Here is a 57,671-nt window from a genome sequence, read left to right as displayed (position 1 = left end):
TATCAGGGGGAAACCACTCAGACACTGCAGGACTATCTGATGTGGCAGGTGGAGCTGACGCCGTTTAGCGATACCGACCGGGCAATTGCAACATCGATTGTCGATGCCGTTGATAGTACCGGCTACCTGACGGTTTCACTGGAAGAAATCCTCGACAGCATGGGTAATGACGAGCTGGCACCAGAGGAAATCGAAGCGGTGCTGAAACGGGTGCAGCGCTTTGATCCGGTGGGCGTCTGCGCGCGCGATCTGCGTGACTGTTTGCTGGTTCAGCTATCGCAGTTCGCTCAAGAGTATCCTTTTCTCAAAGAGGCTCGTCTGATTGTCAGCGAACATCTCGATCTGCTGGCAAACCATGATTTTCGTAGCCTGATGCGCGTCACGCGCCTGAAGGAAGAGGTGCTTAAAAGCGCAATGCTGCTGATTCAAACCCTCGATCCCAGGCCCGGTCAGTCGATCAATACTCAGGAACCGGAGTATGTTATCCCGGACGTACTGGTGCGTAAAATCAGCCATCGCTGGGCGGTGGAGCTTAATGCTGACAGCTTACCGCGCTTGAAAATCAATCAGCATTACGTTTCTCTTGGCTCGAATTCGCGCAGCGATAGCGACTCGCAGTTTATCCGCAGTCACCTGCAGGAGGCGAAATGGCTGATCAAAAGTCTGGAAAGCCGTAATGATACCCTGTTGAAAGTGACCCGTTGCATCGTCGACAGACAGCAGGCTTTTTTTGAACAAGGTGAAGAGTTTATGCGTCCGATGGTACTGGCAGATATTGCCAGCGCGGTCGATATGCATGAGTCAACGATTTCGCGCGTCACCACGCAAAAGTACCTGCACAGCCCGCGCGGCATTTTTGAACTGAAGTATTTTTTCTCCAGCCACGTCAACACCGAAGGCGGGGGCGAAGCCTCATCCACGGCCATTCGTGCGCTGGTGAAAAAGTTAGTCTCGGCGGAAAATCCTGCCAAACCGCTTAGCGACAGTAAGCTAACCTCCATGCTTTCCGAACAGGGAATTATGGTCGCCAGGCGTACGGTGGCAAAATACCGAGAGTCTTTATCCATCCCGCCATCAAATCAGCGTAAACAGCTGGTTTGAACGAACAGAGAAGGAAGACACGATGCAGCTCAATATCACTGGACAACACGTTGAAATCACGGAACCATTGCGTGAGTTTGTTACCGCTAAATTTGCCAAACTGGAGCACTATTTCGACCGGATTAATCAGGTCTATATTGTTTTAAAAGTGGAAAAAGTGACGCAAATTGCAGATGCCACGCTGCATGTAAACGGCGGAGAGCTGCATGCCACCTCGGAAGATAAAGATATGTACGCGGCGATTGACGGCCTCATCGATAAGCTGACGCGTCAGTTGAATAAACATAAAGAAAAGCTAAAACAACACTAAACTTCACTAAGCACCGGCTGGATTTTTCAGTACCGAAATCATGAGTGAGGCTGAACGCGGTTAACGGCTCGTCTTTTGTGATAAGACGAGCCGTTACTCGATACGGCAGGTTAACCTTTTGATTCAACCCCTGGGAAAATGCCATACGCCCTGCGGAAGTGAATAAGTAAGTGAAACTATGATGAACAACGATCTGAAACTGGAACTGGACTCCGTGCTAAGCGTCGCCTGCACGCGTAATGATGTACATTGCCAAAGCAAAAAACGCGCTCTGGAAATTATCAGTGAACTGGCGGCTAAACAGCTTAACCTGCCACAGCAGATAATTTTCGATGCTATTCTGACGCGCGAAAGAATGGGCAGTACCGGTATTGGTAATGGCATTGCCATCCCGCACGGCAAACTTGAAGAAGATACTTTGCGTGCCGTAGGCGTCTTTATACGGCTGGAGAACCCTATCGCTTTTGATGCCATTGATAATCAGCCTGTGGATCTGCTGTTTGCCCTGCTGGTGCCGGCAGATCAGTGTAAAACGCACCTGCACACACTTTCACTGGTCGCCAAACGCCTGGCAGATAAAACCGTTCTGCGTCGTCTACGCGCTGCACAGAGTGATGAAGAACTGTATCAAATCATCACGGAAGATCACCATCGGATCTAACCGAGCGGTGATATATCCACAATCATTGGCGTGATAATAAAACAATTGCAAAACGCCAAATGGGGTCAGCAATATGGACACCGTTCACCCCACATCGGGTAGAAACACGGCCCGGTAACAACACGGGCGAGGCGGCTAAAGCGGTTGCGACTTCATGCACAAAGGTGCAAAGGGCTAAACTGGGGGAAAAGTAAATGGTGCTGATGATCGTCAGCGGTCGTTCAGGATCTGGGAAATCAGTGGCGCTGCGCGCCCTGGAGGATATGGGATTCTACTGCGTGGATAATCTACCCGTGGTATTGCTGCCCGATCTGGCTAACTCGCTGGCAGAGCGCAATATGTCTGCGGCGGTGAGTATTGACGTGCGTAACATGCCGGAAACCCCAGAGGTATTCGAACACGCGCTCACCAGTCTGCCTGATAGTTTCTCGCCGCAGCTGCTGTTTCTTGATGCCGATCGCAATACCCTGATCCGACGTTACAGTGATACCCGCCGTCTGCATCCCCTTTCCAGTAAAAATTTGTCGCTGGAAAGTGCCATTGATGAAGAAAATGTTCTGCTGGAGCCGTTGCGTTCCCGCGCCGATCTGATTATTGATACCTCAGAAATGTCCGTTCATGAGCTGGCAGAAATGCTGCGCACCCGCCTGTTGGGTAAGCGTGAGCGCGAACTGACAATGGTTTTCGAATCATTTGGCTTTAAGCATGGTATTCCAATCGACGCCGATTACGTTTTTGACGTGCGCTTTCTGCCCAATCCGCACTGGGACCCGAAGCTGCGTCCGATGACCGGCCTTGACCGCCCCGTTGCCGCGTTCCTCGACCGCCATACTGAAGTACATAACTTTATTTATCAGACGCGCAGTTATCTGGAGTTGTGGTTACCCATGCTGGAAACTAACAATCGCAGCTATCTGACCGTCGCCATCGGTTGTACCGGTGGTAAACACCGCTCGGTATACATTGCTGAGCAGCTGGCAGACTATTTCCGCTCGCGCGGCAAAAACGTTCAGTCTCGCCATCGTACGCTGGAAAAACGCAAAACATGAGTATAAAGCAGACCGTAGAGATTAAAAACAAGTTGGGGATGCATGCCCGCCCGGCGATGAAGCTGTTTGAGTTGGTACAAAGTTTTGATGCCGAAGTGCTGCTGCGCAATGAAAGCGGTACTGAAGCCGAAGCAAGCAGCGTTATCGCTCTGCTGATGCTGGATTCAGCTAAAGGTGGCCATATTGAGGTGGAAGCCAGCGGCCCCGAGGAAGAGAAAGCGCTGGCGGCAGTTATCGACCTGTTTGATGCCGGTTTTGATGAAGACTGAGCCACGGATCAAGGCCGACAACCTGCCGCCGGCCTGATCCTCGCGACAGCCCTTTCGCAACACGGGGTTAATTTTCACCGCAACTTATGTTCCAGCAGGAAGTTTTCCCCACCTAATTGGCGCATTTGGCGTAAAATCCACTGCTGCCGCTGGCGCAAGTATGCAGACGGCGCATTCGCCCTGAAATGAAGCGGATCGGGCAGCACCGCCGCCAGCAACGCCGCTTCAGAACGGGTCAGACGGCTGGCAGGTTTATGGAAGTAGCGCTGCGATGCCTCCTCAACCCCAAAAACCCCTTTCCCCATTTCAGCAACGTTAAGATAAACGGTCAGGATGCGCCGTTTGGTCCAGACAGACTCTATGCCTACCGTTAATCCGGCTTCCAGCCCTTTACGTAGCCAGCTGCGCCCATCCCAAAGGAAGACATTTTTAGCCGTCTGCTGCGATAACGTTGAGGCGCCACGCATTGCCTTCTTCTCGCCATCGCTGTCCAGCACCGACTGGATTGCCGCAACATCAAACCCCCAATGAGTGGGAAACTTTTGATCTTCAGAGGCGATCACCGCCAGCGCCATCCACGGTGATATATCCGGCATGTCGACCCAATCAGAGTGAGCGACATAGCTAAAATCACCGCTAAACCATGCCCCCAACTGCCGCTCAACCATCACGGCAGAGAAAAGTACCGGCACAAAAGCAAAAATCACTAAACCGCTCAACCATAAAGCCGTTATGCCCAGCACCAGACGAATAATCCAGTATCTGATACGCGTTAACCTGCTGTTTTGACCGCGACTCATATTCGTTGAACCACTAAATTGCGATTTACGTAAAAATCCACCAGGATTTCTCCATAAAGATAAGTTAAACTGTTCTTAGCGGAATCGGTTCCATTAAAACGTACGATCCTGCTACAACCCACAATCTGACGGCCAGAAAGGTCGTAACCCGGCAATTGAATGATTCAAAATACTTATGTATAATCTCATTTAGCCGGTTAAAACTGACATTCTTTGAAATAAGTTCAGGCAAAATTTTTCATTCTGCTACTTATTTCGCTGCACAAAGGTACTAAACTGAGCCACTTTGCCCGATGGCAGGGTCAGCTTTTGAATATTTCTGATCAACTATCGGATAATTTGTGGTAACACAAATCAGAATGTTGCAGTTATTGCTCAGAAAAACGAAACAAAATAAATAAAAACAAATGGTTAAACTAAACTCATGCCAATATGATAGCATCAGGCTCCGTCGGAAAGAAAAAGCGGTTCAACTAATGCGTTCAACCTAATCCGGGGGGGCAAAAAAAGGCAAATACGTTTAAAAAGCAAGCAATCTGTCGTGTAAATTGATTCCGTGCTTGACTAAATGTTCAAATTCGGGTCTCCTGTTGACAAACGCCGTTCAACATCACACATTTTAATGAATTTGGTAACATGTGATTCAGAATTTGCTAAGGTATTGAATAGACGTCTTTGAGTTTTACCCAATACCAAATCTGCGCTCCCGACGAGACCTATCAAAACAGCGCAGGTTACCAATTTCCCTGGTGTTGGCGCAGTCTTCGCGCACCCCGGCTTCGGTCGGGGTCATTTTTTTTCAGCGTCTGTTACCCATTGCCGTAATACTTCCATATCATTACGCCATTCGAGTTTGAGTTCATCAATCCATTCCTGCACGTTATCCCACCATGCCGGCAGCTCCGGGCTTTGGATCTGTTTTGCCACCTGCTGTAAATGCATCAGGCCGACAGAACCCGCTGCACCCTTGATTTTGTGCCCCTCCTCCGCAATGCCTTTCTGGTCGCGTGCCATCATATTCGAGTCCAGCGCCGCCAGATATCCGGGCATCATCTGCTCAAACATCGCCAGGCTCTGGTGAATTAATCCGGGGCCAACCAGCTCCATATACTGTTCCAGCATCGGTAAATCGAGTAACGCCAGCTCTTTTTCCCCCATGCTGCGCTCAGGAGTCGTCGTGAGATCCTCTGCCTGATAGTCCCAGTACCTTTTGATCATCGCCGTCAGCGCAGATACCGCCAGCGGTTTGCTCAATACGTCATCCATACCGGCATCCAGATATTCCTGTTTGTCCTTCAGCACGTTGGCCGTCAGCGCCACCAGCGGGGGCAGCCGGGCAGTGGCGTAGCGGAGATGAATAGCCCGCGCCACATCCAGCCCGGTCATATCCGGTAGCTGGATATCCAGCAATACCAGGTCAAACTCATCCGGGTCGAACATCTCCAGCGCCGCCTGACCGGTCATGGCCACTTCCACGCTGTTGCCCAGCTTCTCCAGCACCGAGCGGGCCACCACGACATTCAGCTCAATATCTTCCACCAGCAGCACATGCAGGGCTGGCAGCGGCAGTTCATCTTCAGCACGCTCGTCCTGTGATACTTCCGCCACGCGCGGTGCGTTAAGCGTCAGGGTAAAGCATGACCCTTTGCCGGGTGCGCCTGAAACGCTGATATCCCCGCCCATGCTTTGCGCCAGCCGCCGCGAAACCGCCAGCCCAATACCGGTGCCGGTGGCAGGCTTACCGCCGCGCCGATCCTTCACCTGGTAATACATGGCAAAAATTTTGTCCTGCTCATCCTGCGGGATGCCAATACCGGAATCCTGCACATCAAAACGCAGGCACTCTTCGCTCTGATAGCCGACACGCACCACAATTTCACCCTGGCGGGTGAATTTCACCGCATTACCAATCAGATTCCACAGGATTTGACGTAAGCGTGTACCGTCGGCCAGGATTTTGTGTGGCAGCGGCGGCTGTGTTTCCAGCACAAACTTGAGCCCTTTCGGCTCTACCAGCAGCCCGGAGATATTTTCCAGGTCGGCAAGGAAACCGGTGAAGTCCATCGGCTGGGTATCCAGCTGCACTTTGCGTCGCTCCATTTTGTCCATTTCGATCACATCATTAAAAATGTTGCCGAGGGTAATCGCCGACACATGGATAGTTTTAAGGTACTTGAGCTGTTCCTGGTCGAGATGGGTATCCAGCAGGATGCGGCTTAAACCGACAATGCCATTAAGCGGCGTACGAAGCTCGTGGCTGATGGTTGAAATAAAGGTAGTCTTCTCCCTGCTGGCGTTTTCTAAAGCGTCCTGATAACGCTTACGCTCGGTTATATCGCGTCCAAAGCCCATCAGCCCACTTCGTTTGCCAACCCGGTCGTAATAGGGCACCTTACGGATTTCAAAACAGGCTTTGCGCCCGTCAGGATATTGCAGCCACTGTTCATAGGTGAGCGAGACATTGTGATGGAACACTTTTTCGTCCGTTTCCAGCACTTTGGTGGCCGCATCGTCGTCATAAACTTCTTTGGGCGACAAACCAATCAGCTGTTTTTCACTTTTGCCCGTTAACAGCTCCATTGCCCGGTTGCAGCCGGAAAATTGACGATCGCTGTTGCGGTAGAACACCAGGTCCGGTGAGGCATCAAGAAACGATCGCAGAAATGAGGATTGTTGTTCGAGTTCAATCTGCGCCTCTTCACGGCGCGACATCTCATCTTTGAGCCGCGCCATGACCTGCAAACGCTCCTCTTCGGCCTTAATACGATCGGCAATCTCCTGGTTCAACCGGGTGATGTTGCCCTGCATCTGCTGATTCAGCTCAAGGTCGCGTTTGCGCATCTCCTCCAGCTTATCCACCAGCCGCACCAGCCGCTGGCGCGACTCTTCCAGCTGTTCCACCACTACAGAGAGAAAATAGACCGCCCACGGGGTGATCAGCAGGCCGAAAAACACCGAACGCACCATATCAATGCTCTCAACGCGCCCGTGCAGCACCATCGTGACGGCCATTTGAACAATCATCGCCAGCACCACCAGCGCTGAAGCCAACAGCAACGAGAAACGAATTAGCCCAAGTTTCATCATCAAATCAACGTAGTACTGCGCTAACAAACGAATTTGCTTCATAAAGAGTCCCTTTCAGCCTGATAGCGGCAATCATACCGGAATTGTTTAAAACACCAATGCGCCAAGTAACCCACGCAGCACCCTATTCATGCCCGGTCATCGTGCATTCATGCTTATCTTCTGCAGACAGACTAAGGCAGAATTATCCTCTGCGTGCAGAGCCAGACGCGGCCACAACCCCATCCGACACGCGGTATGCCACAGGCAGCCACCTGATAATGTTGCCAGTGACGGAAAAGTTAATCTGAAAGGTATTGACTAAATCTTGTAACTGCATAATCTGTAGAGCCGCTCTGAATTCAGCACGCTTCTTTCTGCCGACACGCTGACCACCCTCATCCTTAACTGCGCATAATCATTCATATTTTGTGAAAAAATAACCGTATCGGGCATAATCAAATTTGCTCATACCTTGTCCCCTTTTTTATTCAAATACACCAACATGGTAAAAACAGTGCGTTCATGCGGTTAAATTCCCTTCCGCAGCATGTTGTGCCAGCAATAACTCCGTCAGCAGCACGGTGCAGAGATTTGCTCGTCGCCCGATAGTGAGTCAGCTCACACTATCCACCCTGAGCGCCGGCAGCACAACAGGGAATAAAATTCTAATATTTTCTTAATAATCAAAAAGATAATCTACAATGAGTGTTAAAAGGCATAAGTAAAACCGCTATTTGACCTGAGTCCGCTTTCCCGATAAGTTGGGAATTCGCCGGAAGCTTTCCTGACGGGCCAGCGTCTCGGCATATCTATGCAGCAAGACGATTCCCTCGTGATGCAAGTTATCTCCAGTTTGAGACCCGGATTTTAGCGAGCAAATCATCTCAGGACGGTCAAGATCATGCCTGGAGATAACATGCCCGGATTAACAGTGTTCGCGTTTTAGCGGCAACCAAATGATACAGAGCCTGAGGCAACACTCCGTTGCGCTCTGTGCCTGAAAAAAATACAGGTAATGTCAAAAGAAGTTCAGGAGGCCCACGATGTCCAACTCAAAACCTTTCCCTTACGGCTTGTATGATCCATCGAAAGACAGCGACAGCTGCGGCGTGGGCTTCATTACGCGTAAGGATGGCGCGCAAACTCATCAGGTGCTGGAAATGGCACACGGCGCCCTGTGCACCGTTCCGCATCGTGGGGGAATGTCTGCCGAAGGCGTGGGGGATGGAGCCGGAATTAACGTGGACCTCTCGCTGCACTTCTTCCGTAAAATCACCGGGCAGGCGCTGAAAGCAGGCCGTTTTGGCGTGGGTAACTTCTTTGTGCCGAAAGACAGCGCGCTGCGCGCCAACGCCGAGCGGCTGGTTGAAGATACGCTGCTCTCCTGTAACCTGAAGATCATTGCCAGACGTGATATCCCGCTGGATAACAGCGTATTGCGTCCGGCAGCGATCCCTTTCCAGCTGCCTATTGCGCAATGGATATTTGCTGCCCCGGACGATATCACCAGCCAGATTGATTTCGAGAAGCGCATTTATCGCGCCCTGCTGCAAATCGAAGCCCGCGCCTTTAGCGAAAGTGAATTTGGCGGGCTGTACCCGCTGTCGCTCTCCTCGCGTACTCAGGTGTTGAAAGCACGCCTGAACTCGAATGAAGTGATCCCCTATTTTAAGGATCTGACCGATCCCGATCATCAGGTACGCGGTCTGTTCTTCCATACGCGTTTCTCAACCAATACCGATCCGCATACCACTATGGCGCAGCCGTTCCGGCTGATGGCGCACAACGGTGAGTTAAACACCGATCGTAAAAACCGCATTGCGGAAGCCGCGCTGGCGCTGGCGCGCGGTAAGAAAATCGTGCGCCCTAAAGGGCAATCGGACAGCTCGCGTCTGGACCAGAGCATCCACAGCCGCCTGATGGAAGACAATCTCGACCTGATCACCGCCGTGGTTTCCATGATGCCACCCGCCTGGGAAAACGACCCGTCACTGTCGGCCGACGTGCGTGCCATGCTGGAGTACTTCTCTCTGTATGAAGAGAAGAACGACGGCCCGGCAGCGCTGATTTTCGGCAATGGTGAAGTGATCGGCGCACGTCTCGACCGCCTCGGCCTGCGTCCGCTACGCTCGGTGGAAACCGCCGAATACATCGGTGCCATGTCGGAAGCGGGTCAGATCGCCTTCCCACCGGAAAGCGTGCTGCGCCGTGGCCGTATCGAAGCGGGCGGGATGCTGTATTACGATCACCGCGAGAAACGCAGCTACACCACCCTTGAAGCGCTGGAAAAACTGGCGGCGGTGGCGGACTATCCGGCCTTGCTGGCGCAGTCCCGCGTGCTGTTACAGGATCTGCCGGTGATCCCGGCTGAACAGCAGGGATCGCCGTTGCGTTACGGCGGTGACCTCAAAACCTGGCAGCGATTTGTTGCTTACTACTACAATCAGGAAAGCTTCAAATTTATGATGGACCCGATGCTGGCCACCGGCGCAGAGAAAATCTCCGCCATGGGTTACGGCAACGCCATCAACGCGCTGTCCGACCATGAGGGCGGCATGGCGCACTATTTCTCCCAGCGCTTTGCCCAGGTGACCAACCCGCCGTTAGACTCCATCCGTGAAGCTGACGGCATGACCCTGCGTGTTGCTCTTGGTGCCAGGCCGCATTTAGGTCGCAGTAAGGGTCAGCAGATCGTCGTTCCTACGCCGATCCTGACGCACCTAGATATGCTGCAACTGCGCGAGCAAACCGTGGCTCCTTATGCTCGCTTTGAAATGCTCTATACGCCGGTGATCGGTAGCGATACCGCAAGCCGGGCGGCCAATGCCGACGCGCTGGAGCGCGCCATTGATGACCTGGCACAGCAGGTGGTTGATTTCGCCCGTGAACAGGGTGGCATCGCGGTGATCACCGACCGTCATCTCTCCACCACGCGCGCCGCTATCCCGATGCTGCTGGTGGTTTCCGCCATTAACCAGCGCCTGGTGCAGGAAGGTTTACGTCTGGACGTATCGCTGGTGGTAGAGAGCGGCCAGAGCATCTCTTCCCATCATATCGCGGCGGCGCTGGGCTTTGGCGCTTCCGCCATCTATCCACTGGGCGTGCAGATGCGTGCCGAAGAGAAATATGGCGAAGGTGAAGGCGGTAATAAAGCCTTCAAACGCTATGCCAAAGCCGCCGAGAAAGCGCTGATGAAAACCATGGGCAAAGTCGGCCTGTGTACCGTGGAGAGCTACAGCTGCGGCGAGTTCTTTGAGCCGAACTTCCTTGATACCGAAGATCGCGTGCTGAAAAAGTACTTCCCCAACATCAAAACGCCGGTTGGCGGCGCTGGCTTTGCCTCTATCGCCCAGATGGCGGTTGACTGGCACCAGAGCGCGCTGCGCGTGCAGGGTGAAAATGACGTTCCGCTGCTCGGCCTGTTCAAAGAACGGGCGGAAGGGGCAGGTCACTCCTACGGCACCATTGCGGTACGTACCTTTATTGATATGACGGAGCAACCTGTCCGCTTTGCCGATAAACCGCGTGAGGAGGATAACTTTATCCGCCTGATGACGCTGGCAAAACTGGATAATGCGTTTCATATCAAAACGAAATCCTTCGCCGACAGCAGCTTTGAACGAATTCCTGACGAGGTTATCGATAACTTTACCATTACCGCTGACTATCGCCAGTTCTCCAGCCTGATGCAGGAAGAGCGCAAACGCCGTCCGGCGGCGCTGCGCGATATTCTGGCTTTCCCGGCAGATTTAACCCACGTCGACAGCGAGGCGGAATTCACCCGCAAGCTGGGGCGTTACTCGCTGGTTAACAACGGCTTTGCGGTGCGCGGGCTGGTGTGCGAGGCCGTGGCAGAATGCGAAGGCCAGTTCAGGCTGCGCCTGACCGATGAGGTAAGCGGACTGAAAAGCGAGCAGGAGCGCCTGACCACGCTGTGCGGCGTGCTGGCTAAACGCTTCGGTGAAGAAATTTCACGCGCTGAGGTGACGGCGGATGCGCTGCTGCTGACGGCGAGCGGCACAGCGGCAGATTACCTGGCGCGCATCTTCACTATTGCTCCGGCATTGCCGTTAAGCGAAGTGCAGCCGGCCCACGAAATTACCCGCACCTTTGCCTCCGGGGCGATGAGCCACGGCGCGCTGGTCGCTCCGGCGCACGAAGCGGTGGCGCACGGCACCAATATGGTCGGCGGCATGAGCAACTGTGGTGAAGGCGGCGAACACTACTCGCGTCATGGCACCCTGCGCGCATCGCGCATTAAGCAGCTGGCATCCGGTCGTTTCGGCGTCTGGGCCGCCTATCTGACCGATCCGATGCTGGAAGAGCTGGAAATCAAGATTGGCCAGGGGGCGAAGCCCGGCGAAGGCGGCCAGCTGCCGTCGGCCAAAGTGACGGTGGAAATCGCCGCAGCCCGTGGCGGTACGCCGGGCGTGGAGCTGGTATCACCGCCTCCGCACCACGATACCTATTCAATCGAGGATCTGGCGCAGCTGATCCACGACTGTAAAGCCGCCCGCGTGCGGGTGATCGTCAAGCTGGTTTCCTCTGAGGGTATCGGCACCATCGCGGTTGGCGTGGCAAAAGCCGGCGCTGACGTGATCAACGTGGCCGGTAATACCGGCGGCACCGGGGCCGCTTCGGTGACCAGCCTGAAATACACCGGGCGCGTGGCGGAGATCGGCATCGCTGAAGTCCATCAGGCGCTCTGTGCCAACGGCCTGCGTGAGAAAGTCCTGCTGCGCTGTTCCGGCGCGCAGCAGACCGGCAGCGATGTGGTGAAATCCGCGCTGCTGGGCGGCGACAGCTTCGAGTTCGGTACCACGGCACTGATGATGCTGAAGTGCGTGATGGCGAAAAACTGCAATGTGAAATGCCCGGCGGGGCTGACCACCAACGCCGAGGCGTTTGACGGCGACCCGCGCCAGCTGGCGCAGTATTTTATCAATGTGGCACACGAAGTGCGCGAGATGCTGGCGCGTCTCGGCCTGCGTTCACTGCGCGAAGCCCGTGGTCGCTCCGACCTGCTGCACCTGATGGATCATCCGCTGGAAGTGGGCAAGCTCGATCTGCGCGCCATGCTGACGGTGGTTCCCGAAGTGAAAATCAGCCATCCGGTCTATCTGGAAAAAGACTTCGTGCTGGATAACGGCTGGATCGCTCGGTTACAGGAACAGCTGGTCGCCGAAGGATCGCGCAAGATCGTCCTGGGTAACGGCATTACCCTGAATAACCGTCATAAAAGCGTCGGTGGACAGCTGGCTATCGATATCGAACGCCTGCTCAACCACCAGCTGAACGCCGAACATGTTGCCCGCATCCCGGCGGCGCTACAGGACGATCGCGGCCGCCGCTATCTTGCACCGGTCACGGTGACGATTGTCACCTCCGGTTCTGCCGGGCAGTCGTACGGCGTGTTCTGTAATGACGGTATGCGACTACAGCACCAGGGCACCTGTAACGACGGCGTGGGTAAAGGCCAGTGCGGCGGCGAGATTATCGTGATGTCGCCAGGCGGCGGCTCGCAGGATGCGGAAGGCAACGTGCTGATCGGCAACTTTGCGCTGTTTGGCGCTACCGGCGGGCGTCTGTTTGCCCAGGGCCAGGCGGGCGACCGCTTTGCCGTGCGTAACTCGGGAGCCACGGCGGTGGTCGAAGGCGTCGGTGATTTCTGCTGTGAGTATATGACCAACGGCGCGGTACTGAACCTCGGCACCTACGGCACGGGTTTTGGCAATGGTATGAGCGGCGGTTTCGCCTATCAGTACGATCCGTATGGCACGCTGGCGGGTTCCGCTGCCGCTGACTCGGTGATGCTCGGCGCGATCGGTGATGACAATGAGATGGCTCGCGTGCATCAACAGGCGGTATTGACGATGCTGAACTGGCATCTGGAAGCCACCGGTTCGCCACGCGCCCGGTGGTTACTCGACCACTGGGAAACGGAAAGCCAGCATTTTGTTTATGTCATGCCGCGTTCTCTGCTGCTGTACCAGGATGGCGCAGAAATCCTTAAGGCAAAAGCGCGTAAAGACCTGCTGGAAGAGCTGTCTGCCTCGCTTGCGGGTCACCAGGTGGCGAAATTTAAAGCCGCGTGGCGTGCGGGTAAACCGATCGCCAACGGATCGGTTCCGGTCTACGGCGCAATGGACACCCCGGAAATGCTGGTGCTGCTGAATAATTACACCGTTTTGAGCTGCGCCCAGCAGCTGGCGCTATCCCGCCTGCCAAAAGGCACTGCGGTGCAGGATCTGGCGGTGGAGAAAGCGGTACGTAACCTGCTGATGACAGAGGACTTCACGCTGATCGGTAAGCTACAGCGCCACGGTCGTGCGGCGATTGAAAGCTACAGTGATGAGCAGCTGGCCTGCCTGATCGGTGCCAAACGTATGGCGGATTATAAAGCGGCGTTGACGCAACGTAATATTCGTTCGATGGACAGCCTGGCCACTTATGGCTGGATCCTGTATCAGGATGCGTGCAACAGAGAAGTACTGGGACGGCTGCCTGACTTTGAAGAGCTGTTTGCCCGTGCGGCACTGCCTGAGTTGGCGGCAGCGGTCGGCAAATTAGCCGGATAACACACTGAATGTTAACAGTGAATCAGAAACGGGATTGAGTAGATAAAAGCGATGAAAATTCCTTATATTCCTGAAGATGCGCCATTTAATGGCGAGCAGAAGTTTTGGCTGGCGGGTTTTCTTGCCGGGTTACACTCACGCCTGCTGGTACTGGAAAATCAGCCCCAGGCGGCCGGGGCAGCAGCATCGGCTGCCACCACCCAGCTGCATATTCTGTTCGGGTCGCAGACGGGCAATGCCGAAGCGCTGGCGCAAAGCGCCGCCAGAGTCGCGCGCGCTAAAGGCCTGGTGCCGGTGGTTCAGAGCCTTGATGAAGTGGATATCGACGTATTCGCCACCATGCGCCATGTGCTGGTGATCACCTCAACCTACGGCGAAGGTGAAATGCCGGACAACGCCCAGCTGTTCTGGCAGGCGATCTCTGCCAGCACCGCGCCACGCCTTGAACAAATGCACTTTGCGGTACTGGCTATTGGCGATACCGGCTATGACGGCTTCTGCCAGGCGGGTAAATTCATCGATATGCGCCTTGAGCAGCTGGGCGCGAAACGGGTGTATGAACGCATTGACTGTGATATCGACTTTGAGGAACCGTCCAACGCATGGCTTGACCAGTCGATGCCACAGTTCGCCGCCAGCGCTGGCAGCAGTGGCAACGTGCTGGACAGCGCACCGGAAGCGCCGGTTATCCCCGGCAGCAACAGAAACAACCCCTATGCGGCAACGCTGGTCACCAACAAACGTCTTTCCGGCGAAGATTCCGGCAAGGACATTCGCCACTTTGAGTTTGATCTGAGCGACAGCGGCCTGAAGTATGAGGCCGGTGATGCGCTGGGCGTGATCCCGGTGAACGAACCTGCATTGGTTAACCTGCTGTTGACCCAGCTTAAATCCGATTACGATACCCCGGTGCCGGGCTTTGAAAGAAGCCTGGGCGACCTGTTAACTTACCAGTTCGAGATTTCTGAGCCTTCACGCAAGCTGATCGAATGGGTGGGGCAGAATACCCGCAATCAGGAACTGCGCCATGTGCTGCAACACGATGATAAGGATGCGCTGGGCGTGTGGCTGTGGGGAAAAGATACCCTCGATCTGCTACAGCTGGATGCCACCCGCTCGTTAAGCATTCCCGAGTTCGTTGCCCTGCTGCGTCCGCTGCAGCACCGCGCCTACTCGATCTCTTCCAGTCAGAAGGCCCACCCGAATCAGGTTCATCTGACCATTGCTTCCGTGCGCTACCACAGCGGCGGCCGTGCGCGCAGCGGCGTCTGCTCGACTTATCTTGCCGAACGCGTGAAGCGCGGCGAGAAGCCAGCCATCTTTATCTCGCCCAATAAAGGCTTCCGCCTGCCGGCAAATAACGACGCCCCGCTGATTATGATCGGGCCAGGCACCGGCATCGCGCCGTTCCGCGCCTTCCTTGAGGAGCGTGAAGCACTGGGTGCGAAAGGTAAAAACTGGCTGTTCTTTGGCGACCAGCATCAGGAACACGATTATATCTATCGCCATGAACTGGCTAAGTGGCAGGAAAACGGCCTGCTGACCCGGCTGGATCTGGCTTTCTCACGCGACCAGGCGGATAAAATCTACGTGCAGGATCGGATGCTGGAACAGGGCGCAGAGCTGTTTGCCTGGTTACAGGAAGGCGGCTGTTTCTACGTCTGCGGCGATGCGTCACGCATGGCGAAAGACGTCGATAAAGCGCTGTACCTGATAGTCAGTCAGTTCGGCGGCATGTCGTCAGAGCGCGCGGCGGACTACATTGACCAGCTGAAGAAAGAGAAACGCTATCTGCGCGACGTGTATTAATTAACGGACGGGCTGACCGGGAAAGGTCAGCTCGTTTGGTTGTCAATAAGCAGCCTGAACAGGACTGCACAACAGTATTTGGCGATCCTGTAATTTATTAAGCGCGTAGTTTCTGGTTTTTAAGAACCTCTTTTGCTGGTGTTACATTTGAGTAATATGTATCTTTCCATGTTCTCTGGAATGGAGGAAATCCCAACTTCTTCCAATTTAATTCAATAGGCATACTTTTTTCGGCAGCAGCCAGAAATCTATGTTGGCCATCTAATATATGTATTCTTCCTGTCCGAGGGTTATACCAAACGTCAATTTTTTTTAGCTTTTTACCAGCTTCGATTTGCAATAACTTTTCTTGAATTACACTTTTTAACACCTCTTCCTGTGCAGACAATGGATAGTTTAGATCTATATCTAGCCCCACAGGATTCCCCTTAAGTAAAGCGGTATCAAAAGTTTTGTCATTTAATTTTAGCCCTCTTACGACCGCAGACAACCCATTGTCATCAACCTCAAAGTTATTTTTTGCTTTTCTAACTTCACTGGGCTTGGCAACTACTTTTTTCAGTGCATATTCATTCAGTTGTGTCTCTTCTTGTACTGCAATCTTCGCAGAAGTAATACTTCTTTTGTTAGCAGATGGATTTTTCCCCACCGTTTTTTGCTGAGAAATCGAAGCTATCGACTCGGTTTCTACAATTGAGTTGGTCTGTTGCGGTTTAACAACATTCTTTGGGTTTAAATCCTGGCGTATTTTGTAAAATCGAATTTCTTCTTNTCATTGGAGCACCTGTGTTGTTCTGAGGTGAGCATATCACCTCTGTTCAGATGGCCAAATTCAGTAAACCACTTCAATCCAGCGTCCATCAGCTTCCGGGTGAGCATGTAAAGTTAACAAGTGAGTATTTAGAAAAGGACGACTAACAGTTGTGCTGGTATAACTTTTTTGCTCAACAACACTACCTATCGTTGTATAGTTTATCTCATCCTCGGAGCCGCCAATATAATCGAAGCCAATCCCTCTGGTAACGATAGAACCAAAACTTTCATTTGAAGGGTGTTTTTTTCTGGCCGATTCAAGGGTGGCATTAAATTTTGCAATGCCTTTACTTAATTTTTCGCCACCAATAAACCCCTTCTTTAAAAACTTGTTTTGTTCCAGCGCTTCCTTTAATTGCTTCGCTTCCTTTGAGCCCAGGGTTCCCCTGGCGTAACTATTTATGTGCTTATAAGTATATGATGTATAAATTTTTACAGCGGAAACCTCCGCATCTAATAGTCCTAATTCTTCGCGAGTTGGGAGGGAGGGAAGGATTCTGCCTTGATTGTTATCCGGTAAGCTGATGATACGGGCGGCTTCACCATGATTATTTTCAGTATATGTGTTCACTATCTTCGGCAATGCCATTAAGTAGCTTGGAGCCAGCCCCTCCTCGTCCTTCAGTGTCACAGGATTATTCCGTACCATCCTGAACAGGTTCAGCCCGTCCACCGTCCCCGCCGGATCCACACTCAGCCAGCGGCCCGCCCACGGCTGGTAATAGCGGTAGCCGTAGTAGTACAGCCCCGTCGCGTCACGCTCCTTGCCCGAGTAGCGCACGGTTTTATAGTCCGCCTCCGCCTGGCTGCGCGCCGTCCACAGCGCCGTGCCGCCGTACGGGTAGTATTCCTCCATGCTGATGAGATTACCGCCGCCGTCCACTTCCAGCGTGCTGCTGCCCACCAGGTTATCGTAGCTGAAGCGCAGCTGATTGTTGCTGACGGCGGTCGGCTTCCCGCTCTTCCAGTGCAGCGCCCGCACCTGCGCCCGACCCGCTTCACCCACCGTGATAACCTGCAGGCTCTCCGTTTCCGTGCCGCCGCCGGCGCGGGTACGCAGCTCCACGCCCGGCAGATACAGCACGCGCTGATTCTGCGTGCCGTTAGCGGTTTTCTGCACGCCCACCTTCAGTACGCGCTGGCTGCTGCCGTCATAGCGATAGCTCTCGCCGTCCGCTGCCGCCCCGTCACGCACCACCGGCGTAACCTGCAGCAGTTCGCCGCGCGCCGTCCAGCTCAACCGCTGACCCGGCAGCAGCTGCATCTGCTGACCTGCGGCGCTGAACAGCGCATCCACCTCTGAGGGATTTTCCGTCAGCGTGCTTAACACGCCCCGGTTGCTGCGATTGCTGATCGTGATGCGGGTAGTGTAGTTATTGCCGCTGGCAGGCGCGCCGTGGCGTATCTGCGTCAGATTGCCGCTGCGGTCATAGGTGTAAGTGCGCGTGTAGTTAGTGAAGGTGGCACTGTCAAAGGAGGGGAGCAACGGCAGGTTAGTCCCCTGCTCACCGCCACTGGCCATCTCGCGCCCGCTGGCGCTGACCAGCTGGTACAGGCTGTCGTAGGCACAGGCGCTCTCCGGCACCACTTTCTGGTTGCGCCAGAAGCGGGTTTCCTCCGCGTTGTTGCGTACCATAAGCACGTTGCCCACCGGGTCGTACTCATAGCGCAAATCCTGCAGCACCTTCGCAACCACCGCGTGTCCGGCCGGGCGCTCTGTACGCACGCCCGTCAGGCGCTGCGTTTCCTGCTCGTACGTGTACGTGGTCACCACGCCGTTACCGTGCTCCTCGCGCAGCTTCTGTCCGGCAGCCGACCAGCTCAGGGATTTCACGATAACCTGCTCTTTTCCACCTTTCAGCGTCAGCCAGCTGCCCCGCAGCAGCCCGGCCACGTCATACGCCACGCGCTGCATATGGCCTGTCGCATCGGTAGTCGTCAGCACGGCTGCCACGGCGTCCGCCGTGCTGCGGGTGGTGAACGCCCCGGCGGCCAGCAGGCCGTTCCAGGCAGCGGCATCCTCACCCCGCCAGTCTGCCACGACGTCCGTGTTATGCGCATCCTTCAGCAGACGCCGGGTCACCGACAGCGGCACGCCGCTCAGGGCAATGCTGTCCGTCTGCACCAGACCGGCCGTGTCGTAGTGCCCGACGCACTGCCCGGCCAGGTTCAGCTCTTTTTCCCGCTGCGTGTTGCCAGCATAAACAAAGCGTTCCGAGATACGCGGCACGCCGTTCGCACCCTGCTCCGTGGTGCTCAGCGGGCGACCCGGCAGGCTGGCCTGCTCATAGCGGAAGGTGCGGATCACCGCCTGGCTGCGGTCATGCAGGCCGTTCTCTCCGGCGGCGATATGGGTTACCGTCATAAACGGCCGGCCGGCGGCGTCGTTCAGGGCAACCGTGATACCGGCGTCGGCGCTCTGCGTGCGCAGCACATGACCGGCCAGGTCTGTCAGGTAGCTGAAGTTTGCCAGGCCTGCGTCATGTAGCCGTGGGTCGGCGCTCTGCGCCAGGAAGCCGCGCTCATTATAGCGGTGGCGGGTGATGCGTTCGTCAATGCTTTCCGGCACGTCCGGATGGCGGTGGTAAACGATATCGCGTACGCTCTGGCCACGGTTATCCAGCACCGTCACCGACGGCGTGGCACGATAAAGAGTATTGCTGCGCATAAATGTGTCACCTGTTATTTCTGGGGAGATACCGGCAGGCGGTGGCCTGCCGGCGTATGGGTTAAATACCAGCCTCCGCCTCAGCGGCGGTGTTATTTTCATCCTCACTGACCACAAACCACGGGGTGAACAGGCTGCGGCGCAGCCAGCCTTTGGCGGTTTTCACCTGCCATTCCCTCCCGGTGGGGTCGTAATAATGCGTGTCGGCATACAGATCCTGACGGGCGCTGTCGTCAATGAGATATTGCCAGCTATTGAGGAAAAATGGCTGGTAAGTGCGAATCGCCTAGCCTTTATTGTCATATTCCGTACGCCCGCTGACCGCCCAGCGCGAGGTGGTGGTTGCCAGCTGAGGCGCACCGTTGGACGCACTCACCAGCGCGCCCGCCGCGCTACGCTGCCAGGCGCCACCGTCAGTCTGGCGAACGGAGGTCTGTAGCACACGTCCGAAGCCGTCGCTGAACACCACCTGCTGGCGGATCTGCTGCTGCGGGTCGCTGTCATAGCGGTCGGTAGTCAACACCACAACATGCGGCGGCTGTTTTTCTGCGCGCTGCGTCATCCAGCTATCGGTGATATAAACCAGCATCTGGTGTACCGGCAACGGTGCTGAGAGCGCCAGCGCCTGTTCCGCCGTTTGCGGCGGGTCGATGGCATTAGCGCTGTAGCCCGTGGCGTTGCCGTTTTCCGTGCCGCTAAAACGCATCACAGAGACCCGCCCCAGCGCATCCAGCGTGACGGTATGCCGATTGTCGTTGGCATCGGTCACGCTTACCGGCGTCAGAAAGCGCCAGTCATACTGCGCGCTGGTAGTCAGCCCGGCCGCATCGCGCAGCTGGGTTATCACGCAGTTATAGCGGTCACGGGTAACGGTGATAGCACCGGTCAGCAGGGTGTCCCGCGTTGACTCGGGTAGCCAGAAATGTTCAGCAGAACCATAGGTGCTGTAACCCTGGCGTACCGTCCACAATAGTTTGCCGCTTTCACCGCGACGGGCAAAAAGATAGCCGGACAGCGAGTAACCGGCCTGCGTCACGGTTTCAGCGCTGATGTCCTGCGCCAGTGAGGCGATAAGAGGCTCGTCCAGTACCGCACTTTCACTAAAAGCAAGGCGCGGTGGGATGGCAGGAGTTGCCGTGACCGCCTCACCCTGCGTATCCAGATACCAGACCTGCTGCTGCCCGGCGAAGGTGGCAGGCCGATCTTCGCCTGTCAGATTGCCGCTGGCGGAAAGCTGCTCCAGCGTCAGACCCTGCGCCGGGACGGAGGTGGCTGAATAAGTGAAAATATCGCTGCGGGTGGCATCAGACAGTCCAGCCAGCCATACACCGGCCGCGCTGTCTGACAACGTATGCCAGCGGCTCTGCTGCAACACCAGGCGCAGTTCCTGCTGCTGTCGGTCGTAGCTGCTGGCAAACAGCGTCGGCGGCAGCGTTGGCGGGTACGGACTTTTAGTCGGCTGGCTGCGGCGCGGATAACTGATGTTGACCTGACGCAGCGGCTGGCCATACCGATCGCTGCTCAGCAACACCTGCTGACTGCACTGCGGATCGCTGCTGAACCGCTCATAGAGATAAGTACGCGTTTCCACCGACACCGACCAGGTCACCGGATAAACGCCCCGCGTCTCGACTAAGCGCACCTGCGGGCGGGTTTCGCTAACGCTGTAGGGGGTAGTCGCCAGAACGCTGTCGTCCGCACCGTACAGCTCGCTGCGCAGCAGCAGGCCCTTTACCCCCCGGTTCAGCCAGAATCTGGTGCTGTCATCCGGGACGTACGCCTGCTCATCGTCACCGCTGCCGATGGTGAAGCGGGGAACAAAACCACCAAAGGCGGCGCTGTCACCCTGCCAGTATTGCCTTGGCAGCTGCTCATCTACCTGCACCAGGCCAGTGGCATACCAGCTGCGGCTGATGGCGGGCATGCTGATTTCCGCCGCGCTTCCCCGGCTGGCGCGGGTATCGGTATCGCTGACTTCCACCAGACCAAAACCACGAAATTCACGCTCACGCCCGTCCCATGCGCCGTGCCGGTAGCGCACGCTGCTGACCAGCCGGTTGCCAGTAATTTCATCGGTCACCTCGGTGCGCTGCACCGTATGCAGGGCAAACGGCAGATAACAGGCTGGCTGCGGTTTTCCCGCCTGCGCGGCTTCGGCCTTCTCATCCAGCCAAAACTGTGCCGAGCTGCGGTAGTACAGGCTGTGACTGGCTCCCATATGGTTATTCATCGCGTTCAACAGCCAGGGTTTCTGCTCTGACAAATGACAAACCCAGTGACGCGGTGTCGGATGAGGAGTCGTCAATATCAGACTGGCAACCCCCTGCCCCTGAATATCCGCCAGCTGTAGGCTACAGGTGCGATCATAGCGCGCGCCCTCCGGCAGCGGCAGGCTAAAGGGCGCGGCAAAGGCGTTGCCGCTTTGATTGAGATAGATAAGCAGGCTGTCGCCAAGGGTATAAATCAGGTCGGTAGTACCGGAGCCGTCAATATCCGCCAGGAACAGCTGCTGCGGGTTAAAGCGGTCTGGTGGCTGGCTGAAACCGGGGAGATCCAGCGGCTGGCCGAAGCGCCCGTGGCCAAGGCTGGGCCAATAGCGCACCCCGCTGGCAGTGACCTGCACCAGGTGCTGCTGGCCGCTGCCTGCCATATCACTGAAGGCAATCAGCATGCTGGCATCCATTGTCGGTGACAACGGCAGAGTCACAGAGTCTGCCTGCATCACCGTTTGCACCTTCTGCCAGCCCTCTCCGCTTCCACTGTACAGGCGCACGCTTTTGGGGCCGATCAGCGCCAGGTCGGCCAGCCCGGATCCGGTGAGATCCACCAGCCGGGCGCGTGGATGGCCATACTCCACCGGCAGTGCAGTCAGCGGCGTAAAGTTTCGCCACTGGCGCTCGGCCGTGCGGCCATAATGCCCGGCCAGGCCAGGCGCGGTCACCAGCCACTCAAGGTAGCCATCGCCGTTCAGATCGAGCAGCGCACCACCCGCGTGCAGGGCCGGCATGATGGGCAGGGGCGCGGCCTTATCCCAGGTGACCTCATCGGCGCTGCCGCCGGTTTGACGCACCGGTGCGCGATACCACCACCCGCCGTCATCCTGATACAGGATCCCTGCCAGCCCTTCGCCATTCAGATCCACCAGCTGGTAAGGTTGTAGCGGATTCAGGTTACCCATATCTTCACGCTGCTGCCACGTCGCCGCCTGCGGCGGTGTGAAGGTATGCCAGCCAAACGTCAGCGGCGGCAGACTGAGCACACGACCATCAGCTTCATACGCGTTCTGGCGCACCGACTTGAGCATGCTCACCGAGGGAGTCTGCTGGTAATCCAGGCAGAGACGCGCCACCAGCTGCGGCTGATCGCCGGGTTTTTCTTCTCCGGCCAGCGCCGTCACGGCGTGATACATCAGCGCCTGGCGGCACAGGCGGCGGGTGCGCAGCTCAAAGCCGTAGTGCCAGCTGGAAAAGCGATCCGGGCGGCACGGCCAGTCTTCCTTACCGGGGGGCAACCAGTCGGGAGCCTGCGCCGGATCCGTGTCGCGCTCACCGTAATCCAGCACCAGGGTGAACAGCCAGTCTTCGGCGGAAGGGGCTGAGGTAAACGCGGGCAGTGTACGGGAAGCGGTGCGGTTGCCGTACCAGACCGCTATCAGATAGCGCTGTGCCGTGGCAGCGTGATGTGCGGCTTTTTCCGCGTCCGCGCACTCAGTATCGTCTTCTGCCCGATACTGATAATAAATCTGCTCCCCGCTCACGGATACCGACGACTCGATCAGCCAGGCGGCAGTTTGTCGCGCATTATGCGGATTGCTGATACGCGCCTGCGCATTGCGGCCCAGCAAAAACAGCTGCCCATCCGGGCGGTACAGCAGCCAGAACGCCTCGGCGCTATTGCTGTCAGCCACCCAGTACTCCAGACGACTGAAGTCGGATTCCGTGCGGCTGCGGTAAGCGCGAACGTGGTAATTTCCTCCAGCGTCGACGTTCAGTAGCGCGGAGGCACTGCGTGTCTCCGGCGTCCCGTCTGCGGTCAGTAGCGGAACCAGCACTTCGCCATCCGGCCCGGTAAACTCATCGTTCGGGCCGTACGTCGGTATACCTTTGTTGGTGCGGCGACGGATGGCTGACAGGTTAACGTCCCAACCCATACCGAATGGCCCGTTACCGCCCCGGCTGTGGTAGCTGAGCGCCAGCGCAGGCGCATAGCCGCGCCCGCGACTGACCGGTAGCGGAACGCTGAGCGTGGCTGCGCCGTCCGGTCCGGCAGCCGCCACATCCCCTTTCAGGCCGGATACCGCCCCGCCGCCCTTAGGCAGAGAGGGTGCTTTCAGCGCCAAACTATCTGAATTTTGCATAAAGTATTCCTTACGGGCCATCGAAGGATGGCCCGGATATCACAACAAGTGGGGTTAGCGCATGATGTAGCGAATATGGAAAATGATATCGCTCAGGTTCTCAACGATGGCTCGCTGGTTCGCTGCGGCGTCATCATCTGCCTCTTTCACGCTAAAAATACTGAGGGTCAGGGGGGCTTTCACGCTCGTCACGTCCAGGCCTTCAAACGGCTGGAAGCGACTGTCTTCAAGGTTAGTAATAAAGCGTCCGCTGTCCTGCAACCCGTGCGACAGCGTGGCCGTCTCATTGCCTACAGAAAGCGTGGCGGCAATATCCTGATACGGCCCCAGCAGGGTGGGTAGCGTAACGGCAATACTTTTTATATGCAGTTTTTTGTTGTTGCTGGTGGCACCGTAATCCTGCTCCAGTTTCAGCTTTGACATATCCAGCTGCGCGCTGAAGATCTGGTTCTCCAGCTTCAGGACGCCATTTTCAGCGCTGTCATTTTGGTTACTAAGCACCTTCGCCACCGCCGCACTCAGGCTGCCCGTCTCTTCGCCGCGCAGCGCCGCCAGCGAAACCGTACGCGTGGCTTCCAGTCCCAGCGCACCGTATTGTAGCCAGACATTGTTCAGCTTTTGTAATTCGGTGGTCAGCCCTTCCCCGGCCAGCAGCCCCTGGTAGAGATCGCTCCACACTGCGGATCTGAACAGCCCGTGCACTTTATCTTCGCCCAGCTCGCGGATCAGCGCAGTACGCGCCTGCATGCATACCGGGATGGTGGCGTCATACATCTGGTAGTAAAGCGTCGACAGTCGGCTGACCATCCAGTTATACAGCGCCTGACTGGTGAAACGGCTGCTCTGTAGCTTGTACAACTGCTGCGCATGGGCCGACTCGGTTTCCGTCAGGGCGATCTGCTTCTGCTGCATGGCAATCTGTGCCTTCAGACTGTCGATCTGGGCATCCAGCTGGCCGATCTCCCTGTCAGCGATATCGCGCTGCAACCCCCACTCTTCTGCCCGACGCTGATAGCCTGCGGTAATATCGTTGATCACCGCGGACTGATCGCTGGCACCAGCCATTGCCTGGAGGATCTGAGCCTGCGCGTGAAACGGTGCCCCTAAATCGCCGCCGCCATTCGCCAAACCAAAGGTGTTAGGCAATGCGCTTAACAACCCGCCGGCAAGCGCTGGTACCTGGGACAACAGCTGCAGGGTGCGGGCGTTGCTACGCAGCGTCAGCCCGGACTGCTCGGCGGGCGAGAGATCGCCGTTAACCAGATTGCCGTAGTGGGTCTTACGCAGCTCTGCGCTGGCGCGGCTCAGCCGCAGGGACTCCAGGCTGGCACGAAGGCTGTCGAGGTTTTTCCCGGCGATACCCTGCTGCTGAGCCAGCACCGCAATCTGCTGGGTTTGCAGCAACAGCGTCAGTTGTTCAGCATCACGGCGCTCCAGCGCACTGAGCAGGCTGTTGCCAAACTGGGTCAGCAGGCTGGCGGCACTGCGCGCATGGTCGGCCAGCAGCGGGTAACGCCAGCCGGTAGTGCTTTTATCTGACGGCCTGACCTCGTACTTTGCACCATCGCCTCCCTGCTGCTGACGATGCAGCCCGGCCGGATCGGCCGGGGTGGTAAACAGCGGCAGATTAAGCGGCTGGCCATCAAGGCTCAGGTTATGACGCAGATTCCACAGCCGGATATCAAGCTTATCCCAGTAGGCCAGCAGCACATCGTTGCAGGGTGGCAGGAAGTTACCATCGCCCATTTCACTGCTGTCTCCTGCCTTCAGCCAGCGGGAAAACGTCTGCGGCTCTGCCGTACGCGTGGCGGGAGGGGCAATGTCTCTGGCCGCTATATACAGCATAGGGTTATCCCAGCTGCTGGTGATACGAATATCCGGACGTGGCCCCAGCAGCTGCTGAGCCTGCACGTAATACATTTTGGCCTCAGTGAGGGTATCACGCTCCAGCGTACGGTAAGCGGCATCGCCACGGGCAATCAGCAGATCCAGCGTGCCCATAAAAACCGCCAGCTTGTAGTGCATCGGATCGGCGCTGGCAATCACATCGGGGTCAGTACTGGCTGGCACAGCGGCGAAACTGTCCCAAACGATATCCTGCTCCAGCGGGAGGCAATTCCAGTAACGCGTATTCTTTTTTTCATTGGTCAGCAGCTTGCCATTACGATCGCGATAACCGGCGCTGTTAAAGATATATTTATACCAGCGCTCTGCGTCGTCAAAGCGCCGCTCGGTAGCAAAGCGGGCGGCTATCAGGAACGGGATATGGAAAAAGATTTCCCACAGGTACTGGCAGTAAGGGCCGGAGAAGGCATCGCCGCCTGTTATTATTTTTCCGGCTGCGTTTTGGTAATACCAGCAACCCGCTTTAGCAAATAAAGACTGACATTCGAGAGTGAACAAATCAGAAAGAGGGTACTGACCACTGAAATATTCGTTTGTTGTAGCGGTGGAGGAAGTTACGCTAAATTCTCTGAGAGAATTCCTCGTAACAAAACCCTCTTTGATATACCCGTAAAAGCCATCGGATAGTGGGGAGAGTGTTGCCGTGAATGCCTCTAATACCTTCCCTCCGGCACGTTTTTTAAGTTCAATCTTAACCTCACCAGTCCAGGGGATAGTTTTTTTCGATTCATAACTCATAGATAGATTATTTATAAAAACTTGCACATCTGGATGGAATATGATATGAGCATCATCAATTGTCAGCGTGACGCGATTTCTTTCTAAATCATAAATTAATACCCCATTGACTTTCTCATATAGTCCATTAACTGCTTCCTCCCATCTGAATTCCAATCTACAGTGACCAGTAGTCATACCTGTTCGAGGTGTAGTATCAAAACGCTTTTCAGCATGAGAAAAATAGACCCATGTGTTGTCGCAGTTCATCTTCCATATATGATTGAAAACAGCATCCTGAGCCTTCCCATCAGATAACCGTATACTTTCTATTGAATTCCACCCACAGGTTATTTTGTTTTCATGCCAGGCTACCACGACATCATCATTTAATGCCTTGTCAATGGCGGTAGGTAACGGCTGCCACTCCCCCCATTTTATGGGCTTATACCCTTCGCCCAAAGTGACCATCCGCCAATAATATTTCCCATTGGCTTTAGCGGATATATACTTCACTTTTTCCTCATGCCCGTTCCCGACACTGAGGTAGGTGACATTTGCATAGCGATGATAATCGCTGAGATAGCTATTGAACGCCTGCACGACCTGGGTTTCAGAAAATTTCCCCTGACTCAGATGCTCTTCCAGCTGCTTAAACAGCTCGGTTTTATTGCTGCGCAGCGTGGGGTCTACATAGTTCGCGGCATAAAAGCGCAGCTTCTCCTTGCCTGCCCAGGTGCTGTAGCGCTTATTGTATTTGTCCCAGTTATCAAGAAAGGCATCCTGCGCCAGTAGCGCGCTGGCACCCTTAGCCAGCTCACCGTCATAGCCTTCCAGCGCCCGGTGGATAAACAGCTGCAGGCTGCTGGTCGCTTCAGCAAGACGCGAGGTGGTGACGGCATCGCTGACTTTGGTATCCAGCAGCAGATATTCATACAGGTCATCGGCATTCTTCACACTGCTACCCTTCGGCAGCGAAGAGAAGTCCCTGGTCGCCAGATAGTGGCTTACCAGCGCATCGCGGCGCGCCTCTTTCAGATTTTTGTTAAATAAGGTGACAGACATCGTTTTTATTCCTTGTATACGCTTTGTGCGTCCGGTGCCATTCAGCGGGTGAGGCCAGCGGTCAGGCTTTGCGCCACGCGGGCAATCAGGTCGCTTTGTTCAGCCTGCTCATCGCCGTGCGTCATAGTCAGCAGGTCTTTCAGGGTGGCAGAGCCGACGTTCAGCATCTGCCCGGTATGCATCCAGTTCAGCAGCTGCCGCAGTTGAGCAAAGTCTGCAGGGTATCCCCGTTTACCAAACAACAGCTTGCCCAGGCTCTGCACGCTGTTCTCACTGAGATTGTGCAGGGTGGCAATTTTTGCCGCCGCCTCTTTAGCCGTCGTGTGCGCTGCCGCCAGTAACGGCAGCAGGCGCAGGGCTTCATGGCTTGTCACCGTGACCTGGCTCTGCCAGCGCTTAAAGCGGCTCAACAGCAACAACAGCGGCAGATCCGGCTCCGGGGTACGGGTCAGAGTGGCGTCAAGCTGGGTGGGTGTGGCTGTCAGCAGCGTCAAATCCTGCTCACTGAGATCCAGCCAGCGGATAATGACCACCAGCTGGCTCAGACGGTGAGTGTGCATGACCAGACCAGAGAAATTGCGCTGCAGAAGGTCGACCGAGACATGACTCTCGTCGGCAAAAAACTGGCTGATATCAACCCAGTAAGCAGACAATGTGAAGTCAGCAATGGCCGCCAGCCAGTCGGTGAGCAGCCCGGTCACATTGGTTTTCATGCCGAAGCCGCCAGCCAGCGCACGCAGCAGCTTCTGGCGCAGGGCAATGTCCTGCGCGGCAGAGCGGCTGGCGGGCGTCTCGTCGTTAACGCTGTTATAGATATTCTGCAGGAAGGTGAACATCTCTGGCGTGGCGGTATCACTGTGCTGACGGCTAACCATCGCCTGCAGCTGGATCAGGCTCAGACTATTCTCCGCCATCCATGCGATAAGCTGTTCGCTGCGGCTGATAAGATCCAGGGCATACAGGCCGTTGACCGACCCCAGGCGGTATAATGCGGGTATGCCGTCCAGCAGTATCCAAAGGCACTCTGCCTCAGCAAAAGTCAACCCCAGCATACGTGGAATGGCACCAAAACGGCTGATACGCCCGGCCACATACTCATCAAACTTATCGTTATACTTCAGATCGCAGTATTTCAGGATGCGGGTCAGCTCATCATCGGTGACTCCCGCCGCTTTACAGAATAGCGCGCGCTGCTTTTTTTCCTCGCGCGTTGAATAGCCTATGATTATGGCATCTCTTCCTTGAATTGGTTGAGTGAAGGTGCCGTCTAACGAAGTAAATAACCGTTCATATTCGCTTTTTTGCTGTTGAGGGGCATACGGGTTTACCGCCCCGATAAAGCTGCAAAAGGTATTTGCATTGATGCCATAGCGTTTTGTCAACCCGACATATGCGGCCAGTGTCTGTAGTGTGTTGGCATCCAGTGAAGGCGTTTTATAGCCCGCTGCCCGCGAGACATTCACGATTATCCAGTCCAGCATCTCGAAGGAGAGTCCGGTGGTATTACGCAGTCGGATCAGTTTTTCTACGTTACCGGCGAGAGTAATGACCGTATCATCACGAAAATTCAGCGCTGCCGGAGTGGTGACTTTACCTGAGCTATCACGAACTTCCGGCTGTACCCATAAAACAGTCTTTGCGTCCTTAGCATACACAGTAGCGTTAAGGAATGCTGCACCATAAATATATACCTTTACCATGCCGTAAGGATACTGAGCTCTTTGATAGCAGCTCTCGGGGAGGTAACGTGATTCGGGGCTTCCTGCACCGACCTTATAATTTTTCTGGGCGGTCAATTCCAGCAGCTGATTAAACGTCAGGCCGGTTTTCTGGCAGAAAGTGGGGATATGATTTAATTGTGTAGCCAGCTGACCGGCGGTAAGCTGGGTTGCACTGCTCAGTCCATAGTGAACTTGAATATCATTTTCTTGCAGGTGGTTATTAAGCAGCAGCTGATAGCATAACGGCGTCAGTGACAGCATGGTTCGCGTCGGGGGATTTGGCGCTTTCGCTGGAAGCCGAAGAGCCGGGGGCACCCGCCTAATACCTTTCTGGTCCTCACACAGGGTGAACTTCAGGGCGTTGTCCTTACTGGCGTTCAGCACCAGAGATTGACTTCGGTTTGTATTCCCGCCATTTTCATCAATGCCGATCCAGCCTTTGCTGGTGCGCAGCATCACGCTGTCATCGTAGTTAACAGTGATGGCTATCGATAATTCCTGGCCGCTGGTTTTATCGCTTAGAGCGGCAAACCTGTCATCCTTAGCATTCTGCTGGCCAGCCGACCCTGTGAGCCATGCATTTTTTAACGTGCCGAGGCTAAATACCACTTCCCCCTCAAGCCCGAGTCGCATTGCTTCAGCAGACCCGGTGGATATAACGGTAAATCTGAGCGGAGCCACGCCCTTATCTCTGGCATCAGGCTCTCCCAGTACCATGTGGGCTGTAAACACAGAACCTGTTTTGACAGGATCGGACAACCAAACCATGCTGTTATTGGCTTTCAGGTAAAATGTCTTGCCGCTGTTGCTGGTATCCGTTCGCTGGCTCATGACGCGTTGGAAGGCGGAGCCGGTATAAGCTGACGGTGTCAATGAGTGGCGCTGTGTATCGGTTAGCTTTTCCCAGATACCGTTCAGACTACGTCCCTGGGCGCCTAGCGACGCGCTGATTTGATGTAGATCATCGTCATAAGGCAGGGTCATCGGAAAATATCTTTTCGACATCGAGCTGAGTGCGCTTCCGTTTTGCCCCAGCAACACGTCAAGCAGGACATCCAGCGAGCTAACCTCCTGACTCATTGAGATTTCACTGAGAACAAGCTTATGCAGATCGGGGCGGCGCTTATCAATAGCCAGCGCTGACGTTTCGTCATATAGCTTTTTTGCCACGGCATACAGCGCAGTGACATAGCGCCCCGGAGAAAACAGTGACTGAATAGAAGCAGCGTCGGCATACTCGCTGCTGCGCGCCATCAGATCGGAGAAATCCCCGTCACCGCTGATATTGCGTACCAGCGTATTATGCAGAGCATCAGATGGGGTGGAGGTCAGTTTCTTTAAACCCGAAATGACCGGCTCCTGGCGCAATTGCCATGAACGAAAATATGACTTAAGCGTTGCCGCACGCTGGTGGGCGTCGCGATAAACTTTGTCTGCACGGCTTTGGTCAACGTCAGGAATGGTTTTGATAAACTCAGCCCGGCTGACTTTAATAATATCAAAAACTGACTTATGGCCCGCTTTGGGCATTTTTGCCAGGATATCCGGCGCGGATTCTGGCAATGAATAAAATTCAGACATAAACACCTCATACTTTTCCAGCATTAATAATGGAGGATAAATATAAATTATTTATTGATGTTGCATATGATATCTAATACCAGCCACCTGCCAAACAATACCGGGATTGGTTTTTGTAATAAAAAACTGAGGTTTAATCACGCACTGCCCGATTATTCATGGCTCCGGCGCGACGCAGTACGACAATAAATGATGTCAATACGCCCTTTCTCTGGCCAAAATCAAATCCATAACCTGCTGAGAATTTATTACCAGCAATAAACCTGTCATTTCTTGCCACCTTGATATTATTCACAGACGACAGATACCCGCCAGGTTGGCCGGTAACTATATTCAACATAATTAATATCACTCACAAAAAAACGATGGGTTTTACAGTAAAAAATGCATTATATTGACATCATCGTTAACGAAGAGCAGAAATTAAAACCCTTAACCTGTCAAAAAATATAAAGCACGACCCTTTTTCGCGTTGAATTTTGATTTATTGAGCCATTAACACATCACGATTACTTATTAATTAATTTATCATTAAATAAAAAATTATTTATAAGGTGGATTGAAAGCCTGTCAATATGCATCTCAGGATTCCAGATCAAAACCTCAATAAATCTTGTAACATCTTCAGGTAGTGCCTGGCACAGATGATTAAACACGACTTATTGCTCGCGGCAGCAGGTAAGAAAACCTTACGTCTAATCTAAAGTATTAGACGTTAACTCTTGTGAGGTGGAGATAAGTCAACAGATTATGGGGATGCACCGATGAGGGAACCGGGTAAAAGACGATGCGAGGCCAATTCTGAAGGTTCAGAACTCATCGTCTGGCGAGGCTGGCTAATAAAAATAATGTGCATAACCAGATAATCAAGCGCGGTACAGGTTACATCGTTTAATGGTGACAATGTAGCCCGAAGGCGACATCTGGTACGTTTGCACCTGCGATAAACCGTTGCATACATCGGTTTCAGATGTCCAGGACAGGATCTTTGTAGCAGGGGTTAAATGCAAGCAAAAATATTGGGGTAAAGACCCCCGGGTATGGAATGCGCTGGTGTGGAAAACGGGGAACACAAAGCATGCTTAACAGTGATACTGGTCGCCTCAGCGACCAGCACCACAATTGCAGTTTATTTCACCACGCGCAGCGCCGGACGCCCACCGCGCGGAGGCGGTTCATCATCAGGGCCATCGTCGTCGGCCACGCTGTCATCGGGACGATCGCCGTCAATCACCGACATCAGCGTTTCCGGGGCTTCATTCTCGCCGTTAGACGCCTGAAACTCACCGGATCCATCGTACACTGGCTCAGGTTCAAACATCGTACCGGCTCCGTTTTCACGGGCATAAATCGCCAGCACGGCCGCAAGCGGGACTGAAACCTGGCGCGGAACGCCGCCAAAACGTGCGCTGAAACGGACTTCGTCATTGCCCAATTCCAGGCCCCCTACCGCGCGTGGCGCGATGTTCAGAACGATCTGACCATCACGCGCATATTCCAGCGGAACCATTACGTCAGGCAGATTAATGTCGACGACCAGATGCGGCGTGAGATCGTTGTCAAGCAACCAGTCATAAAAAGCGCGCAGCAGATAGGGACGGCGGGCGGTCAGTTGAGACATTTCCATGGTATCAGCCCCGCGTGTGCAGGCGCATTTCACGTTCCGCTTCCGTCAGGGAAGCGAGGAAGGAGTCACGCTCGAATACACGAGTCATATAGCCTTTCAGCTCTTTCGAACCCGCACCCAGCAGCTCGATACCCATTTGCGGCAAGCGCCACAGCAGCGGAGCCAGGTAGCAGTCAACCAGGCTAAATTCCTCGCTCATAAAGAAAGGCGTCCGCGAGAACAGTGGGGCGATGGCCAGCAGCTCTTCACGCAGCTGCTTACGCGCCGCTTCCGCTTCCTGCGCCGTGCCGTTTTCGACTTTACGCATCAGGCTGTACCAGTCCTGTTCGACGCGGTGCATCATCAGGCGGCTTTCGCCACGCGCAACCGGATAGACCGGCATAAGCGGTGGATGTGGAAAACGTTCGTCCAGATATTCCATGATGATGCGCGATTCGTACAGCGTCAGCTCGCGATCAACGAGGGTGGGTACGGTACGGTATGGGTTGAGGTCAATCAGATCCTGTGGCAGATTATCCGTTTCAACCTGCTCGATCTCGACGCTCACGCCTTTTTCAGCCAGTACGATGCGTACCTGATGGCTAAAAATGTCAGTCGGACCAGAAAACAGCGTCATTACCGAACGTTTGTTGGCAGCGACAGCCATGTAAACCTCCAAGTTTATCGAGAAAATTACTGCGAATAGCCATCACGCGGCGACTCATTATTGCCATTAGCCTGAAGACAAACGCTGCCAAAACTGACAGGACACACGCATCTTTGCCCGACTAATGGGCACAAAGTGACACATAGTTTACCAGATTTTAGCCTGCTTGTGGGGATGGGAATACGCAATTGCGGCGAAAATGGCAAAGCCGCGTGTCTTTGGCGCATTTTGTTACGGGAGAAAAAATAAAAAACCCGGTGCCTGAGCACCGGGTTCTTCGATAATTAAATCTGCTGTAGCAGAAAAAATTAACGTTTGGAGAACTGTGGACGACGACGTGCTTTACGCAGACCGACTTTCTTACGTTCAACCTGACGAGCATCACGAGTAACGAAGCCTGCTTTACGCAGTTCGCCACGCAGTGACTCGTCGTACTCCATCAGAGCGCGTGTGATACCGTGACGGATCGCACCAGCCTGACCAGAGATACCACCACCTTTAACGGTGATGTACAGATCGAATTTACCGACCATGTCCAGCAGTTCCAGCGGCTGACGAACTACCATGCGGGCAGTTTCGCGACCGAAGTACTGTTCTAATGAACGCTGGTTGATAACGATGTTACCGCTACCCGGCTTAATGAAGACGCGTGCGGAAGAGCTTTTGCGGCGACCAGTGCCGTAGTTTTGATTCTCAGCCATTGCCTGTAATCCCGATTAAATGTCAAGAACTTGCGGTTGCTGTGCCGCATGGTTGTGCTCGTTGCCCGCGTAAACTTTCAGTTTACGGTACATAGCACGGCCCAGCGGACCCTTTGGCAGCATGCCTTTAACCGCGATTTCAATCACACGCTCAGGACGGCGAGCAATCATCTCTTCGAAGGTCGCTTGCTTGATACCACCGATGTGGCCAGTGTGATGGTAATAAATCTTATCGCTACGCTTGTTACCGGTTACGGCAACTTTCTCAGCGTTGAGAACGATAATGTAATCACCTGTATCGACGTGCGGAGTGTATTCCGCTTTGTGCTTACCGCGCAGACGACGAGCCAGTTCAGTCGCTAAACGACCTAAGGTTTTGCCTGTTGCGTCAACAACATACCAGTCACGTTGGACCGATTCTGGCTTAGCTGTAAAAGTTTTCATCTAAAAGCTTACCCAAATTAAGTTACACGTTGGTGAAATCCCAAACGCTTGAATAAACGGTTGGAGCTCACACGACCATCTTGACCAGCAAGCCCACCCCTTCGGATAGAGTTACTGGAACACAAAGAGTTTTGGGAAAAAAACCTTTGCTGTAACGTGGGGTCGCAAGATTATAGAGAAGTCGCCCATAAAAATCGAACATTTTCTGCGATAAAATTGCGATACCGCCACGCCTGCATGCACCTCAGGGCAAATGCGCCAGACGCAGATACTCTTCGCTCTGCATCTCCTGCAGACGTGAAATGCAGCGCTGATATTCAAACTTCAGGCGCGCGCCCTGATAAATCTTGAAAAGTGAGGTTTCCGCCGAGACCACCAGCTTAACGTGACGCTCGTAGAATTCATCTACCAACGCCAGAAAACGTCTGGCCTGATCTTCGGTATTGTAAATCATCACCGGCACATCATACAGCAATACGCTATGAAAACGGCGCGATAGCTCAATATAGTCGTGCTGACTGCGCCCTTCGCCACAGAGCGCAAGAAAGTTCATTGCCACCACCCCTTCAGCCATCCCCAACGTGGGCAGCTGGCGATGGTTAATCTCCAGCGGTTGGTAAACCTGCGGCGGCTTACCCGCCAATGCAATAAACATCCTTCCCATCTCTTGCGACGTTTCAGCTCCCAGCGGAGTCATCCAAAGATGCGCTGACGTCAGCGTGCGCAGACGATAGTCAATACCCGCATCCACGTTCATGATGTCGCAGTGCTGCTTAATCATCTCTATCGCCGGAAGAAAACGCGCCCGTTGCAAACCGTTACGATAGAGATCGTCCGGCGGAATATTTGAAGTCGCCACCAGCGTTATACCACGACTGAACAGCGCCTCCATCAGCGTTCCCAGCAGCATGGCGTCAGTGATATCAGAGACAAAAAACTCGTCAAAGCACAGCAGGTCGGTTTCGGCTTTAAAACGGTCGGCAACGATTTGTAGCGGATCGCTGTGACCCTGCAATTCGGCCAGCTGCTGATGCACATGCAGCATAAAGCGATGGAAATGCAGGCGCTGCTTACGCTCGCCAGGGATTGCCCGAAAAAACATGTCCATCAGCCATGTCTTACCGCGCCCGACGCCGCCCCACATATACAGGCCGCGTGCCGGTGTCTGAATATCGGTTTTGCTTTTAGCCAGCAGCTTATGCAGCTTGCCGAACAGACCTGTACCGGCCGGCGCGGAAGGTGGGCGGGCATGGCTTAGCGCCTGATAAATACCGTCTAAGCGGATGATGGCGGCATGCTGTACGTCATCGGGCTGATATTCGCCGTTGTCCAGCGCCTGTTGATATAGCGCCAGTGGAGACATCGTTTGCATAATTTAGTTACATTCCCTGAAAAATTACCCAGCCAGAGGGCCGATCGTCGAAAAAAAATGTCGTTCTACACTAAGCGAAGCTGCCACAGGATTCCACTTCCATCAGATTAGCGGTTATAGTGACGGGTATTAAATGGAACAGCCCTACTGAACAACGAAGACTAAACGGGAGTTATTATGACCTGGGAATACGCGCTTATTGGATTAGTGGTTGGGATTATTATCGGCGCGCTGGCAATGCGTTTTGGTAATCGAAAACTGCGCGAGCAACACAGCCTGCAGTACGAGCTGGAGAAAACGAAAGCTGAACTGGCGGATTACCACGAGGAGCTGAGCAACCACTTTGCTCACAGTGCCGAACTGCTGGACAATATGGCGCGCGACTATCGCCAGCTGTACCAGCATATGGCAAAGGGATCTAATGACCTGCTGCCTAACCTGCCGGGTGAGAGAAATCCGTTTGCTTATCAGTTAACCGAATCCGAAGCGGATAACGATCAGGTACCGGTACAGATGCCGCGTGACTACCCGGACAGCGCTTCAGGCCTGCTGCGTGGCGATCGCGCCGTTAAATAAACGGATGGGGCTGCCTGGCCCCTCTTTTTAGCCAGGCGATCGTTCCTGCCAGTCAATCCACTGTCTGCCTTTGCGGGTGCCTTTTCCACTCCTGGTTGCGAGAGCTTAGTCCGATGAACAAGAAATCATATTTGTTAAGCGCATTGGCGTTGAGTATTAGCCTCCATCTGAACGTGGCTTCCGCCACCGGCGCATCGCTCCCGACACAGGTTCAAGGGCAGCAGCTGCCCAGCCTGGCGCCGATGCTGGAAAAGGTGTTACCTGCCGTGGTCAGCGTGCACGTTGAGGGAAAGGAAAGCGCCAGCCAGCAGCAGCAAATTCCCGACCCACTGAAGCGCTTCTTCGACCAGAACGGTCAGGGGGGCGCAGACGGCGATAACCGCTCCCCTGAGTTTGAGGGGCTGGCCTCCGGGGTGATTATCGATGCGGCCAAAGGCTACGTGCTGACCAATAACCATGTTGTTAAAGGCGCGGACAACATCAGCGTACAGTTAAGCGACGGTCGCGAATTTACCGCCAAACCGATCGGCCGTGATGAGCAAACCGATATTGCACTTATCCAGCTGATCGGCGCAACTAACCTGACCCAGGTGAAAATCGCCGATTCCGACCAGCTGAAAGTTGGGGATTTCGCCGTTGCCATTGGTAATCCTTTTGGTCTGGGACAGACGGCCACCTCAGGCATTGTTTCTGCTCTGGGGCGCAGCGGCCTGAATCTGGAAGGCCTGGAAAACTTTATCCAGACCGATGCAGCCATCAACCAGGGTAACTCCGGTGGTGCGCTGGTTAACCTCAACGGTGAACTTATCGGCCTGAATACGGCGATCCTGGCATCGAGCGGCGGCAATATCGGCATTGGCTTTGCCATTCCCGGCAATATGGCGATGGTGCTGGCGCAGCAGCTGATCCAGTTTGGCGAAGTCAAACGTGGGCAGCTTGGAATCAAAGGCACCGAGATGACCGCTGATATGGCCAAAGCCTTCAACGTCGACGTACAGCATGGGGCTTTCGTCAATGAGGTGTTGCCACAGTCGGCGGCCGCTAAGGCCGGGATTAAAGCCGGCGATATTATTACCCGTATAGATGATAAGCAGATCGCCAGTTTTGCTGAACTACGGGTCAAGATCGGCACCACGCCACCGGGACAGGAGGTGAAGGTTGGACTGGTGCGCGGCGATAAACCCCTTACCGTCAGCGTAAAGCTGGATAACAGTCTCCAGACCAGCATGAACGTCGAACTGATGACGCCAGCGTTACAGGGAGCCACCCTGAGCGATGGCGCGGCGAAAAGCGGCACGAAGAAAGGAGTCACGGTGGATGACGTCGAGAAAGCCGCTACGGCAGCCCAGTCCGGCCTGCAAAAAGGGGATGTTATCGTGGGGATCAACCGTACACCGGTGCGTAACCTGGCGGAATTGCGCAAAATACTGGCGGCTAAACCGCCGCTGCTGGCGCTCAGCGTTATGCGCGGCGATGAGAATATCTACTTACTGCTACAGTAAACACCTGCGCGGACACGGGCTACTGTGTCCGCGTAACTCATGCTATTCTGCCCGCATCTTCATTTATCATTTAAAAGCATGCTGCCTAAACTCATACGTTCAGCCATCTTCGGACTGATTATCGCCGCCATCCTTCTGTTAGCCGTTCCGGGTCTCAGACTCGGTGGCTACCTGTTGTCGCCAACGGATGACATCAGCGGCCAGCAGCCGGTCAGCTACAATGCCGCAGTTCGCCGCGCTGCACCCGCCGTGGTCTATGTCTATAACCACAGCGCTAACGGTGCCAGCGATATTCTCGGCTCCGGGGTGATTATGGACCCACACGGCTATATTCTTACCAATAAGCATGTGATAAACGATGCCAGCCAGATTGTTGTGAATCTCCAGGACGGCCGCTCTTTTGAAGCATTGCTGGTAGGGTCAGACTACCTGACCGATTTGGCGGTGCTGAAAATTAATGCCGCCAGTCTGCCGGTGATCCCCATCAATCCGCAGCGTATTGCCCATATCGGTGACCTGGTGATGGCCATCGGTAACCCGTATAACATTGGCCAGACGGTAACCCAGGGGATTATTGGCGCAACCGGGCGTGTTGGTCTCAGTCCTTCACGTCATCAGGACTTTCTGCAAACGGATGCCTCCATCAATCGCGGTAACTCCGGCGGGGCGTTGATTAACTCGCTGGGCGAGCTGATGGGGATCAATACGCTGTCGTTTGATAAAAGCAGCAACGGTGAAACGCCGGAAGGATTGGGCTTTGCGATCCCCACCAAGCTGGCCAGCAAAGTCATGGAGAAACTGATCCGTGATGGTCGGGTTATTCGTGGTTATATTGGTATTACCGGGCAGGAATTCAGGCGTTTTAGCGGCCCTGATAATGATATGGAACATCCTCAGGGACAGGGCATTGTGGTCACTGAGATCAAGCAGGGCGGCCCCGCTTTTACCGCCGGTATGCAGGTCAACGATGTTATCACCCGGGTCAACGGCACGGCGGCGGTGTCCCCGTTGGAAACCATGGACCAGGTGGCAGAAATACGCCCCGGTACGGTTATCAACGTGGAAATCAGTCGCAATGAGCAAAAAATAACGTTACCCGTAACGGTACAAGAGTATCCGGAAGAAAATCAGAGCCGGTGACCTGCCCCATCTGGCGATGGGGCAGAAAAAGCGACATGCTACTTAACGAACTCTTCGCCGAGCGTAATGTCTTTTTTCAACGTATCAAGCATGTGGGTCAGTGCATGTTGTTCAAACGCACTGAGTTCTCCGACAGGACGACGCTCAACAATGCCATTCTTACCCAACAGCAGCGGCTGCGAGAAGAAACGCGCATGTTCTCCGTCCCCTTCGACATAAGCACATTCAACGACGTTGCTTTCACCTTTCAGCGCGCGTACCAGCGACAGACCAAAACGTGCCGCAGCCTGGCCCATTGACAGTGTGGCCGAACCACCGCCAGCCTTCGCTTCTACCACTTCAGTACCCGCATTCTGGATACGTTTAGTCAGATCAGATACCTCCTGCTCACTGAGGCTGATCCCAGGGATCTGTGACAGCAGCGGCAGAATGGTCACGCCTGAGTGACCGCCGATAACCGGAACATTCAATTCTTCAGGCTGTTGACCTTTCAATGCGGCAACGAACGTGTTAGCACGGATGATATCCAGCGTGGTAATGCCGAACAGTTTATTCCTGTCGTAGACGCCGGCTTTTTTCAGCACTTCTGCCGCAATGGCCACCGTGGTGTTGACCGGGTTAGTGATGATACCGATCAGCGCTTTAGGACTGGTCGCAGCGACCTGCTCAATCAAATTGCGCACAATACCGGCATTGACGTTAAACAGGTCAGAACGATCCATACCCGGTTTACGCGCAACACCCGCTGAAATCAGCACCACATCAGCACCTTTCAGTGCCGGGGTCGCATCTTCACCACTGAAACCTTCAATTTTGACCGAAGTTGGGATGTGGCTTAAGTCAACCGCAACACCAGGGGTCACGGGTGCGATATCGTACAGAGAGAGTTCTGAACCTGCCGGAAGCTGGGTTTTTAGCAACAGGGCAAGCGCCTGGCCAATACCACCCGCTGCACCGAGAACTGCAACTTTCATCCTATACTCCTTATTATATTTTAAGCATTTTGCGTGCCGGGGAACCCAGGTAAGCCCGATATGAGATCGCTGCAGCGTGCGCATCGCGGCGAAAGCGATCATCACCGCGCTTTGTAAACGGTCAGTGACCGGGGGTAACTCAGGCGGCTAACAATGCAACAACTTCAGATATTCAGGGTATTACCGTGATTCGGCGTTACATTACACCCTTACCGCTAACCTGAACAACCATCACATTATAACAATTCGTTCACTTTCTGCGCGCCAAAGCACAGAGTCGACAAATTCTTTTTCGCGGAAAAATTTGTTAGACTGCGCCGCCGCGCGGTAAGTGAGTGAGCCAATGCCATATTTGCTATTTGCATAAAAATTCATTTAATTGCATAATAATGTAAAATCCCGCTGAGGGGATGGCTGAATAACCCATTTTATCGGTAACCTATGCGCAACTCATCAAGACAAGAAGACCTGATTAAGGCGTTTAAAGCCTTACTTAAAGAGGAAAAATTCAGCTCACAGGGAGAAATCGTCATTGCCCTGCAGGATGAAGGATTCGATAACATTAATCAGTCGAAAGTGTCACGTATGCTGACAAAATTCGGTGCGGTGCGCACTCGCAACGCTAAAATGGAAATGGTTTACTGCTTACCCGCCGAGCTTGGCGTGCCGACTACCACCAGCCCGCTGAAGAACCTGGTATTAGATATCGACTATAACGACGCGCTGGTGGTGATCCACACCAGTCCGGGGGCAGCGCAGCTGATTGCTCGCCTGCTGGACTCACTGGGCAAAGCGGAAGGCATTCTCGGCACCATCGCAGGCGATGACACCATTTTTATTACTCCGGCGCGTTCGTTTACCGTTAAGCAGCTGCACGATGCCATCCTGGTGCTGTTCGAACAGGAACTTTAAACCTTCCCCTCTTCTGTCGCCGCCATCGTACCGTTCTGCATAAGCCTGAACGCTCAGCACACAGTTCGCTGTCGGCAAACTTCTGGCATCAACCCGGCGACAGCGTCCATCTTTCGGTCATTTCAGAGCCAGTCAGCGACCCTGGTCTCTTCACGGCATCGGGATCATTGATGTCAGCATTTGCTACTGGCTAAAGCGACGGCTTTTTATACTAAAACCTGCCTGTCATCTCTTTCACAATGTGATCTACCGCAACTAAGCGCACGAATAGATAAATCCTCCTGACATACTGTTTTTTAATCCATTTTAGCGTAATCGTACAAAAAAAAGGCGTTTTTTATAACTCTACGTTATTAAAAACACCATTCCGCGCCAGCGTAAACGCATTTATATTATTATCCTGCTATTAATTTTACACGTTATTAGTTCTATAATTGTTTCTGTGATGCAGATCCAAACAATTAAAAGTTAACCATCGTTGACGAGGAAAATCTCATGAATATCAAAACCACTATTGCGGCCTTAGGCATGCTTTCTACTCTGTCATTTAGCGCATTCGCCGCTCAGTCTGTCAATACGGATCAGATAAAAGGCCTGCAACCGATCGGAGTGGTCAGCGTGAGTGGTGTTAGCGGATCGTCAATGGATATCCGGCAGGCGCTGAATGATAAAGCCCGAGAAAAAGGTGCCAGCGCCTACCGTGTTATTGAAAACTACCAAAACGGTAACTGGCACGCGACCGCCGAACTTTACAAATAAGCCAAGCGTAAACGTAAAGAATCTATCAATAAAAAACCTTGCGGTAATCCCAAGTATAAAAACGTTTTTCATCCCTTCCGATTACCGCGCAATAACGATTATGGAGTCATCATGAAAACGACCTTTGCCATTGCTGCTTTAAGTCTTGCTTCTGTGCTTTCATTTGCTGCCGGTGCGGCCGATCTGGTCACCAGCGAGCAGGTCATCAGCCAGAATCTACAGCCGGTAGGCTCCGTCAGCGTTAGCGGGATTGACGGTACGCCAATGGAAATCCGCCACCAGCTGTCACAAAAAGCGGATCGCCAGGGTGCAACGTCTTACCGCGTCGTTGAAGCGCGTAACGATGGTAACTATCACGCCACGGCCGAGCTTTACAAATAACCAACGATAAACCGGTGCATCAGCACCGGTATTTTACTGTCGTTGCTCGCCCATCTCTTTCTGTCAACCTGCCGGAATATCACTTTAGCCCCGTTCGCCGGGGCTTTTACATCTTCTGACTACTGAGCGAACCTGGAAAGAGGAAGCCAGACGGTACAATCGAGTGGAGGCACCACATTACAGCTTATCTGCCAGCCTGAGCAAAACTCACACCTCGATCAGCGTTTGCTGATATTTCTTTAATACCATCGCCAGACGCGCAACGGGTTCAGTCACGCTTTGCGCAGCCTGATACCGCTGTAGTTTTTGCTGGTAAACGTCGAACTCAGCCAGCAGGCGCTCAAAATAGTCACGTCTGTTCGCATCGCTGCCGGCCGAGATCACCCGGTCGGCAGTGTGGCGCAGCTGCTGATGAAACGCTGAGAGGTCGGGGTTGATTGGCACGTCAGCAGCACGCAGTCGCTGGTGTGCGATGATTAGCGTCAGCGCCAGCCGGTACTTGTTGATGTCGCCAGGGAAGCTGTTCATCAGCATAAACAACTGTTGGTATAGCGCAGGCAGGTGGTTCTCTTTGCGCCGCACGGTATTGGTGGTCATCGCTGATACGGCGGCATACATAAAGCGATTGAGCAAAATGCGCCCGACGCGCGCCTTAGAGGTATCGCGGATAAGCAGAATAACCAGCAGCGCGACAAAACAGCCGATCGCCTGGCCGAGGGCATTATCCAGAAACGGGCTGACTTCAAACTGCATCGGGTTGTCCAGCGTCAGGATATTGATGGTGCCGACCAGCGCACCTAACGCACCAATTTGACGCCGCTGGATAAGAAGGCCGCTGATAAAGGCGATCAGCCCCAGCGCGATACACAATAGCAGCATACTCTGCTGGGTGTTCGGCATCACCACCATGTAGTAAAGCGACCCCAGCGGGATCGCGACGATCATGCCGTACAGGAAATCTTTAGCGACCATCAACGGGTTAGGCATACGCATGGCCAACGAGGTAATGACGGCCAGTATCACCATCGCACCACTGCCCGATGTCCAGCCGGTCCACAACCAGAACAGTGAACCCACGGCGGTTGCCACGAAAGTACGTATCCCATTCACCAACGCATGCCGGGTTTCCGCCGAACGCATCTTCACTACCGGGTCAACATTCAGCATCTCTTCTTCGCGATGGCCGATACTGCTGTTAGTGTGGATCCCTTTCAGCAGCAGCAGATAACGACTGGCTGCCCCAACCCAACTGCCGATCGTCGTCGGGGTATTTTTAGTGCCGCTGGCGGTGATGACCCGACGCATAGTTTTCATGCGTTGATGGATATCGGCAACGTTTGCCGTCGGCTTTCTGAACAACAGCTGGAACTGGGGCGGAACGTACTCAGGGTGGTTATTCTGGATCAGGAAGGTTTCACAAGCCTGAGTAATGAGCGTCAGCGACAGGGTATTCAGCACCTGCAGGCGCGGATCAATTTTGTGCCAGCGCCCGGCCTCCATCATCAGATGAGTACGCATTCCGTTAAGAGCGGTGGTGCGGCGTACCAGCCCGGCCCAGCATTTATCGACCTCTTCTTTATCAGCATGTTCTACGCACAGCTGCATCAGGCGGTACTGCTCCACCAGCAGTGCATCAATTTCGCGGTCAATATCCTGTTTGATTGAACGCGGTGAAAACAGCATATCGGCGAGGATCGCACAGACAATCCCGATAATGATTTCACTACAGCGCTCCACGGCAAACTGCGGTGCCAGCAGCAATGATCCATTAGCATTCAGGCTGACCACAATAATCAACGCGGTATAGCCAGCCAGTCCGAGAGCATAAGAGTTTTCAACTTTGATCAGCGAAGACACCCACACGCAGACCCCGGCCCAGATGCAACACAACAGCAGCATCACCACGGGCGCCCGGATGGTGGCAATCATAATCACCAGCGCGGCAATACAGCCGATAAAGGTGCCGATGATGCGCAGCATCCCACGGTGGCGCAGAGCGCCTGAGAACGGATCGCCCCCGGCAGCAAACGCAGTACCGCCCGCCACAATCGCGGCGGTCATCACCGCCCAGCGTGGGGTTTCAAGATTGAATTCAAAGCCGACAAACAGCGCCAGCAGAATAGCGAAGGTCAGTTTGACTGGAAAGCGCAGACGATACCACTGCATGATCTGCCCCGCCTTAACCAAACTCGCGCAGACGATGCATCAGCTTCATCAACGGTGGCATGTCTTTATCCTGGCGATCCTGAGCGCCGGTCACGACGACGGTCGCCGTGGTTCCGGCGGGATAGAGATTACCCGGCTGCCTGTCAAGATGAATGCGAACCGGAACACGCTGCGCCAGGCGTACCCACTCCAGATTTGAATCAATGGTCGCCATGCCTTTACTGTCAACGGTGCTGCTACTGTTGGTCACGCCTGCGGCAATACTGTCAACCCAGCCGCGCAGCACCTGATTGCTGCCCAGTGGGGTAATTTCAACACGATAGCCGGGACGAATACCTTCCAGCTTGGTCTCTTCCAGATAGGCCAGCACATAGAATGAGTTCTGTTTTACCAGCGCCACCGAGGTCGATCCACGGGTAATAAATTCGCCGGTATAGACATTCAGGTTGGTTACCCAGCCTGCTGATGGCGCTTTGATCACGGTACGCTCCAGGTCCAGTTTGGCCAGGTCGCGTGAAGCAACCGCCCTGGCCAGCTGGTGTTCCGTAGTCTGGTAATCGTTGTTCGCCTGCTCTATGGCCTCGCGCGACATGGCAGAAACCCCCAGCTGGTTGCGGCGCCCGGCCTCTCGACGTTTCTCACTCATCACCGCCTGGTAATAGGCCACATCGGCCTGTGCTTCATCGAGCGCTTTCTGATAGCGCGGCTGGTCGATAGTAAACAGCACCTGATCTTTCTGCACCAGCTGGTTATCGCGCACGCGCACTTCGGAGATCAGGCCACTGACATCGGGCGCGATCGCTACGACATCGGCGGTAAACCTGGCATCACGCGTCCAGGGTGATTCGGTGTAAAACACCCAGACGCGGAAAATCAGCACCATCGCGACGATCGCCAGCAGCAGCGTAATGGCGGTACGGGAAATTTTTCTTATTAGCGTTTTCACTATGACCTCAGACGAACATTCGGGATACAACGTAGAACAGACAGCAGTAGAGCGCGGTATTAAACAGGGCAGGATGCCACACCAGGTCATAAAGTCCGGTTGGCGTAATCACACGCCGTATCAGCCAGAACAGCATCAGTGACACAATAATTTCAATAAAAATGGGGGGGAATGACATTCCAAAGACGACAACAACCGGAAGTACACTCATCTTTTATCCTTATAGACACGCTACCGGGCTATCTCACCGCTCTTCTTCCGGTTCAGGGAAGTACGCTTGCAGGTGATGATAAACGCTCAGTCAGACGTCGATCCGAACCAGGTTTTTTTAATGCCAGCTTAAAACGGAACCGGCATATAACGGGAGTAGTACAACGAAACGGTAACCCATTCCTGCTATAGTAACGCGGTTGACTATAAGTTATCTACCAAATGTGATCTAAATCACTTTTAAGTCAGAGTGAATCATGGCAAGACTCAAGGGGATGTCCGTTTTTATCAACGTGGTGGAGCCGGGTTCTGTCCGCAATCTGGGGCTAATCCCGGCGGATAAAATCTATTTTCAGCGCTGCTGCAACAGGATGTGGCTAAAGCACAACAGGTGCATTGTGCACTGTCAGCATTCAACAATGGTTGTGACATTAACAGGCTATTGAACTGTGCGAAATTACCGGTTCACAGCACGGTCGAAACCTCTTAACACAGGCTTTCGTTTCACTGAGCGTCAGACCTCAATTAAGGGAGATTTTCAAATGGATATGCGCAATTTTGAACAATGCAGAGTAATGACAAAGTCACCCTCCTGGACTTTGCTTGATGTATTCCGCTGGAAAGTCCTTCCTGAAAAGTTCGGCGGCGGCAGACTCTATGCCAGAGGTTTTAAAGACGCCTGGGTAAAAAAACATAGTTCGCTTATCAGGTTGGCTGCTCTTCGCTATAACCTTCCTCCAGAATTACTCGCTGGAGTCTGCTGGATTGAAGTAGGCGGTGATCCAAATATTATAGATCGTTTTGCTTTTGAAATTCGCGCCATAGACTGGAGCGGACCAGCTTGTATCGACAGTAATTTCACTGTAACCTCTCCACCGGCTAAAACCTCATTCGGATTTGTCAGTATGCAACTGCGTACCGCCGCTAAAACTATGGGTCTCAACGCAGACCAGATGAGCATATCAGAACTCCGTGCACTGTCGCAGTGCCTTGAAAAAGACACCTATAATATCAACCTCGCGGCTATGCATTTACGCCAACTTGCCGACTATGACAAGTTACCAGCTCAGCTCAGTATGGATGATGTAAAAATTATTGGGGCCCGATATAACCGGGGCACCAACCCGAGCCTGGAAAGTATAAAAAAAGATACGCGGTATGGCGATTTTATTGTCAGAAACTGGCAGCACTTTAATATACTGCTCTGGAGATAGGATTATAACCGCATGAAAAAGCTTATCAGGATAATATTTATTATTTTTTATTTACTGTGCATGATAGTCATTTATTTATCTACGATTGATAAATATGGCGTTGTATATGATATGGATCCGACTCTTCCTCAAGGTTCACTCAGTAATAGCAGTAATAATGGAAAAGTTTTTGCCGGACTAATCCTGTTGATTATCTTCATATCCCAGATAGTCTTTTTTTACTTTGAGAGATCCAGAAACTGGAAATGGGCAACAGGGATCATGACAGCACTTGCCTTTTTGTTTTTTTTCATCAGGTAAGGCTCATTTATATTTCTGATAACTTTTGGCAGACTCCAGGTTTACATGCTCATCCCGCGCTGCCGTTCCGGCGTGTGGCCGATAAGCTGCTGCTCTTACCGGCCAAGCTCCCGCTGCCGTTCAGCGGCGGCCTCTTTGGACTTCAGGCACCTTCAAATTTCCATAACATTTTTTTTTCGATCCACTGAGCGTCAACCCCCAATCATTGACTATTTTACAAAAAACAATAAAAAAAATCCATTTACGGACAGCGGAAAAATAGAGTGGTGGCTTAAAAACAGGGATATGCTGAAAGAAAAATATGATACCCCTGAGCCAGAGTCGGATGGTTCTTTTACTGTCGTCTTCTGGCTGTTTGGTGAAGGCTATAAAGAGGAAGGGAAATCTGACAGGCAATGCTTCGAAGATAGGAAAACACAAAAAAAATGCATCGATAAAAATTCACTTATTCTGGTGAAGAATAGCAAAAACTCCGGGATGTATTTCATCCTGGATAGTGGAACATATCGTATCAATGACGCTGGGGAAATAAGAAAGAACAAATCCGATTGAGTGCTTCTCCCTCGCATAGAAAGCACCAGAAAATTTTCTGTTTCCCCGCCTTGCAGCAGCCATACAGCCGCAGTCAGAGTCATACTTCGGACTAGCCAGCGCCCGACGGCACAGGGGGTTTAATCACCTGCCCGATGGCTTCGGGGGAAACAGCGCATGATCTGTTTGCGGTGGGTCATGGCCCAACGATCTTAATGTTCTGTTAAGGCATAAACAGGCTATTGAGGTGTGCGGAATGACTTATCCCCCACACACCCCGGTAAGAGCCGAAAGCGATGGTTTAAGCCGTACCGCCCACGGTCAGCTTGTCCAGCTTCAGAGTAGGCTGCCCAACGCCGACGGGCAGGCTCTGCCCCTCTTTGCCGCAGACGCCAACGCCTTTGTCCAGCGCAAGGTCATTACCGACCATCGAAATCTGCTGCATCGCCTCAATACCGGAACCGATAAGCGTAGCGCCTTTTACCGGTTTGGTCACTTTACCGTTTTCGATCAGATAGGCTTCTGAAGTAGAGAAGACAAATTTACCGGAAGTAATATCCACCTGGCCGCCGCCAAAGTTTGGCGCATACAGGCCGTATTCTACGCTTTCGATGATCTCCTGAGGCGTGGACTGGCCCGCCAGCATGTAGGTGTTGGTCATGCGCGGCATCGGCAGGTGTGCATATGACTCGCGGCGACCGTTGCCGGTCGGCGCAACGCCCATCAGGCGCGCATTGAGTTTATCCTGCATGTATCCTTTCAAAATACCGTTTCCAATCAGCACGTTATATTGACCAGGAACACCTTCATCGTCGATAGCAAGCGAACCGCGCAGACCATCAATGGTGCCGTCATCCACCACGGTACAGAGTTCAGAAGCCACCAGCTGGCCCATCTGCCCGCTGAACACTGAAGTGCCGCGACGGTTGAAGTCGCCTTCCAGACCGTGCCCGACCGCTTCGTGCAGCAGCACCCCCGGCCAGCCTGCACCCAGCACCACCGGGATGCTGCCCGCCGGAGCCGCCACCGCCTCCAGATTGACCAGCGCCATGCGCACCGCTTCACGCGCCCAGGCTTCCGCTCGCACTTCACCGGCTTCATCGGCGAGGAAGAACTCATAGCCAAAACGCCCGCCGCCGCCGCTGGAGCCGCGTTCGCGCTTGCCGTTGTCTTCCACCTGCACGCTGACCGACAGGCGCACCAGCGGGCGCACGTCGGCAGCCAGCGTGCCATCGGTGGCTGCAACCAGCACCTGCTCATAGACGCCGGTCAGGCTGGCAGAAACCTCCTGCACGCGTTTATCTGCGGCGCGTGCGGCGCTGTCAACGCGGTGCAACAGCGCAATTTTCTCTTCACGCGTCAGGCTCTGTAACGGGTCCAGCGCCGGATAGAGTGCACGATTAACCACGGCTGCCAGGGTACGGGACTGACCGTTGCCCTGCTCGCGCACAATGCTGCGTGCTGCCGTTGCGCTCTGATGCAGCGCATTTAGCGTGATCTGATCGGCATAGGCGAAGCCGGTTTTTTCACCGCTAATGGCACGCACGCCCACGCCCTGGTCAATATTGTAAGAGCCGTCTTTAATAATCCTGTCTTCCAGCACCCATGATTCATGGAAGCTGGACTGGAAATAGAGATCGGCGTAGTCCAGCCTGCGTTCAGATAGCTGGCCGAGAACGGAAAAGAGGTCGCTTTGACTCACGTTGTTCGCAGTTAGTAACTGCTCACTTACCAGATTCAGACTCATGAATTCTCACTTTACAGGGATAAGCCCGCATCCGGGCTTCATCACTTAACTGGGTTGGGATATATGGCAATAGGGGTAGCCTGAGGCAATTCCCCAGCTACGTCAAATTCACTTTTCGCTGACTTCACGCGGTTTACGCAACACCTCATCAATTTGCGGCTTATCAATCGGGCCGCTAATGTGGTAACGCAAGACGGAAATCTTGTTCCATAACGGCCCCAGCACTTTGCTGGCGGCAAACACGGCGGCACCGACAATCGGGTTAATGACAAATGCCGTGGCGACGCCAACCGAAGCCGATATTTCCGGAGCCACCGTGGCCTGCAAATTGACCCGGCGCTGCACCAAATCGATATCGCCGTTCATCGCGATATCCGCTTCCAGCCCGTCCAGCAGCAGATTATCGGTATGCATCACACCGTTCTCAATCCAGGCCGTTGCATTAATCGAATCAAAGTAGAAGCCCTGGCTGAAGGTATCGCTGAAGTCGAGGCGTAGCTTGCGTAACAGGGCATCGAAACTGACCAGCCGCAGCAGCTGACCCGTTCGTCCGGTAGAGATATCAGCAATATGACCCGAACCGAGATAAGATTTCAGCACGCCGCTCAACGTTTCGCTGGAAGGCTGCCACGGGGCGGCGCGCCAGTGCAGATCGTATTCGAACTTAAAGGGCGCATCGCGCAGCGGCGAAGTCACGCCAAACCAGTTGATCGCCCGATCGATGTTCTTGCCGCTCAGTACGCCTTTTAGCGCAGTACGCTGCTCACCGGTCCGGTTGACCCATTCACCGCTGGCCGTCAGACGCGCGCTACCACTATCAATCAGGCCATTTTTTAATGTCAGCGTATCACCGGACGGTTGCAGTTCGGCCTGCATACGGCCCATGTTTTGCCCACCCAGCCAGCACTCATCGCAGTTCAGGCGCAGCGCTGGCCAACGGCTGAAGTTGACCGTCGTGGCATGGCTGGGGAGTGGCACGGCGCGCTCTTTGCTATCCCACTGCGGATTGTAATACAGGTATTTCAGGTTGACCGCCCACGGGCTGCCCTGTTTGATGGCCAGCGAGCCATGAATATCCTTGCCTTCGGCAGCGACCTTCATTTCACCGGCCGCGCCCTGGCTGAGCGTGGCGGTAAGATCCTGCCACTGCTGGCCCGCCAGCGATAAGGCCGGGGTATGCAGCCGGATATCACCCGGCAGCACTGCGCCACCGGCCTTACCGCCCGCACCCATACCGCCGCCCAGAAGCCCCAGCCAGGCTTCTCCATCCAGCGGCGGCAGATTCAACAACATCCCGTGGCTGTCCGGCAGTGCCGGTGTGCGCGACACATTATTTTGCCACACGCCGCGTTCAGCCCGCAGCTGCTTGCCCAACAGCCAGCGGCTGTTGAAGCGCTGGCTGTCGCCGAGCGCACCGCTCAGATCAAAACGCTTCAGGTCACCTTTCACCGCCAGGATAATCGGCAGCGCCTCACCGGAGGCTTTATTCAGCGGAGAAGGTAAGTGACTACTTACATTCTTCAGGTCGCCTTCAATGCCTATCTGGTACTCTGCCCCGCCACGGTGAGGCAGAGCGATCTGCACCCTGGCCTGCCATGGCAGATTACCCGCCAGCTGTTGGCGCACGGCAGACGGTAAAGGGGGCATTTGCCCCGGCCGCCAGTCGGCATCAAGGTCGACGCCGATGCGGTAATCTTTCTCGCCTTCCTGAGTGGTAAAACGAACGCCAAGCGGCTGACCGAACCAGCGGGCGCTCATCGCATCACTTTTCAGATTGCCGTTATCATAAACAAAACGTCCGGTAAGCTGTTCAAAGCGCGTGCCAAGCGGCTTAATTAGCAGTGAATTCTGCTTCAGATTAACATCCCCCGTGGCCTGCACCTCCTGACCATTCAGCGGTATATCAAGATGTAAGCGACCACTTACATCTCCGCCGATCTGCAGTTCTTCAAGCGCAGCCCCCAGCGATGACTTCAGCGGGGAGCGATTAAAATAGCCGCGTATCTGCGAGCCATCGCCCCTGATGTCGCCGTCGATAATCAGCTTCTGCTGCAAATAATCCGGGATCGCTGCCGAAATATTGTGCCCGTTAACCTCGCCAAGCTTCACCTCCGGTGCCTGCATCCACAGCCCGTTATTGGCAAAATCGAGGTTAATATCGAGGTTTTCCAGCGCTGGCCAGCCGGGTTGAAACTCATAGGTCGCCTGACGCAGCGGTACTGCCACCTCAAACATCCCTTCGTGATGCGCAAACGGGAACTGATGCGGGTCGCCCGCAAAGAGCAGCGTGGCGTTATGTACCTCGCCCCCTTTGATCGCCCCGCTGAGATAATCGGTGAGGGATTTCCCCATCAGGGGTTCGGGGAAATAGCGCCAGGCGTCACCGGCATTGGTCAGATTGATGCCAGCCAGAATAGCGAGATGCGGTGCCTGGTCCTGCTGCTGATAGCGGAAATCACCGCGCGCCCAAAGCGAGCGCGCCTTCACATCCAGCTGCTGACCGGAGAGCGTCAACCCATCCTGGCCATACTGCCAGCGCAGTGCGCCGCTGGCTCGTTCGATCTCCAGCGGCGCACGGAACATATCCCCGTAGGGCAGCGACGCCTTCTGAAGCTGAAAGGTGATGCGTCCGTCGGCAACGCCACCCGCCAGCGTGCCGTCGAGGTTTTCCATGCCGGGCAACAGCTGCCACTGCCGCCAGCTCAAACCGTGCCATTTGGCCTGAAAACGTGTCTGCTCCGGCTTTTGCAGCGGAATATCCAGCGCCAGCGCGCTAAGCTGGCCACGCGGCTGCAAGGTTTGCCAGTTCGCCAGCAGCTTCGGTGATAGCCTGGCAAACAGCGGGATCAGCGGTTCAAGGTGCTGAAGATCGAGATCGGTGGCGCGTAACCTGAGTTCCGGTTGGCCGTCAGGTCCGGGCAACTGCTTATTCTGCGGCTGCCACAGTAGTGACAGCTGTCCGTGGGGCCAGGGTTGGTCGTCAATAATAAAGCGCGTCTGTGGCACCTTCAGACTCCAGCTGCCTTTAAAGCGGCTGATATGTGCTGTCAGATTATCGACGCTAAAGCGATGTGTCTGCGCATCCCCCTGCCAGCTGGCGCCGCCCTCTTTCAGCCAGATATCCCCGGTGTGAATGTCACCATTTTTGACCTCCATCCAGGCCGCAAGGCTGAAACGGGCGCTTTGCAGGCTGGTATTGTCCCGCATCCACTGCCCAAGCCAGGGTTTGATATCCACATCATCGGCCTGCATCCATACGCGTCCGGTATCGAGATAGCCGTTGCTGTCACTCAGATCAAGCCGCACCTGTACCACACCGTGCTGGCCGGTGATGCTGGAAAGGCTGACCAGCCCTTCAGCACGATGGCGTTCTTTTTCATTCATCCAGGTCAGCTGTGGAATAGCCAGGCTGTCACGCTGACCCGAAGGCGTCAAAAAGCTGATTTCGCTGTCGCGCAGATCAAAGTGGTCAAACTGATGCAGGAAGAGATCGTTGAGGCGTTCGGCAGCGACAGCCGACCGGTGGCCGTCGCCAAATGACAGTGGCGTATTGGTGGCAAGGCGCAAATGCCAGAAGGTGAGATCGCGGAACTGCCAGCGCAGATGAAGTAATGACTGCCAGATATCCAGGGCAAGCGTGACGCGCTGGATCTGCATGCTACCGCCATCGGCAAGGCCGGCCTGAATATCAGCGATCTCAAGGCGCGGGCCAACGTTTTCCCAACTGCCCTGCAGAGCGCTGGCCTGCACCGTCACTCCCGTCGCCGCCGAGACTCGTTCAAGGATCGGCGTACGCCAGCTGTTCATGTGCGGCATCAGCAGGCGCAGACCGCTGATCGCCAGCGCAGTCACGACCACTAATGTTGCGCAAGTCAGTAACAAAATCCTCGGCAGTTGCCTCACTCACCTCTCCTGGTGTTCTGCAGGAACAAACGTGCAGTCGGTCACCTTGTCAGATAACCGGCGGCAGGTTACATCATCACCACGTCAAATTGCTCCTGAGTATAGAGCGGTTCAACCTGGACTTTAACCTGTTTGCCGACAAAGATTTCTACTTCGGCCAGAGCATGTGATTCGTCGCTTTTCAACGCCTCTCCCACGGATGGCGAAACGTAGACCAGGAAGCGATCTGAGTCATAGGCATGATGCACGCGCACGATCTCACGCATAATTTCGTAGCAGACCGTCTCAACGGTTTTCAGCGTGCCGCGCCCTTTGCACACCGGGCAATCCTGGCACAGTACGTGTTCAATACTTTCGCGCGTTCGCTTACGCGTCATCTCCACCAGCCCCAGCTGAGAGAAGCCGTTAACGCCGGTTTTCACCCGATCTTTGCTCAACGCCTGCTCCAGAGAATGCAGCACCCGGCGACGATGGTCTTCATCATTCATATCGATAAAGTCGATAATGATGATGCCGCCCAGATTACGTAAGCGCAGCTGACGGGCAATGGCCTGGGTCGCTTCAATATTAGTATTGAAAATAGTTTCTTCCAGATTGCGATGCCCGACAAACGCCCCGGTATTGATATCGACAGTGGTCATGGCTTCCGTCTGGTCGATGATCAAATATCCGCCGGACTTCAGCTCCACCTTACGATCCAGCGAACGCTGGATTTCATTTTCGACGTCGAACAGGTCAAATATCGGCTGCTTGCCGGTATACAGCTCCAGCTTCGCGGTCATTTCCGGAATATATTCGCTGGTAAACTCCAGCAGATGTTCAAAGCTTAGCCGCGAATCAATACGGATGCGATCCAGCGCGGCACCGGCAAAGTCGCGCAGAATGCGTTGCGACAGCGCCACCTCACCGTACAGGCGGCAGCGCGTCTGATTACGTTTTTTGCGCTCGATGACTTTGGTCCACAAACGCTTAAGAAAAGCGGCATCAGAAGCCAGTTCGTCTTCACCCACTCCTTCGGCGGCGGTGCGAATGATATAGCCGCCCAGTTCATCGCAATAAGCCGCTACCACTTCTTTCAAACGGTTGCGTTCGGCTTCGCTGTCAATGCGCTGCGAGACGCCAACGTGTGAAGCCCCCGGCATAAACACCAGATAGCGCGACGGCAGGGTGATGTCGGTAGTGAGACGCGCGCCTTTGGTGCCGAGCGGATCTTTCACTACCTGCACCATCAGATCCTGCCCCTGACGCACCAGCTCGGAGATATCACGCACGATAAAGTTTTTCTTCTCGTCACCGGCTACGCACTCGGTATGAGGCATAATATCTGAGGCGTGCAGGAACGCGGCTTTTTCAAGGCCGATATCAACAAACGCCGCCTGCATGCCCGGTAAAACGCGGCTGACGCGCCCTTTATAAATATTACCGACGATGCCGCGACGCGCTTCGCGCTCGATATGAATTTCCTGCAAAATGCCACCGTCGATGTAGGCAACTCGCGTTTCCGACGGCGTAATATTGACCAGTAGCTCAGCTGTCATTTCAACCTCTCACTTCACGCAACGCCTGAAAATGACGCCACAGCTCGGCCGTTTCCACTAAAGGCAACCCCACCACCGCGTGATAACTTCCATTAATTTTTCTGACGAAGTTACCGCCAAATCCCTGAATACCGTAGCTGCCCGCTTTGTCCATCGGCTCTCCGCTGGCGATATACCCGTTGATATCTTCAGGCGTCAGCAGGCGAAAAGTCACCTCGGTGACCACCAGACAATCCAGCATCTGGTGACGATCGGCCAGCGCCACCGCCGTCATCACCTGGTGGGTCTGCCCGGAAAGCTTTGCCAGCATGGCGGCGGCGGCGGCGGCATCTGTGGGTTTTTCCAACACCTCATGATTCAGGACGACGAGGGTATCCGCTCCCAGCACCGGTAAATCGGTCGGGGCAACGGCCACGCCGGCCTGCGCTTTATCACGCGCCAGGCGCTTGACGTAGCGTTCTGCGGTTTCACCTTCAGATCGTTGTTCTGCAACGTCCAAAGTGAGACGTTCGAATGACAGGCCCAGTTGAGTCAGCAACTCGCGGCGGCGCGGAGAAGCAGAAGCCAGATACAGGGATAGCATATGAGTCCTTTATTGTACGGCAAACTGGCGACGGATCTTTCTCATCAGTAAGAATAGCCACGGCCAGAGAACACCGTCGATAACGCTACTCCAGAAGATTTCCGGGCGGAAAGAAACGTTGATCACCAAAAATTCTGACCAGAAGACAATGACATCCATCGCCAGCGACAGCACCATCACCAGCAACGCCTGTTGCCAGAGCGCCAGATTACGCAACAGCTGAAACTTAAAGGCGACCAGGTAGGCGATAATACTCAAAGCCAGTGCACGTACCCCGAGGGTTGAACCGGAGATGAGATCCATTATAGATCCCATCATAAACCCGGTGCCGATATTCACCCGATGCGGCAGCGCCAGCACCCAGTAAATGATGATCAGCAATAACCACGATGGCCGGAATAACAGCAGCTGTTCTGGCCACGGCATGATTTGCAGCATCAGTGCGACGAGGAAAGAGAGCCAGATAACCCAGCGCCCGTGACTGCGGTAGCGGCTCAAGGCTGGGCTCCCTGCACGGCTGGCGTGCGCACCCTAGTGGCGTCTGTTTTTTGGGCGGCCGGTGCGTTGCCCGCCGCATCAGGTGCCGGAGGTCCGGCCACCTCGCTGGCCTGCGGCAGCACCTGCGGCATCATCTGCATCAGGCGTTCATTCGCCACGCGATGCACTTCATTCGGCGCCATTGGCATGGTGCCATTACGATCCGCTCCCCACAGCAGCAGCAGGTAGCGCAAGCGTTGCAGGCCCGCAGTGGGGCGCGCCTGAATCACCGTATACGCACGCTGGGTATCTACTTTAACGGACGAAACGACAGCAACCGGATAACCTTCAGGGAAGCGCCCCCCCAGGCCGGATGTCACCAACACATCGCCAGCGCGAATATCGGTGTTACCCGGCAAATGTTCAAGCTGCAGCTCTTCAGTACAGCCATTACCGGCGGCAATCACGCGGATGTCATTACGTAAAACCTGGATCGGCAACGCGTGGGACGCATCACAAATCAGTAGCACGCGGCTGGTCACTTTTCCCACCCCGACCACCTGCCCGACGACGCCTTTATCGCTGATCACCGGCTGTCCTTCATAGACGCCATTCACGCTGCCTTTATCGATCACCACCTGGTCGGTGTAAGGATCGGTGCCCGTGGAGATCACCTGCGTCACCATTTTGTGTTCGTCCTGACGCAGCGGCGATCCCAGCAGTTCTCGCAGCCGGGCGTTTTCCTGCCTGAACTGGCCCATCAGCAGCAGTTCGCTGTTCTTCAGCATCAGTTCACGTTGTAACGCGTTGTTTTCCAGCTCAAGCTGCTGGCGGGAGGCCAATGTTTCAGAAACATGGTCTAAAATCTGACGAGGGCCATTGGCCAGGAAATAGAATGGACTGACGGCCGTGTCCATGTAGGTGCGGATCTGGGAGAAAGCACCCATGCGACTGTCGGCAATCATCACGCCTATTGCCACAATAATCGCTAAAAATAAGCGTAACTGCAGGGAAGATCTCCTGCTGAACATCGGCTTCATAAACTCGGCGTTTTCCTCGACAACATGAAAAAGGAGTGCGGGCAGCGACCCGCCACTCCTTCAGGCAGATTATTCTTCGCTGAACAAATCGCCGCCGTGCATGTCGATCATTTCCAACGCTTTGCCGCCCCCGCGTGCCACACAGGTCAGCGGATCTTCTGCAACGACTACGGGGATCCCGGTCTCTTCCATTAGCAGGCGGTCAAGGTTACGCAATAGCGCGCCACCACCGGTCAGAACCATGCCACGTTCGGAGATATCAGACGCCAGTTCAGGGGGGCACTGCTCAAGAGCAACCATTACCGCACTCACGATACCGGTTAATGGTTCCTGTAGCGCTTCCAGAATCTCGTTAGAGTTCAGGGTGAAGCCGCGCGGAACCCCTTCGGCAAGGTTACGACCGCGCACTTCGATCTCGCGCACTTCATCGCCCGGATAGGCGGAGCCAATGCCGTGCTTGATGCGTTCAGCGGTGGCTTCACCAATCAGAGAGCCATAATTACGGCGCACGTAATTAATGATCGCTTCGTCGAAGCGGTCGCCACCGATACGCACAGAAGAAGAGTAGACCACGCCGTTAAGCGAGATCACCGCCACTTCAGTGGTACCACCACCGATATCAACCACCATCGAACCGGTTGCCTCAGAAACCGGCAGGCCCGCACCGATAGCCGCTGCCATTGGCTCTTCAATAAGGAACACTTCGCGTGCACCTGCACCCTGAGCGGATTCACGGATGGCCCGGCGCTCTACCTGGGTGGCGCCTACCGGCACACAAACCAGTACGCGCGGGCTTGGACGCATAAAGCTGTTGCTGTGCACCTGTTTAATGAAGTGCTGCAACATCTTTTCGGTGACGAAGAAATCGGCAATCACGCCGTCTTTCATCGGGCGAATAGCGGCGATATTGCCAGGGGTGCGCCCCAGCATCTGCTTCGCATCATGGCCGACTGCCGCTACGCTCTTGGGAGAACCAGCACGATCCTGACGGATAGCCACGACGGAAGGCTCGTTAAGCACGATGCCCTGCCCTTTCACGTAAATCAGGGTATTGGCGGTACCCAAGTCGATGGACAAGTCGTTGGAAAACATGCCTCGGAATTTTTTAAACATACTAAAGGATAATCCTGCAAGCTGGGGGCGAAAAATAAAATCCGCTTACTCTACCAACCACGCGAAGCAGCGACAAGGCGCAAAAACGTCCTGCTCCGGTGAAAAATTGTGCTATTTCGTGCCGACAACACTACCGGTACGCTCTTTTGCGCAACTGAGGCCGTCATTACGGCATTCAGCCCTGGTTTCAAGACGGATTGACGGACATAACATACATAAAATTTAACATTTTAAGTTTTGCCTCGGCCGGCGATAACGCCGTTCCTGACCACGACCGCGCAAGTATTCTACGTGAAAACCGGGCGAACGTGAGACTAAACTCGATATCTTTGCGAATATTTTTTTACGCTGGTGTTAACTGATTGGGACGCGGCGAAAAAGTCTCCCTGCCCCCCG

The 57,671-nt window shown here is 54.4% G+C and carries 40 protein-coding genes (2 of these 40 cut by a window edge); 15 read left to right on the top strand and 25 right to left on the bottom strand.

Annotated elements, in window-relative coordinates; genetic code table 11:
- The 5 genes from rpoN to npr all read left to right on the top strand — a co-directional run.
- Positions 1–1,101, top strand: the 3' portion of a protein-coding gene (gene rpoN, locus EPYR_RS01790; RefSeq protein WP_014538465.1) for an RNA polymerase factor sigma-54. It extends 333 nt beyond the left edge of the window; 1,101 of the gene's 1,434 nt are visible here — the last part of the coding sequence; its start codon lies beyond the left edge, outside the window; its stop codon occupies positions 1,099–1,101.
- A gap of 22 nt (positions 1,102–1,123) precedes the next feature.
- Positions 1,124–1,411 carry a ribosome hibernation promoting factor gene (hpf, locus tag EPYR_RS01785; RefSeq protein WP_012666702.1) on the top strand — a complete coding sequence of 96 codons (288 nt, stop codon included), beginning with the start codon at positions 1,124–1,126 and terminating at the stop codon, positions 1,409–1,411.
- Between the two features lie 178 nt (positions 1,412–1,589).
- The gene (ptsN, locus tag EPYR_RS01780) at positions 1,590–2,072 is read left to right on the top strand and encodes a PTS IIA-like nitrogen regulatory protein PtsN (protein ID WP_014538464.1); all 483 of its coding nucleotides are present in this window, start codon (positions 1,590–1,592) and stop codon (positions 2,070–2,072) included.
- 194 nt (positions 2,073–2,266) lie between these two features.
- Positions 2,267–3,121, top strand: coding sequence for an RNase adapter RapZ (gene rapZ, locus EPYR_RS01775; RefSeq protein WP_012666700.1), 855 nt, complete (start codon positions 2,267–2,269; stop codon positions 3,119–3,121).
- On the top strand, positions 3,118–3,390 hold the full coding sequence (npr, locus tag EPYR_RS01770) for a PTS phosphocarrier protein NPr (RefSeq protein WP_012666699.1): 273 nt from the start codon (positions 3,118–3,120) through the stop codon (positions 3,388–3,390). The genes rapZ and npr overlap by 4 nt, the downstream gene beginning before the upstream one ends.
- 74 nt (positions 3,391–3,464) lie before the next feature.
- Here npr and mtgA read toward each other — a convergent pair whose 3' ends face one another.
- Entirely contained in the window at positions 3,465–4,190 is a 726-nt protein-coding gene (mtgA, locus tag EPYR_RS01765) for a monofunctional biosynthetic peptidoglycan transglycosylase (protein ID WP_012666698.1), read from the bottom strand.
- 789 nt (positions 4,191–4,979) lie between these two features.
- On the bottom strand, positions 4,980–7,319 hold the full coding sequence (arcB, locus tag EPYR_RS01760) for an aerobic respiration two-component sensor histidine kinase ArcB (protein ID WP_012666697.1): 2,340 nt from the start codon (positions 7,317–7,319) through the stop codon (positions 4,980–4,982).
- A 983-nt stretch (positions 7,320–8,302) separates the two neighbouring features.
- Here arcB and EPYR_RS01755 point away from each other — a divergent pair.
- Entirely contained in the window at positions 8,303–13,837 is a 5,535-nt protein-coding gene (locus EPYR_RS01755; RefSeq protein WP_012666696.1) for a glutamate synthase-related protein, read from the top strand.
- 51 nt (positions 13,838–13,888) lie between these two features.
- The gene (locus EPYR_RS01750) at positions 13,889–15,646 is read left to right on the top strand and encodes a sulfite reductase subunit alpha (RefSeq protein ID WP_012666695.1); all 1,758 of its coding nucleotides are present in this window, start codon (positions 13,889–13,891) and stop codon (positions 15,644–15,646) included.
- 97 nt (positions 15,647–15,743) lie between these two features.
- Here EPYR_RS01750 and EPYR_RS01745 read toward each other — a convergent pair whose 3' ends face one another.
- The 11 genes from EPYR_RS01745 to zapE all read right to left on the bottom strand — a co-directional run bounded on the left by EPYR_RS01745 (position 15,744) and on the right by zapE (position 35,263).
- Positions 15,744–16,295 (bottom strand): hypothetical protein, encoded by a 552-nt coding sequence (locus EPYR_RS01745; RefSeq protein WP_012666694.1) that lies wholly within the window; start codon positions 16,293–16,295, stop codon positions 15,744–15,746.
- A gap of 183 nt (positions 16,296–16,478) precedes the next feature.
- The gene (locus EPYR_RS01740; RefSeq protein ID WP_012666693.1) at positions 16,479–19,127 is read right to left on the bottom strand and encodes an RHS repeat domain-containing protein; all 2,649 of its coding nucleotides are present in this window, start codon (positions 19,125–19,127) and stop codon (positions 16,479–16,481) included.
- Between the two features lie 286 nt (positions 19,128–19,413).
- Positions 19,414–23,484: a SpvB/TcaC N-terminal domain-containing protein gene (locus EPYR_RS01735; RefSeq protein WP_012666692.1), complete on the bottom strand. Its 4,071-nt coding sequence runs from the start codon at positions 23,482–23,484 to the stop codon at positions 19,414–19,416.
- Positions 23,485–23,538: 54 nt separating this feature from the next.
- Positions 23,539–27,171, bottom strand: a complete 3,633-nt coding sequence (locus tag EPYR_RS01730; protein WP_012666691.1) for a Tc toxin subunit A-related protein — start codon at positions 27,169–27,171, stop codon at positions 23,539–23,541.
- A gap of 41 nt (positions 27,172–27,212) precedes the next feature.
- Positions 27,213–30,473 (bottom strand): Tc toxin subunit A, encoded by a 3,261-nt coding sequence (locus EPYR_RS01725; protein WP_226060694.1) that lies wholly within the window; start codon positions 30,471–30,473, stop codon positions 27,213–27,215.
- 133 nt (positions 30,474–30,606) lie between these two features.
- Complete coding sequence (locus EPYR_RS20175) at positions 30,607–30,813, bottom strand: hypothetical protein (protein WP_148217820.1); 207 nt, start codon at positions 30,811–30,813, stop codon at positions 30,607–30,609.
- A 789-nt stretch (positions 30,814–31,602) separates the two neighbouring features.
- The gene (gene sspB, locus EPYR_RS01720) at positions 31,603–32,100 is read right to left on the bottom strand and encodes a ClpXP protease specificity-enhancing factor (RefSeq protein ID WP_012666688.1); all 498 of its coding nucleotides are present in this window, start codon (positions 32,098–32,100) and stop codon (positions 31,603–31,605) included.
- Between the two features lie 4 nt (positions 32,101–32,104).
- A complete protein-coding gene (gene sspA, locus EPYR_RS01715) occupies positions 32,105–32,746 on the bottom strand; it encodes a stringent starvation protein SspA (protein ID WP_012440067.1) in 642 nt (213 codons plus the stop codon).
- A 308-nt stretch (positions 32,747–33,054) separates the two neighbouring features.
- The gene (rpsI, locus tag EPYR_RS01710; RefSeq protein ID WP_004168023.1) at positions 33,055–33,447 is read right to left on the bottom strand and encodes a 30S ribosomal protein S9; all 393 of its coding nucleotides are present in this window, start codon (positions 33,445–33,447) and stop codon (positions 33,055–33,057) included.
- A 15-nt stretch (positions 33,448–33,462) separates the two neighbouring features.
- Complete coding sequence (rplM, locus tag EPYR_RS01705; protein WP_004155066.1) at positions 33,463–33,891, bottom strand: 50S ribosomal protein L13; 429 nt, start codon at positions 33,889–33,891, stop codon at positions 33,463–33,465.
- A gap of 244 nt (positions 33,892–34,135) precedes the next feature.
- Positions 34,136–35,263 carry a cell division protein ZapE gene (gene zapE / locus EPYR_RS01700; RefSeq protein WP_012666686.1) on the bottom strand — a complete coding sequence of 376 codons (1,128 nt, stop codon included), beginning with the start codon at positions 35,261–35,263 and terminating at the stop codon, positions 34,136–34,138.
- Between the two features lie 177 nt (positions 35,264–35,440).
- On the opposite strand from zapE, the gene zapG reads away from it, so the two are divergent.
- The 3 genes from zapG to degS all read left to right on the top strand — a co-directional run bounded on the left by zapG (position 35,441) and on the right by degS (position 38,481).
- Positions 35,441–35,839 (top strand): Z-ring associated protein ZapG, encoded by a 399-nt coding sequence (gene zapG, locus EPYR_RS01695; protein WP_012666685.1) that lies wholly within the window; start codon positions 35,441–35,443, stop codon positions 35,837–35,839.
- 113 nt (positions 35,840–35,952) lie between these two features.
- The gene (degQ, locus tag EPYR_RS01690) at positions 35,953–37,341 is read left to right on the top strand and encodes a serine endoprotease DegQ (RefSeq protein ID WP_012666684.1); all 1,389 of its coding nucleotides are present in this window, start codon (positions 35,953–35,955) and stop codon (positions 37,339–37,341) included.
- A gap of 78 nt (positions 37,342–37,419) precedes the next feature.
- Entirely contained in the window at positions 37,420–38,481 is a 1,062-nt protein-coding gene (degS, locus tag EPYR_RS01685) for an outer membrane-stress sensor serine endopeptidase DegS (RefSeq protein ID WP_012666683.1), read from the top strand.
- A 38-nt stretch (positions 38,482–38,519) separates the two neighbouring features.
- Here degS and mdh read toward each other — a convergent pair whose 3' ends face one another.
- The gene (mdh, locus tag EPYR_RS01680; protein WP_012666682.1) at positions 38,520–39,455 is read right to left on the bottom strand and encodes a malate dehydrogenase; all 936 of its coding nucleotides are present in this window, start codon (positions 39,453–39,455) and stop codon (positions 38,520–38,522) included.
- Between the two features lie 441 nt (positions 39,456–39,896).
- Here mdh and argR point away from each other — a divergent pair, with 441 nt between their 5' ends.
- The 3 genes from argR to yhcN (EPYR_RS01665) all read left to right on the top strand — a co-directional run bounded on the left by argR (position 39,897) and on the right by yhcN (EPYR_RS01665) (position 41,507).
- Entirely contained in the window at positions 39,897–40,367 is a 471-nt protein-coding gene (gene argR, locus EPYR_RS01675) for a transcriptional regulator ArgR (RefSeq protein ID WP_012666681.1), read from the top strand.
- A gap of 495 nt (positions 40,368–40,862) precedes the next feature.
- A complete protein-coding gene (gene yhcN / locus EPYR_RS01670; RefSeq protein WP_012666680.1) occupies positions 40,863–41,126 on the top strand; it encodes a peroxide/acid stress response protein YhcN in 264 nt (87 codons plus the stop codon).
- 111 nt (positions 41,127–41,237) lie between these two features.
- The gene (yhcN, locus tag EPYR_RS01665; RefSeq protein WP_012666679.1) at positions 41,238–41,507 is read left to right on the top strand and encodes a peroxide/acid stress response protein YhcN; all 270 of its coding nucleotides are present in this window, start codon (positions 41,238–41,240) and stop codon (positions 41,505–41,507) included.
- A 207-nt stretch (positions 41,508–41,714) separates the two neighbouring features.
- Here yhcN (EPYR_RS01665) and aaeB read toward each other — a convergent pair whose 3' ends face one another.
- From aaeB to aaeX, 3 genes are read right to left on the bottom strand one after another with little or no spacing between them, the layout of a single operon-like run.
- Positions 41,715–43,673 (bottom strand): p-hydroxybenzoic acid efflux pump subunit AaeB, encoded by a 1,959-nt coding sequence (gene aaeB, locus EPYR_RS01660; RefSeq protein ID WP_012666678.1) that lies wholly within the window; start codon positions 43,671–43,673, stop codon positions 41,715–41,717.
- Positions 43,674–43,686: 13 nt separating this feature from the next.
- Complete coding sequence (gene aaeA, locus EPYR_RS01655; RefSeq protein ID WP_012666677.1) at positions 43,687–44,619, bottom strand: p-hydroxybenzoic acid efflux pump subunit AaeA; 933 nt, start codon at positions 44,617–44,619, stop codon at positions 43,687–43,689.
- A gap of 7 nt (positions 44,620–44,626) precedes the next feature.
- A complete protein-coding gene (gene aaeX / locus EPYR_RS01650; protein WP_012666676.1) occupies positions 44,627–44,830 on the bottom strand; it encodes a p-hydroxybenzoic acid efflux pump operon protein AaeX in 204 nt (67 codons plus the stop codon).
- Positions 44,831–45,371: 541 nt separating this feature from the next.
- Between aaeX and EPYR_RS01645 the strand changes: the two genes are divergently transcribed.
- Positions 45,372–46,043, top strand: coding sequence for a hypothetical protein (locus EPYR_RS01645; RefSeq protein WP_012666674.1), 672 nt, complete (start codon positions 45,372–45,374; stop codon positions 46,041–46,043).
- A 345-nt stretch (positions 46,044–46,388) separates the two neighbouring features.
- Positions 46,389–46,895, top strand: a complete 507-nt coding sequence (locus EPYR_RS01635; protein ID WP_012666672.1) for a DUF943 family protein — start codon at positions 46,389–46,391, stop codon at positions 46,893–46,895.
- Between the two features lie 280 nt (positions 46,896–47,175).
- Here the strand turns inward: EPYR_RS01635 and tldD are convergent, their stop codons facing one another.
- The 8 genes from tldD to csrD form a co-directional block, all read right to left on the bottom strand.
- A complete protein-coding gene (gene tldD, locus EPYR_RS01630; RefSeq protein ID WP_012666671.1) occupies positions 47,176–48,621 on the bottom strand; it encodes a metalloprotease TldD in 1,446 nt (481 codons plus the stop codon).
- 108 nt (positions 48,622–48,729) lie between these two features.
- Entirely contained in the window at positions 48,730–52,524 is a 3,795-nt protein-coding gene (yhdP, locus tag EPYR_RS01625; RefSeq protein ID WP_014538456.1) for an AsmA2 domain-containing protein YhdP, read from the bottom strand.
- Positions 52,525–52,592: 68 nt separating this feature from the next.
- The gene (rng, locus tag EPYR_RS01620; RefSeq protein ID WP_012666669.1) at positions 52,593–54,062 is read right to left on the bottom strand and encodes a ribonuclease G; all 1,470 of its coding nucleotides are present in this window, start codon (positions 54,060–54,062) and stop codon (positions 52,593–52,595) included.
- A 1-nt stretch (position 54,063) separates the two neighbouring features.
- A complete protein-coding gene (locus tag EPYR_RS01615) occupies positions 54,064–54,645 on the bottom strand; it encodes a Maf family protein (RefSeq protein WP_012666668.1) in 582 nt (193 codons plus the stop codon).
- A gap of 9 nt (positions 54,646–54,654) precedes the next feature.
- Positions 54,655–55,143, bottom strand: a complete 489-nt coding sequence (mreD, locus tag EPYR_RS01610) for a rod shape-determining protein MreD (RefSeq protein ID WP_012666667.1) — start codon at positions 55,141–55,143, stop codon at positions 54,655–54,657.
- Complete coding sequence (gene mreC, locus EPYR_RS01605; RefSeq protein ID WP_012666666.1) at positions 55,140–56,162, bottom strand: rod shape-determining protein MreC; 1,023 nt, start codon at positions 56,160–56,162, stop codon at positions 55,140–55,142. The genes mreD and mreC overlap by 4 nt, the downstream gene beginning before the upstream one ends.
- 69 nt (positions 56,163–56,231) lie before the next feature.
- Entirely contained in the window at positions 56,232–57,275 is a 1,044-nt protein-coding gene (gene mreB, locus EPYR_RS01600; RefSeq protein WP_004155044.1) for a rod shape-determining protein MreB, read from the bottom strand.
- Positions 57,276–57,589: 314 nt separating this feature from the next.
- Positions 57,590–57,671, bottom strand: partial view of an RNase E specificity factor CsrD gene (gene csrD / locus EPYR_RS01595; RefSeq protein ID WP_012666665.1) — the final stretch only. The gene runs 1,868 nt beyond the window's last position; the window shows 82 of its 1,950 coding nt (coding positions 1,869–1,950); its start codon lies beyond the right edge, outside the window — the gene reads right to left on this strand; its stop codon occupies positions 57,590–57,592.

The organism is Erwinia pyrifoliae DSM 12163, assembly GCF_000026985.1.
GTDB classification, from domain to species: domain Bacteria; phylum Pseudomonadota; class Gammaproteobacteria; order Enterobacterales; family Enterobacteriaceae; genus Erwinia; species Erwinia pyrifoliae.
Note: the sequence above shows the minus strand (reverse complement) of the source record. Positions and strands in the feature narration are given on the sequence as shown.

What these genes read in the sequence shown, in the direction of transcription:
- hpf (WP_012666702.1), top strand. Translation starts at nt 1,124, where the DNA reads ATGCAGCTCAATATCACTGGACAACACGTTGAAATCACGGAACCATTG.
- ptsN (WP_014538464.1), top strand. Translation starts at nt 1,590, where the DNA reads ATGATGAACAACGATCTGAAACTGGAACTGGACTCCGTGCTAAGCGTC.
- rapZ (WP_012666700.1), top strand. Translation starts at nt 2,267, where the DNA reads ATGGTGCTGATGATCGTCAGCGGTCGTTCAGGATCTGGGAAATCAGTG.
- npr (WP_012666699.1), top strand. Translation starts at nt 3,118, where the DNA reads ATGAGTATAAAGCAGACCGTAGAGATTAAAAACAAGTTGGGGATGCAT.
- mtgA (WP_012666698.1), bottom strand. Translation starts at nt 4,190, where the DNA reads ATGAGTCGCGGTCAAAACAGCAGGTTAACGCGTATCAGATACTGGATT.
- arcB (WP_012666697.1), bottom strand. Translation starts at nt 7,319, where the DNA reads ATGAAGCAAATTCGTTTGTTAGCGCAGTACTACGTTGATTTGATGATG.
- EPYR_RS01755 (WP_012666696.1), top strand. Translation starts at nt 8,303, where the DNA reads ATGTCCAACTCAAAACCTTTCCCTTACGGCTTGTATGATCCATCGAAA.
- EPYR_RS01750 (WP_012666695.1), top strand. Translation starts at nt 13,889, where the DNA reads ATGAAAATTCCTTATATTCCTGAAGATGCGCCATTTAATGGCGAGCAG.
- EPYR_RS01740 (WP_012666693.1), bottom strand. Translation starts at nt 19,127, where the DNA reads ATGCGCAGCAATACTCTTTATCGTGCCACGCCGTCGGTGACGGTGCTG.
- EPYR_RS01735 (WP_012666692.1), bottom strand. Translation starts at nt 23,484, where the DNA reads ATGCAAAATTCAGATAGTTTGGCGCTGAAAGCACCCTCTCTGCCTAAG.
- EPYR_RS01730 (WP_012666691.1), bottom strand. Translation starts at nt 27,171, where the DNA reads ATGTCTGTCACCTTATTTAACAAAAATCTGAAAGAGGCGCGCCGCGAT.
- EPYR_RS01725 (WP_226060694.1), bottom strand. Translation starts at nt 30,473, where the DNA reads ATGTCTGAATTTTATTCATTGCCAGAATCCGCGCCGGATATCCTGGCA.
- EPYR_RS20175 (WP_148217820.1), bottom strand. Translation starts at nt 30,813, where the DNA reads ATGTTGAATATAGTTACCGGCCAACCTGGCGGGTATCTGTCGTCTGTG.
- sspB (WP_012666688.1), bottom strand. Translation starts at nt 32,100, where the DNA reads ATGGAAATGTCTCAACTGACCGCCCGCCGTCCCTATCTGCTGCGCGCT.
- sspA (WP_012440067.1), bottom strand. Translation starts at nt 32,746, where the DNA reads ATGGCTGTCGCTGCCAACAAACGTTCGGTAATGACGCTGTTTTCTGGT.
- rpsI (WP_004168023.1), bottom strand. Translation starts at nt 33,447, where the DNA reads ATGGCTGAGAATCAAAACTACGGCACTGGTCGCCGCAAAAGCTCTTCC.
- rplM (WP_004155066.1), bottom strand. Translation starts at nt 33,891, where the DNA reads ATGAAAACTTTTACAGCTAAGCCAGAATCGGTCCAACGTGACTGGTAT.
- zapE (WP_012666686.1), bottom strand. Translation starts at nt 35,263, where the DNA reads ATGCAAACGATGTCTCCACTGGCGCTATATCAACAGGCGCTGGACAAC.
- zapG (WP_012666685.1), top strand. Translation starts at nt 35,441, where the DNA reads ATGACCTGGGAATACGCGCTTATTGGATTAGTGGTTGGGATTATTATC.
- degQ (WP_012666684.1), top strand. Translation starts at nt 35,953, where the DNA reads ATGAACAAGAAATCATATTTGTTAAGCGCATTGGCGTTGAGTATTAGC.
- degS (WP_012666683.1), top strand. Translation starts at nt 37,420, where the DNA reads ATGCTGCCTAAACTCATACGTTCAGCCATCTTCGGACTGATTATCGCC.
- mdh (WP_012666682.1), bottom strand. Translation starts at nt 39,455, where the DNA reads ATGAAAGTTGCAGTTCTCGGTGCAGCGGGTGGTATTGGCCAGGCGCTT.
- argR (WP_012666681.1), top strand. Translation starts at nt 39,897, where the DNA reads ATGCGCAACTCATCAAGACAAGAAGACCTGATTAAGGCGTTTAAAGCC.
- yhcN (WP_012666680.1), top strand. Translation starts at nt 40,863, where the DNA reads ATGAATATCAAAACCACTATTGCGGCCTTAGGCATGCTTTCTACTCTG.
- yhcN (WP_012666679.1), top strand. Translation starts at nt 41,238, where the DNA reads ATGAAAACGACCTTTGCCATTGCTGCTTTAAGTCTTGCTTCTGTGCTT.
- aaeB (WP_012666678.1), bottom strand. Translation starts at nt 43,673, where the DNA reads ATGCAGTGGTATCGTCTGCGCTTTCCAGTCAAACTGACCTTCGCTATT.
- aaeX (WP_012666676.1), bottom strand. Translation starts at nt 44,830, where the DNA reads ATGAGTGTACTTCCGGTTGTTGTCGTCTTTGGAATGTCATTCCCCCCC.
- EPYR_RS01645 (WP_012666674.1), top strand. Translation starts at nt 45,372, where the DNA reads ATGGATATGCGCAATTTTGAACAATGCAGAGTAATGACAAAGTCACCC.
- EPYR_RS01635 (WP_012666672.1), top strand. Translation starts at nt 46,389, where the DNA reads ATGCTCATCCCGCGCTGCCGTTCCGGCGTGTGGCCGATAAGCTGCTGC.
- tldD (WP_012666671.1), bottom strand. Translation starts at nt 48,621, where the DNA reads ATGAGTCTGAATCTGGTAAGTGAGCAGTTACTAACTGCGAACAACGTG.
- rng (WP_012666669.1), bottom strand. Translation starts at nt 54,062, where the DNA reads ATGACAGCTGAGCTACTGGTCAATATTACGCCGTCGGAAACGCGAGTT.
- EPYR_RS01615 (WP_012666668.1), bottom strand. Translation starts at nt 54,645, where the DNA reads ATGCTATCCCTGTATCTGGCTTCTGCTTCTCCGCGCCGCCGCGAGTTG.
- mreC (WP_012666666.1), bottom strand. Translation starts at nt 56,162, where the DNA reads ATGAAGCCGATGTTCAGCAGGAGATCTTCCCTGCAGTTACGCTTATTT.
- mreB (WP_004155044.1), bottom strand. Translation starts at nt 57,275, where the DNA reads ATGTTTAAAAAATTCCGAGGCATGTTTTCCAACGACTTGTCCATCGAC.